The sequence below is a fragment of the Pseudomonas sp. 1 genome, from assembly GCF_056626735.1.
Genome location: NZ_JBWXMQ010000001.1, coordinates 568,144 through 623,503, shown reverse-complemented (window position 1 = coordinate 623,503; position 55,360 = coordinate 568,144). Strand labels below are relative to the sequence as shown.

Annotated in this window: 55 protein-coding genes (2 of these 55 running past the window's edge); 23 read left to right on the top strand and 32 right to left on the bottom strand. The window is 61.4% G+C overall.

The features are described 5' to 3' along the window. From AC1MDC_RS02795 to AC1MDC_RS02780, 4 genes are all read right to left on the bottom strand, one after another. On the bottom strand, positions 1-728 hold the 5' portion of the coding sequence (locus AC1MDC_RS02795) for an SDR family oxidoreductase (protein ID WP_085687598.1). It extends 40 nt beyond the left edge of the window; only the first 728 of its 768 coding nucleotides appear in the window; its start codon is at positions 726-728; its stop codon lies off the left edge, out of view. A gap of 38 nt (positions 729-766) precedes the next feature. Continuing rightward, positions 767-1,834, bottom strand: a complete 1,068-nt coding sequence (locus AC1MDC_RS02790) for a phosphotransferase family protein (protein WP_480392461.1) — start codon at positions 1,832-1,834, stop codon at positions 767-769. A gap of 217 nt (positions 1,835-2,051) precedes the next feature. Then, on the bottom strand, positions 2,052-3,020 hold the full coding sequence (locus tag AC1MDC_RS02785) for a 2-hydroxyacid dehydrogenase (RefSeq protein WP_085705038.1): 969 nt from the start codon (positions 3,018-3,020) through the stop codon (positions 2,052-2,054). 169 nt (positions 3,021-3,189) lie between these two features. Then, the gene (locus AC1MDC_RS02780) at positions 3,190-3,573 is read right to left on the bottom strand and encodes a tautomerase family protein (RefSeq protein ID WP_007958838.1); all 384 of its coding nucleotides are present in this window, start codon (positions 3,571-3,573) and stop codon (positions 3,190-3,192) included. A gap of 271 nt (positions 3,574-3,844) precedes the next feature. Here AC1MDC_RS02780 and AC1MDC_RS02775 point away from each other — a divergent pair, with 271 nt between their 5' ends. From AC1MDC_RS02775 to AC1MDC_RS02765, 3 genes are all read left to right on the top strand, one after another. After that, entirely contained in the window at positions 3,845-4,039 is a 195-nt protein-coding gene (locus tag AC1MDC_RS02775; protein ID WP_085705034.1) for a hypothetical protein, read from the top strand. A 50-nt stretch (positions 4,040-4,089) separates the two neighbouring features. Beyond that, positions 4,090-4,260 (top strand): hypothetical protein, encoded by a 171-nt coding sequence (locus AC1MDC_RS02770; protein WP_170929732.1) that lies wholly within the window; start codon positions 4,090-4,092, stop codon positions 4,258-4,260. Between the two features lie 255 nt (positions 4,261-4,515). Then, on the top strand, positions 4,516-5,796 hold the full coding sequence (locus tag AC1MDC_RS02765) for an HAAAP family serine/threonine permease (RefSeq protein WP_085698182.1): 1,281 nt from the start codon (positions 4,516-4,518) through the stop codon (positions 5,794-5,796). Between the two features lie 290 nt (positions 5,797-6,086). Here AC1MDC_RS02765 and acnB read toward each other — a convergent pair whose 3' ends face one another. After that, complete coding sequence (gene acnB / locus AC1MDC_RS02760) at positions 6,087-8,696, bottom strand: bifunctional aconitate hydratase 2/2-methylisocitrate dehydratase (protein WP_085705030.1); 2,610 nt, start codon at positions 8,694-8,696, stop codon at positions 6,087-6,089. 468 nt (positions 8,697-9,164) lie between these two features. Between acnB and AC1MDC_RS02755 the strand changes: the two genes are divergently transcribed. Further along, the gene (locus AC1MDC_RS02755) at positions 9,165-9,635 is read left to right on the top strand and encodes a DUF1289 domain-containing protein (protein ID WP_085610662.1); all 471 of its coding nucleotides are present in this window, start codon (positions 9,165-9,167) and stop codon (positions 9,633-9,635) included. 125 nt (positions 9,636-9,760) lie between these two features. Here the strand turns inward: AC1MDC_RS02755 and AC1MDC_RS02750 are convergent, their stop codons facing one another. Beyond that, positions 9,761-10,624 carry a universal stress protein gene (locus tag AC1MDC_RS02750; protein ID WP_085705028.1) on the bottom strand — a complete coding sequence of 288 codons (864 nt, stop codon included), beginning with the start codon at positions 10,622-10,624 and terminating at the stop codon, positions 9,761-9,763. Positions 10,625-10,783: 159 nt separating this feature from the next. Between AC1MDC_RS02750 and AC1MDC_RS02745 the strand changes: the two genes are divergently transcribed. The 3 genes from AC1MDC_RS02745 to AC1MDC_RS02735 all read left to right on the top strand — a co-directional run bounded on the left by AC1MDC_RS02745 (position 10,784) and on the right by AC1MDC_RS02735 (position 13,527). Further along, entirely contained in the window at positions 10,784-11,392 is a 609-nt protein-coding gene (locus AC1MDC_RS02745) for a MiaE family protein (protein ID WP_266200049.1), read from the top strand. Positions 11,393-11,532: 140 nt separating this feature from the next. Next, entirely contained in the window at positions 11,533-12,240 is a 708-nt protein-coding gene (locus AC1MDC_RS02740; protein ID WP_085698186.1) for a winged helix-turn-helix domain-containing protein, read from the top strand. Then, positions 12,241-13,527: an ATP-binding protein gene (locus tag AC1MDC_RS02735; protein WP_085698187.1), complete on the top strand. Its 1,287-nt coding sequence runs from the start codon at positions 12,241-12,243 to the stop codon at positions 13,525-13,527. Between the two features lie 46 nt (positions 13,528-13,573). On the opposite strand, the gene AC1MDC_RS02730 is transcribed toward AC1MDC_RS02735, so the two are convergent. Further along, positions 13,574-14,473, bottom strand: a complete 900-nt coding sequence (locus AC1MDC_RS02730) for a bestrophin family protein (protein ID WP_480392460.1) — start codon at positions 14,471-14,473, stop codon at positions 13,574-13,576. Positions 14,474-14,502: 29 nt separating this feature from the next. Then, positions 14,503-15,501 carry a GTP 3',8-cyclase MoaA gene (moaA, locus tag AC1MDC_RS02725; RefSeq protein WP_480392459.1) on the bottom strand — a complete coding sequence of 333 codons (999 nt, stop codon included), beginning with the start codon at positions 15,499-15,501 and terminating at the stop codon, positions 14,503-14,505. A 356-nt stretch (positions 15,502-15,857) separates the two neighbouring features. Here moaA and AC1MDC_RS02720 point away from each other — a divergent pair, with 356 nt between their 5' ends. The 4 genes from AC1MDC_RS02720 (at position 15,858) to AC1MDC_RS02705 (ending at position 20,883) form a co-directional block, all read left to right on the top strand. Continuing rightward, a complete protein-coding gene (locus tag AC1MDC_RS02720; RefSeq protein WP_480392458.1) occupies positions 15,858-18,182 on the top strand; it encodes an FdhF/YdeP family oxidoreductase in 2,325 nt (774 codons plus the stop codon). A gap of 109 nt (positions 18,183-18,291) precedes the next feature. Beyond that, positions 18,292-19,707 carry a cytochrome ubiquinol oxidase subunit I gene (locus AC1MDC_RS02715; RefSeq protein WP_085698346.1) on the top strand — a complete coding sequence of 472 codons (1,416 nt, stop codon included), beginning with the start codon at positions 18,292-18,294 and terminating at the stop codon, positions 19,705-19,707. Positions 19,708-19,724: 17 nt separating this feature from the next. After that, a complete protein-coding gene (gene cydB, locus AC1MDC_RS02710) occupies positions 19,725-20,741 on the top strand; it encodes a cytochrome d ubiquinol oxidase subunit II (protein WP_480392457.1) in 1,017 nt (338 codons plus the stop codon). Next, positions 20,728-20,883: a DUF2474 domain-containing protein gene (locus AC1MDC_RS02705; RefSeq protein ID WP_085698192.1), complete on the top strand. Its 156-nt coding sequence runs from the start codon at positions 20,728-20,730 to the stop codon at positions 20,881-20,883. Before cydB ends, AC1MDC_RS02705 begins: the two co-directional genes overlap by 14 nt. Before the next feature lie 83 nt (positions 20,884-20,966). Here the strand turns inward: AC1MDC_RS02705 and AC1MDC_RS02700 are convergent, their stop codons facing one another. Beyond that, entirely contained in the window at positions 20,967-21,818 is an 852-nt protein-coding gene (locus AC1MDC_RS02700) for a CAP domain-containing protein (protein WP_085698193.1), read from the bottom strand. Between the two features lie 200 nt (positions 21,819-22,018). Here AC1MDC_RS02700 and AC1MDC_RS02695 point away from each other — a divergent pair, with 200 nt between their 5' ends. After that, positions 22,019-22,639, top strand: a complete 621-nt coding sequence (locus AC1MDC_RS02695; RefSeq protein ID WP_085698194.1) for a cell wall hydrolase — start codon at positions 22,019-22,021, stop codon at positions 22,637-22,639. On the opposite strand, the gene AC1MDC_RS02690 is transcribed toward AC1MDC_RS02695, so the two are convergent. Continuing rightward, positions 22,636-23,523, bottom strand: a complete 888-nt coding sequence (locus tag AC1MDC_RS02690; RefSeq protein WP_480392456.1) for a LysR family transcriptional regulator — start codon at positions 23,521-23,523, stop codon at positions 22,636-22,638. The genes AC1MDC_RS02695 and AC1MDC_RS02690 overlap by 4 nt on opposite strands. A 103-nt stretch (positions 23,524-23,626) precedes the next feature. Between AC1MDC_RS02690 and AC1MDC_RS02685 the strand changes: the two genes are divergently transcribed. Then, a complete protein-coding gene (locus AC1MDC_RS02685) occupies positions 23,627-25,027 on the top strand; it encodes an MFS transporter (protein ID WP_480392455.1) in 1,401 nt (466 codons plus the stop codon). Here AC1MDC_RS02685 and AC1MDC_RS02680 read toward each other — a convergent pair. The 4 genes from AC1MDC_RS02680 to AC1MDC_RS02665 all read right to left on the bottom strand — a co-directional run bounded on the left by AC1MDC_RS02680 (position 24,972) and on the right by AC1MDC_RS02665 (position 28,186). Next, positions 24,972-26,387 (bottom strand): heavy metal sensor histidine kinase, encoded by a 1,416-nt coding sequence (locus AC1MDC_RS02680; RefSeq protein WP_480392454.1) that lies wholly within the window; start codon positions 26,385-26,387, stop codon positions 24,972-24,974. The two genes, AC1MDC_RS02685 and AC1MDC_RS02680, sit on opposite strands and share 56 nt — an antisense overlap. Then, entirely contained in the window at positions 26,384-27,055 is a 672-nt protein-coding gene (locus tag AC1MDC_RS02675; RefSeq protein ID WP_085698198.1) for a heavy metal response regulator transcription factor, read from the bottom strand. The genes AC1MDC_RS02680 and AC1MDC_RS02675 overlap by 4 nt, the downstream gene beginning before the upstream one ends. Before the next feature lie 12 nt (positions 27,056-27,067). Then, positions 27,068-27,325, bottom strand: a complete 258-nt coding sequence (locus tag AC1MDC_RS02670) for a DUF2790 domain-containing protein (protein ID WP_085698199.1) — start codon at positions 27,323-27,325, stop codon at positions 27,068-27,070. 147 nt (positions 27,326-27,472) lie between these two features. Then, positions 27,473-28,186 (bottom strand): murein L,D-transpeptidase catalytic domain family protein, encoded by a 714-nt coding sequence (locus AC1MDC_RS02665; RefSeq protein WP_227232878.1) that lies wholly within the window; start codon positions 28,184-28,186, stop codon positions 27,473-27,475. 151 nt (positions 28,187-28,337) lie between these two features. On the opposite strand from AC1MDC_RS02665, the gene AC1MDC_RS02660 reads away from it, so the two are divergent. Continuing rightward, positions 28,338-29,951: a L,D-transpeptidase family protein gene (locus tag AC1MDC_RS02660; RefSeq protein WP_480392453.1), complete on the top strand. Its 1,614-nt coding sequence runs from the start codon at positions 28,338-28,340 to the stop codon at positions 29,949-29,951. 3 nt (positions 29,952-29,954) lie between these two features. On the opposite strand, the gene AC1MDC_RS02655 is transcribed toward AC1MDC_RS02660, so the two are convergent. Together AC1MDC_RS02655 and AC1MDC_RS02650 are read right to left on the bottom strand one after the other, a co-directional pair. After that, positions 29,955-30,470, bottom strand: coding sequence for an HvfX family Cu-binding RiPP maturation protein (locus AC1MDC_RS02655; RefSeq protein ID WP_480392452.1), 516 nt, complete (start codon positions 30,468-30,470; stop codon positions 29,955-29,957). A gap of 57 nt (positions 30,471-30,527) precedes the next feature. Beyond that, a complete protein-coding gene (locus AC1MDC_RS02650; protein ID WP_007950576.1) occupies positions 30,528-30,731 on the bottom strand; it encodes an HvfA family oxazolone/thioamide-modified RiPP metallophore in 204 nt (67 codons plus the stop codon). Between the two features lie 362 nt (positions 30,732-31,093). On the opposite strand from AC1MDC_RS02650, the gene glsB reads away from it, so the two are divergent. Beyond that, positions 31,094-32,002, top strand: a complete 909-nt coding sequence (gene glsB, locus AC1MDC_RS02645) for a glutaminase B (RefSeq protein ID WP_064379522.1) — start codon at positions 31,094-31,096, stop codon at positions 32,000-32,002. Between the two features lie 69 nt (positions 32,003-32,071). After that, positions 32,072-33,574: an aldehyde dehydrogenase family protein gene (locus tag AC1MDC_RS02640; RefSeq protein WP_480392451.1), complete on the top strand. Its 1,503-nt coding sequence runs from the start codon at positions 32,072-32,074 to the stop codon at positions 33,572-33,574. Positions 33,575-33,622: 48 nt separating this feature from the next. Here AC1MDC_RS02640 and AC1MDC_RS02635 read toward each other — a convergent pair whose 3' ends face one another. From AC1MDC_RS02635 to cynS, 3 genes are all read right to left on the bottom strand, one after another. Beyond that, entirely contained in the window at positions 33,623-34,282 is a 660-nt protein-coding gene (locus AC1MDC_RS02635) for a carbonic anhydrase (RefSeq protein ID WP_085698204.1), read from the bottom strand. A 12-nt stretch (positions 34,283-34,294) separates the two neighbouring features. Next, positions 34,295-34,531 carry a DUF2790 domain-containing protein gene (locus AC1MDC_RS02630; protein ID WP_085687643.1) on the bottom strand — a complete coding sequence of 79 codons (237 nt, stop codon included), beginning with the start codon at positions 34,529-34,531 and terminating at the stop codon, positions 34,295-34,297. 84 nt (positions 34,532-34,615) lie between these two features. Continuing rightward, positions 34,616-35,080 (bottom strand): cyanase, encoded by a 465-nt coding sequence (gene cynS / locus AC1MDC_RS02625; protein WP_085698205.1) that lies wholly within the window; start codon positions 35,078-35,080, stop codon positions 34,616-34,618. A 119-nt stretch (positions 35,081-35,199) separates the two neighbouring features. Between cynS and cynR the strand changes: the two genes are divergently transcribed. Then, positions 35,200-36,078 (top strand): transcriptional regulator CynR, encoded by an 879-nt coding sequence (cynR, locus tag AC1MDC_RS02620; protein ID WP_480392450.1) that lies wholly within the window; start codon positions 35,200-35,202, stop codon positions 36,076-36,078. 74 nt (positions 36,079-36,152) lie between these two features. On the opposite strand, the gene AC1MDC_RS02615 is transcribed toward cynR, so the two are convergent. Beyond that, positions 36,153-36,482, bottom strand: a complete 330-nt coding sequence (locus tag AC1MDC_RS02615) for a hypothetical protein (RefSeq protein ID WP_085698207.1) — start codon at positions 36,480-36,482, stop codon at positions 36,153-36,155. Positions 36,483-36,609: 127 nt separating this feature from the next. On the opposite strand from AC1MDC_RS02615, the gene AC1MDC_RS02610 reads away from it, so the two are divergent. Further along, positions 36,610-36,981 (top strand): hypothetical protein, encoded by a 372-nt coding sequence (locus tag AC1MDC_RS02610; RefSeq protein ID WP_085654241.1) that lies wholly within the window; start codon positions 36,610-36,612, stop codon positions 36,979-36,981. Between the two features lie 12 nt (positions 36,982-36,993). Here AC1MDC_RS02610 and AC1MDC_RS02605 read toward each other — a convergent pair whose 3' ends face one another. Together AC1MDC_RS02605 and AC1MDC_RS02600 are read right to left on the bottom strand one after the other, a co-directional pair. Further along, positions 36,994-37,497: a GNAT family N-acetyltransferase gene (locus AC1MDC_RS02605; RefSeq protein WP_085698208.1), complete on the bottom strand. Its 504-nt coding sequence runs from the start codon at positions 37,495-37,497 to the stop codon at positions 36,994-36,996. A gap of 98 nt (positions 37,498-37,595) precedes the next feature. Beyond that, on the bottom strand, positions 37,596-39,488 hold the full coding sequence (locus tag AC1MDC_RS02600; protein ID WP_480392449.1) for a DNA topoisomerase III: 1,893 nt from the start codon (positions 39,486-39,488) through the stop codon (positions 37,596-37,598). A 278-nt stretch (positions 39,489-39,766) separates the two neighbouring features. On the opposite strand from AC1MDC_RS02600, the gene AC1MDC_RS02595 reads away from it, so the two are divergent. Further along, positions 39,767-41,173, top strand: coding sequence for a serralysin family metalloprotease (locus tag AC1MDC_RS02595; RefSeq protein ID WP_480392448.1), 1,407 nt, complete (start codon positions 39,767-39,769; stop codon positions 41,171-41,173). Positions 41,174-41,310: 137 nt separating this feature from the next. Further along, a complete protein-coding gene (locus tag AC1MDC_RS02590; RefSeq protein ID WP_085602857.1) occupies positions 41,311-41,679 on the top strand; it encodes a DUF427 domain-containing protein in 369 nt (122 codons plus the stop codon). A 49-nt stretch (positions 41,680-41,728) separates the two neighbouring features. On the opposite strand, the gene AC1MDC_RS02585 is transcribed toward AC1MDC_RS02590, so the two are convergent. After that, the gene (locus tag AC1MDC_RS02585; RefSeq protein ID WP_234205559.1) at positions 41,729-43,351 is read right to left on the bottom strand and encodes an MFS transporter; all 1,623 of its coding nucleotides are present in this window, start codon (positions 43,349-43,351) and stop codon (positions 41,729-41,731) included. Between the two features lie 130 nt (positions 43,352-43,481). Continuing rightward, on the bottom strand, positions 43,482-45,161 hold the full coding sequence (locus AC1MDC_RS02580) for a GMC family oxidoreductase (protein WP_480392447.1): 1,680 nt from the start codon (positions 45,159-45,161) through the stop codon (positions 43,482-43,484). Positions 45,162-45,294: 133 nt separating this feature from the next. On the opposite strand from AC1MDC_RS02580, the gene AC1MDC_RS02575 reads away from it, so the two are divergent. Beyond that, positions 45,295-46,182 (top strand): LysR family transcriptional regulator, encoded by an 888-nt coding sequence (locus AC1MDC_RS02575; protein ID WP_480392446.1) that lies wholly within the window; start codon positions 45,295-45,297, stop codon positions 46,180-46,182. 98 nt (positions 46,183-46,280) lie between these two features. Then, on the top strand, positions 46,281-47,543 hold the full coding sequence (locus AC1MDC_RS02570; protein WP_480392445.1) for an MFS transporter: 1,263 nt from the start codon (positions 46,281-46,283) through the stop codon (positions 47,541-47,543). Between the two features lie 21 nt (positions 47,544-47,564). Here the strand turns inward: AC1MDC_RS02570 and AC1MDC_RS02565 are convergent, their stop codons facing one another. From AC1MDC_RS02565 to AC1MDC_RS02535, 7 genes are read right to left on the bottom strand one after another with little or no spacing between them, the layout of a single operon-like run. After that, the gene (locus AC1MDC_RS02565; RefSeq protein WP_480392444.1) at positions 47,565-48,932 is read right to left on the bottom strand and encodes a sensor histidine kinase; all 1,368 of its coding nucleotides are present in this window, start codon (positions 48,930-48,932) and stop codon (positions 47,565-47,567) included. Next, the gene (locus tag AC1MDC_RS02560) at positions 48,929-49,591 is read right to left on the bottom strand and encodes a response regulator (RefSeq protein ID WP_085687674.1); all 663 of its coding nucleotides are present in this window, start codon (positions 49,589-49,591) and stop codon (positions 48,929-48,931) included. The genes AC1MDC_RS02565 and AC1MDC_RS02560 overlap by 4 nt, the downstream gene beginning before the upstream one ends. Before the next feature lie 11 nt (positions 49,592-49,602). Beyond that, positions 49,603-50,247, bottom strand: coding sequence for a tetratricopeptide repeat protein (locus AC1MDC_RS02555; protein ID WP_085698215.1), 645 nt, complete (start codon positions 50,245-50,247; stop codon positions 49,603-49,605). Further along, complete coding sequence (locus AC1MDC_RS02550) at positions 50,244-51,053, bottom strand: SDR family oxidoreductase (RefSeq protein WP_085703649.1); 810 nt, start codon at positions 51,051-51,053, stop codon at positions 50,244-50,246. Before AC1MDC_RS02550 ends, AC1MDC_RS02555 begins: the two co-directional genes overlap by 4 nt. After that, positions 51,040-51,714, bottom strand: a complete 675-nt coding sequence (locus AC1MDC_RS02545) for an iron-containing redox enzyme family protein (RefSeq protein ID WP_085698217.1) — start codon at positions 51,712-51,714, stop codon at positions 51,040-51,042. Before AC1MDC_RS02545 ends, AC1MDC_RS02550 begins: the two co-directional genes overlap by 14 nt. Then, a complete protein-coding gene (locus AC1MDC_RS02540) occupies positions 51,711-53,192 on the bottom strand; it encodes an AMP-binding protein (RefSeq protein WP_227232866.1) in 1,482 nt (493 codons plus the stop codon). The genes AC1MDC_RS02545 and AC1MDC_RS02540 overlap by 4 nt, the downstream gene beginning before the upstream one ends. Continuing rightward, positions 53,182-53,859, bottom strand: a complete 678-nt coding sequence (locus AC1MDC_RS02535) for a thermostable hemolysin (protein WP_480392443.1) — start codon at positions 53,857-53,859, stop codon at positions 53,182-53,184. The genes AC1MDC_RS02540 and AC1MDC_RS02535 overlap by 11 nt, the downstream gene beginning before the upstream one ends. 207 nt (positions 53,860-54,066) lie before the next feature. Between AC1MDC_RS02535 and AC1MDC_RS02530 the strand changes: the two genes are divergently transcribed. Beyond that, entirely contained in the window at positions 54,067-54,618 is a 552-nt protein-coding gene (locus tag AC1MDC_RS02530) for a cytochrome b (protein WP_480392442.1), read from the top strand. A 13-nt stretch (positions 54,619-54,631) separates the two neighbouring features. Here the strand turns inward: AC1MDC_RS02530 and AC1MDC_RS02525 are convergent, their stop codons facing one another. Continuing rightward, positions 54,632-55,360 carry the 3' portion of a universal stress protein gene (locus AC1MDC_RS02525; protein ID WP_085687688.1) on the bottom strand. It continues 198 nt past the right edge of the window, so only the last 729 of its 927 coding nucleotides appear in the window; its start codon lies off the right edge, out of view; its stop codon occupies positions 54,632-54,634.

Below are 55,360 nucleotides of genomic sequence, written 5' to 3'. Positions count from 1 at the left end.
GTGGTGTAGCTCGACGCATCGCTCGCCAGGTAAAGCACGGCGCCGGCCATTTCGCTCGGGTCGGCTACGCGCTTAAGCGGGATCTGCGTCAGCGCTTGCTTCAGGATCGCGTCGTTCTTCACCAGGGCCGAAGCGAATTTGGTGTCGGTCAGGCCCGGCAGCAGGGCGTTGCAGCGGATGCCGAATTGCGCGCATTCCTTGGCGAAGACTTTGGTCATGTTGATCACCGCGGCCTTGGTCACCGAGTAGATGCCCTGGAAGATCCCCGGCGAAATGCCGTTGATCGAGGCCACGTTGATGATGCTGCCGCCGCCGTTTTCGCGCATCAGCTTGCCGGCTTCCACCGACATGAAGAAGTAGCCACGGATGTTCACGTCGACGGTTTTCTGGAAGGCGCCGAGGTCGGTGTCCAGCACGTTGCAGAATTGCGGGTTGGTCGCGGCGTTGTTGACCAGGATGTCCAGACGGCCGAACTGTTCCTTGATCCCGGCGAAGACCTGGCTGATCTGTTCCATTTCGCCGATATGGCAGGCGACCGCTGTGGCTTTGCCGCCAGCGGCGATGATGGCGTCGGCCACGTGTTGGCAGCCTTCGAGTTTACGGCTCGAAACGATGACGTGGGCGCCTTGCTGGGCCAGCAGTTTGGCGATGGCTTCACCGATGCCGCGGCTGGCGCCGGAGACGAAAGCGATCTTGCCGTCGAGGTCGAACAACTGAGTCTTGGACATGGGATTCCCTTGTAGTAAGCCTTGTTATAACGCCGTCATCAGAGGCTGGATTTGGCAATGACCTGCAGGCTCATCTGCTCCAGCAGTTTGTTCATGTGAATGAACTGCGCGAAGCGTTTGTCCTGGGTCTGGCCATGGAAGAAGCGGTAGTAGATCTGCTGCACGATGCCGGCCAGGCGGAACAGGCCGTAGGTGTAGTAGAAGTCGAAATTATTGATCTGGATGCCCGAGCGTTCGGCGTAGTAGTCGACGAATTCGCGGCGGGTGAGCATGCCCGGTGCGTGGCTTGGCTGGCGGCGCATCAGTTGCACCGGCGCCGGGTCGTCGGCCTGGATCCAGTAGGCGAGGGTGTTGCCCAGGTCCATCAACGGATCGCCGAGGGTGGTCAGCTCCCAGTCGAGCACGCCGATGATCTGCATCGGGTTGGTCGGGTCGAGGATGACGTTGTCGAAGCGGTAGTCGTTGTGCACGATGCTGGAGGTCGGGTGGTCGGCCGGCATCTTGTCGTTGAGCCAGGCTTTGACCTGTTCCCAGTGCGGCGCGTCCGGGGTCAGAGCTTTTTCGTAGCGCTCGCTCCAGCCCTTGATCTGGCGGGCGACATAGCCTTCAGGCTTACCGAGGTCGCCGAGGCCGCAGGCGTTGTAATCGACCCGGTGCAGCTCGACGAAACGGTCGATGAAGCTCTTGCACAGGGCTTCGGTTTTCGCCGAGTCCAGGCCCAGTTCCGGCGGGAGGTCGGAGCGCAGGATGATCCCCTTCACCCGTTCCATCACGTAGAACTCGGCGCCGATCACCGAATCGTCGGTGCAGTGCACGTAGGCTTTCGGGCAATACGGGAAGCCGTCGCGCAACTGGTTGAGAATGCGGAATTCGCGGCCCATGTCGTGGGCGGACTTGGCCTTGTGGCCGAACGGTGGACGGCGCAGGACGAACTCCTGGTCCGGGTATTCAAGCAGGTAGGTCAGGTTCGACGCGCCGCCGGGAAACTGGCTGATCCGGGGCGTGCCGGTCAGGCCCGGAATGTGCGCCTTGAGGTACGGATCGATCAGGCTGGCATCGAGTTCTTCGCCAGAGCGGATACGGGTGGACTGGTCAGTAAGCGCCATGCTTATCCCTTCTGCTTATTTTGGAGGCCAGACATCATTGGCTAATCTAATGGCGCGCTCGGGTCGTCACAAGCGCGGCTCGGTCTTATAGGTTAGCGTGTTGGACGGTAATCAACTTTGGGAATGGACGTGGCGTGCCGCAGCCCGACGCCGGCACGTCCGGGATGATTTCGGCAGACGCCGAATCCCGGCGTCTGTGGACTCTGCCCGGCGTGCTTTAGTGCACGCGCTGGTTGTTCAGCTTTGGCGGCAACTGGAGCGGTGTCAGCACCGGTTGGCCGGAGAAGAACGCCACCAGATTCTTGCCCACCAGCTCAACGGTGCCCTGGGTGGCTTCCGGTGACAGCCCGGCGACGTGCGGGGTCAGAAGTACATTGCTCAGGCTCTTCAGCGCATCGGGCACTTGCGGCTCGTGATCGAACACATCCAGCGCTGCGCCGGCGATTCGACGCTGTTCCAGCGCGCTGATCAGGTCGGCGGTGGCGATCACGCTGGCGCGGGCAATGTTGACGATAAAGCCGTTGGGCCCCAAGGCATCGAGCACCGGACGGGTCACCAGATGCTGGCTGCCGATGCCGCCGGGCGTGGCGACCACCAGAAAGTCCGAGGCCCGGGCCAGTTCGGTCGGGGTCGAGCAGAACGCGTAAGGCACGTCGCTGCGCACCTGACGGTTGTGGTAGCTGATCTCCATGTCAAAGCCCAGACCGGCGCGTTTGGCAATCGCCATCCCCACCGCGCCCAGGCCGAGAATTCCCAGGCGCTTGCCGGCCAGCGACGGGCGCATGATTTTCGGCCACTCGCCCCGACGCACTGCCGCATCGCAGCGCGGAATGTCCCGCACCAGCGCCAACAGCATGGCCATGGCGTGGTCGGCCACCGATGACGCGTTGACGCCGGCGCCGTTGGTCACGGTCAGCCCACGGTCACTGGCGGCTTGCAGATCGACCTGCTCGTAACCGGCGCCGATCACGCAGATGATTTTCAGCGCGGGCAATGCGGCGATTTCTTCCGCGTACAAACCCAGCGGGCCACGGGTCAGCACCGCGTCGATCCGTGCCCCGTGAGTGGCGATGGCTTGCGCGCGTTCGGCAGGAGTCGGCGCGAGAATCAGGTGAAATCCCTGACGTTCGAGAATCGGCAAATAGTCATTGATGGTTTCAACCAGTACCAGAACGGTGGCGGGCATTGCTCGGCTCCTGTGATCGTCGGTCTTCGGGCGCAAAAGTCGATTCAGAGTGCTGATTCCAGAGCGGTTTGGCAACGGCTGGCGCGGCCCCGCATCAGGCAGTGTAGGAGCTGATACAGGGATCGCGCGGGTGCTTCGTCAGGTGATGTCGGCGCTGGTGGTCACAGGATCAGGTCACGTACTGGGCGATGCCGTTGCCGAACGACCAGTTCTCTTTTTTCACTTCCACCAGGTTGATGAACACGTCCTCCTGACGCACGGCCAGTTGCTGATTCAGATTGCGCGCGATGGTCTGGAACAACCGTTGCTTCATCTCCACGGTGCGGCCTTCGCTGATGGTCAACTGGATGAACACGATGCCGTCGCTGCGCTGGATCCCCAGGTATTGCGGGTCATAGACGAAATGCTGGTCGTCGTGCTCGGCCAGCACCTGGAAATTGTCGTGTTCCGGCACATTGATCTCGCTGCGCAGGGCGGCGTAGATCACTTCGCCAATGCGTTTGGCGAACGTCGGATCCGGGTTTTTCTTGATGTCGACGCGAACGAGGGGCATGGGAAGGCTCCACAGGCGAGGGGACTGGACGGGGATGTCAGTCGATTCGCCATTGGGTATAGCCGAAAAATGCCAGTCGGTGAGGTTGTTTAAAAACGGTAGGAAATGGATGCACCGTCCTGCGGGATTTACGGATGTTGCCTACGGTGTCCGGCGGAATCGTCCGCTATACCGTGGGATTGGAAACGCGGAAACATACAGGGGCAACGCGGGATGCTCTCAGGATGGAGCGGCAGCCTGTGCGGGAATTGCCATCAGCCAAGGAAGGCCAATGCTTCAGAACGATCGTGAAAGTCTGGAACTCGACAGGCTAATGAATGAATCACGCAAGCTGAGGGCTGAAAGGCAAAAGCTTTTGGCGGAAGTAAAGAAACTCAACAGGGAGACTAATCTGTACCCGCTCGCGGTATTGGGAGCGGTGGTAACCGCAATCACCGCAGTAGCAGGTGTCTATTTCAAGTTTTGAGCATGTGTGCGTCACACAGTCAGCGCCATGAACCCAAAGAGGACATCTACATGAGCACGTTCGACCGTAAAGCGATAATGGAAGAAGCAGATCGAGAGCACGAGGAGTGGGTCGAGAAAATGCGAATCCAGGATAAAAACGATATGTACCCAGTCTGGGGCATGCTGGGTTTCGGCATTTTTTGCATGTCCCTCGGCTTCATGTTGGGCCGATCGATTTGATCGGGTTTTGCCCTGTCACATCCGGCACCGAAACATGCCATAAAACGACATGTAGCGTATCCGTTGCCGACATGTTTTTTCCTAAAAGCGACAAGTCTTCGATCTGCTCCGCACAACCATTCCTCAGCTAAGTCTTTGCTTCTGCTCATTTATCGCGGAGAATCGCGCCCCTGTTTCGGCCGGGGCATGTCTGTCGGTTTTTTCCGACGCGTCCCGACCGAGTGGCAAGTGACCGGAATGCGGAGATCCGACCGGATGAATGATCAGGCCAATAGCGTCGAACAACGCTTTGAAGCGGCAGCACCAGCTGAACTGTCGAGCTGGAATCGCCATGACACTACCTGGATGTTGGGACTGTTTGGGACGGCCATCGGCGCCGGTACCCTGTTTTTGCCGATCAACGCAGGTCTGGGTGGTTTCTGGCCGCTGGTGATCCTCGCGCTGCTGGCCTTCCCGATGACGTTCTACGCACACCGCGGTCTGACCCGCTTCGTGCTTTCCGGTCGCGAAGGTGCCGACATCACGGACGTGGTGGAACAGCATTTCGGCATCAAGGCCGGTGCACTGATCACTCTGCTGTACTTCTTCGCGATCTTCCCGATCCTGCTGATCTACAGCGTCGGCCTGACCAACACGGTCGCCAGTTTCCTTGAACACCAATTGCACATCACGCCGCCACCACGCGCGGTGTTGTCGTTCGTGCTGATCCTCGGCCTGCTGGCCGTGGTGCGCTGCGGCGAGCAAGTGATCGTCAAGGCCATGAGCCTGATGGTGTATCCGTTCATCGTCGCGCTGCTGTTCCTGGCGGTGTACCTGATTCCGCACTGGAACGGCGGCATCCTGACCACCGCCTCGCAAGTGCCGGCACCGTCGGCGCTGCTGCACACGCTGTGGCTGGCGATTCCGGTGATGGTGTTCTCGTTCAACCACTCGCCGATCATCTCGGCGTTTGCGGTGGATCAGAAGCGTCGTTACGGTGTTCACGCCGACGAGCGCAGCTCGCAGATCCTGTCTCGCGCCCACCTGTTGATGGTGCTGATGGTGCTGTTCTTCGTGTTCAGCTGCGTACTGACCCTGTCGCCGGAACAACTGGCGCAAGCCAAGGCGCAGAACCTGTCGATCCTGTCTTACCTGGCCAACCACTTCAGCAACCCGACCATCGCGTTCGCCGCGCCGCTGATTGCGTTCGTGGCGATCTCCAAGTCGTTCCTCGGCCACTACATCGGAGCCAGCGAAGGCCTGAAGGGCTTGATCGTCAAAAGCGGCAAGCGTCCAGGTGCCAAGGCTCTGGATCGCATCGTGGCGGCGTTCATGCTGGTGGTGTGCTGGATCGTGGCGACCCTGAATCCGAGCATCCTCGGCATGATTGAAACCATCGGTGGCCCGGTCATCGCGGCGATCCTGTTCCTGATGCCGATGTACGCGATCCGCAAAGTGCCGGCGATGGCGCGTTATCGTGGGCAGATGTCGAACGTGTTTGTCACCGCAGTGGGTCTGGTGGCGATTTCGGCGTTGATCTATTCGCTGACTGCTTGAGGTTCAGCAGCAAGGTGGAATTTGACCTTGTGAAACAGAAAGGCCGACCTGCATCGCAGGTCGGCCTTTTTTGTGCCTGTATGGTTTGTAATTGATCGTTCCCACGTCGAGGCGTAGAACCGTCTGCGTGGGAATACCTCTTGTGACGCTCTGCGTCACGGTTCAGGACGCGGAGCGTCCTTGGCTGCATTCCCACGCGGAGCGAGGGAACGATCAGCACCAGCCGTCAGCAGGCATAAAAAAACGCCGCTCATCTCGCGATGGGCGGCGTTTTTCATTGCGTTGCAGCGTCAGGCTTGAACGACAGGGATCTTGGCGTTCGCAGCAGCTTCACGGAACTCGGCAATCTGGTCGAAGGACAGGTAGCGGTAAACGTCGGCCGCCATGCTGTCGATCTTGCCAGCGTATTCCATGTACTCCTCGACGGTCGGCAGGCGACCCAGGATCGAAGCAACGGACGCCAGCTCAGCCGAAGCCAGGTAGACGTTCGCGCCGTCGCCCAGACGGTTCGGGAAGTTACGGGTCGACGTCGACACCACGGTGCTGTTCGGCTCAACGCGTGCCTGGTTACCCATGCACAGCGAGCAGCCTGGCATTTCCATGCGGGCGCCGGCCTTGCCGTAGATGCCGTAGTAGCCTTCTTCGGTCAGCTGGTGAGCGTCCATCTTGGTCGGCGGCGACAGCCACAGACGGGTTGGCAGCTGACCCTTGACCTGATCCAGCAGCTTGCCGGCAGCGCGGAAGTGACCGATGTTGGTCATGCACGAACCGATGAACACTTCGTCGATCTTCTCGCCAGCAACGCTGGACAGCAGACGGGCGTCGTCCGGGTCGTTCGGCGCGCACAGTACAGGCTCGTTGATGTCGGCCAGATCGATTTCGATGACTTCGGCGTATTCGGCGTCGGCATCGGCTTCCATCAGTTGCGGGTTGGCGATCCAGGCTTCCATCGCTTGAGCACGACGTTCCAGGGTACGCGCATCGCCGTAGCCTTCGCCGATCATCCAGCGCAGCAGGGTGACGTTGGACTGCAGGTACTCGGTGATCGACTCTTTCGACAGCTTGATGGTGCAACCGGCAGCCGAACGTTCGGCCGAGGCGTCGGACAGTTCGAACGCCTGCTCCAGGGTCAGACCTTCCAGGCCTTCGATTTCCAGGATGCGGCCGGAGAAGGCGTTTTTCTTGCCTTTCTTCTCGACGGTCAGCAGACCGTTCTGGATGGCGAAGTAAGGAATGGCATGAACCAGGTCACGCAGGGTGATGCCAGGTTTCATTTTGCCTTTGAAACGCACCAGGATCGATTCCGGCATGTCCAGCGGCATGACGCCGGTGGCGGCGGCGAACGCGACCAGACCGGAACCGGCCGGGAACGAGATGCCCATCGGGAAACGGGTGTGCGAGTCGCCACCGGTACCGACGGTGTCCGGCAGCAGCATGCGGTTCAGCCACGAGTGGATGATGCCGTCGCCCGGACGCAGGGAAACACCGCCGCGGGTCATGATGAAGTCAGGCAGGGTGTGGTGAGTAGTCACGTCGATCGGCTTTGGATAAGCCGCGGTATGGCAGAAGGACTGCATCACCAGATCAGCGGAGAAGCCCAGGCACGCCAGGTCTTTCAGTTCGTCACGGGTCATCGGACCTGTGGTGTCCTGAGAACCTACGGTGGTCATCTTCGGTTCGCAGTAGGTGCCAGGACGGATGCCTTTGCCTTCTGCCAGACCGCAGGCCTTGCCGACCATTTTCTGCGCCAGGGTGTAACCCTTGGTGCTTTCGGCCGGTGCTTCAGGTTTCTTGAACAGATCGAACGCTGGCAGACCCAGCTCGGCGCGAGCCTTCTCGGTCAGGCCACGGCCGATGATCAGCGGGATACGGCCGCCGGCGCGGACTTCGTCCAGCAGGACCGGGGTCTTCATTTCGAAGGTGGTGATGACTTCGTCGGTACCGTGCTTGCAGACTTTGCCAGCGTGCGGGTACAGGTCGATCACGTCGCCCATGTTCATGTTCGACACGTCGAACTCGATTGGCAGTGCGCCGGCATCTTCCATGGTGTTGTAGAAGATCGGAGCGATTTTGCTGCCGAAGCAGAAACCGCCAGCGCGCTTGTTCGGCACGTAAGGGATGTCGTCGCCGAAGAACCACAGAACCGAGTTGGTCGCCGATTTACGCGAGGAACCGGTACCGACCACGTCACCGACGTAGGCGATAGGGAAGCCCTGGCCGCGCATTTCTTCGATCTGCTTCATCGGGCCGGTCTTGCCTTGCTCGTCCGGAACGATGCCGTCACGGGCCATTTTCAGCATGGCCAGAGCGTGCAGCGGGATGTCTGGACGCGACCAGGCGTCAGGAGCAGGGGACAGGTCGTCGGTGTTGGTTTCGCCGGTCACCTTGAAGACGCGCAGGCTGATCTTGTCGGCCAGCACAGGGCGCTTCTTGAACCACTCGCCGTCAGCCCAGGATTGCAGCACGGCCTTGGCGTGAACGTTGCCGTTCTTGGCTTTTTCAGCCACGTCGTGGAAGGCATCGAACATCAGCAGGGTGTGCTTGAGTTCTTGGGCGGCCACTGGCGCCAGTTCGGCGTTGTCCAGCAGTTCAACCAGAGTCACGATGTTGTAGCCGCCCTGCATGGTGCCGAGCAGTTCTACAGCGCGCTTTTTGTCCAGCAGAGGGGAGGAGACTTCGCCCTTGGCCAGTGCGGAGAGGAAACCGGCCTTGACGTAGGCAGCTTCGTCCACTCCTGGTGGTACGCGATTGGTGATCAGGTCAACGAGGAAAGCTTCTTCGCCAGCCGGAGGATTCTTCAGCAGCTCGACCAGGCCTGCAGTTTGTTCGGCGTTAAGCGGCTGGGGAACGATACCCAGGGCTGCACGCTCTTCGATATGTTTGCGGTAGGCTTCAAGCACAGTTATTACCCTCATCAGTGGTCCCAAATGGGTGTCCGGGACGCTCATCCCGAAATTGCCGTACTCATGCTCCTCACGACGTTGTGGGTCGTTCGGCCAGAATTACCGGCAATTCCTTACAGAAGCTGCTTTCAAAGTTTTACGCCTGCAGAACGGGGAGCTGATGAGGGTTGGCGTACGGCTTTTCCCCGCTGGAAAAACCTTACGCCAACACCGCTCTGAAGGAACGACTGTGCTCGTGACGCTTTGAAAACAGCTTCTAACGGACATTGGCGCCTAAAAAGGCTGGCTGATTCTACGGCAAAAAAAATTTAAAGGTAAGTCGCGCTCTATTGGACTTTGGTGGCGTTGTGCGCCATCGGGCCAAACCCCGATCCAGCGCTTGCCCCTGACGTTTGAGGGGTGATGAATGGCGGACAAAGGGCTAACATGCCGACCTGTTCCGCGTTTCAAGTGTTTTGCCCATTTATGCCCAATCAGACCATCAAGACCCCCTGCGTCGGCCTCTGCTCTACCGTTTACGGTGATCTGGTGTGCCGTGGCTGCAAGCGTTTCCACCACGAAGTGATCCACTGGAACGGTTACAACGAGGAAGAAAAGCGCGCGGTCTGGCTGCGTCTCGAGCAATTGCTGTCACAAGTGATGGCCAGCAAGGTCGAGGTCTTCGATCCGGCGCGCCTGCGCCATCAGCTGGAACAGCGCAAGATCCGCTTCGTGCCGCATCAGTCGGAATATTGCTGGGCTTATCAACTGATCGCCCGGGGCGCGCGGGTGATCATTAATCTGGAAGCCTACGGGATGGTATTGCTGCCGGAGTTTCGCGACTGGAACCTGCCGGAACTGCGCGATGCCATTGATCGGGAATTTTTCCTGCTGTCGGAAGCGCACTATCAGCGCTATATCGCGCCAGGTTTTCTCAAAGACGCCCTCGGCGACTGAAGTTCAAAAGCTTCGCGAGCAAGCTGCTCCCACATTGGATTAATGTCGTTCACAAAACCACTGTGGGAGCGACGGTGCGACGATTCGACTTGCTCGCGAAGGGGCCGGTTCAGGCACCGAAGGCCTTAATGCTTGACCGCCAACTCGACCAGATGGTCTTCAACCTCCTGCGGCTTGAGCACCAGTACATCACTCTCCAGCTGATCCAGCACCTGTTCGGCCGTGTTGCCGATCAACGCCCCGGATACCCCGCTGCGCGCCACGGTGCCAATCACGGTCACCGCCGCCTGCAGCTTGTGCGCCATGAACGGAATCAGCACATCCGCCGGTCCTTCCTCGACGTGCAGGTGAGCGTCATCAATGTCGAATTCAGCCTGAAACGCCCGGCATTGCTCACGATAGCGCGCCTCGATGCTTTCCTTGAGCTGGAAGGTCGGGTCGGCCGCCGACAGCATCGGTGACGGATGGGCGGTAATCACGTGCAGATGCCCTTTGGCCAGACTGGCGATGTCATAACCGTGGTCGATGATGGTGGTGTGCAGGTGGCGGTGTTCGCCATCGGCATTGCCTACATCGACAGCGGCCAGAATCACTCGGTCTTTCCAGGAGGCGGAGGTTTTCACCAGCAGCACCGGAGTCGGGCAGTGGCGCAGGAGTTTCCAGTCTGCCGGGGTCAGCAGGGCCTTTTTCAGCGAACTGTCGGGGAAGTGCTGTTTGATCACCAGCCCGCAGCCTTCGGCCTGCTGCACGTCGATGATGGTTTCGTGCAGGCTCTCGTTCCACGCCTGTTCGGTGGTGACGCTGTAGCCGTCCGCCAACAGCGCGGCCTTGAGCACGCTGAGCATGCCGGCGTGATCGTGCTTCTTGTCGCAGACCAGCAGGTGCAGATGGGCCTGGGTCACCCCGGCGATCAGCTTGGCGCGCTTGAGCGCCAGGCTTTCCGCGTGTTCGGGTTCGATGACCACCAGAATGCTGCGAATGGCTTGCATGAGTGAGTCTCCAGCAATGAAAAGGCACGGCGTTGCACAACTATAGTTGCTGCGCATCCGTCTGCGACTTGATGCATATCAACGCAGGCCGCTGGTGGTCTGCGGGCAGGCCGGTATAATCGGCGCCCTTCGCTCGAACACCTTTTGACCGTGAGCCCCATGATCCTTCCCGAAATCCACGAATTCCTTGGTTGCCGCACGCCTGACGCCTGGGTCCAGGCCGCGCTGGCCGATCAGGAAACCCTGCTGATCGACCACAAGAACTGCGAGTTCAAGGCCGCCAGCACCGCGTTGAGCCTGATCGCCAAGTACCATTCCCATGTCGATCTGATCAACATGATGTCGCGTCTGGCCCGGGAAGAGCTGGTGCACCACGAGCAGGTGATGCGCATCATGAAGCGGCGCAAGATCGAACTGCGTCAGCTGCATGCCGGCCGTTATGCTTCCAGCCTGCGCAAAGTGGTGCGCAGCCACGAACCGGTCAAACTGGTCGACACCCTGGTGGTCGGCGCCTTCATCGAAGCGCGCAGTTGCGAGCGTTTCGAAGCGCTGGTGCCGCATCTGGACGAAGAACTCGGCAAGTTCTACTTCGGCCTGCTGAAAAGCGAGGCCCGGCATTTCCAGGGTTACCTGAAACTGGCGTACCAGTACGGCGACGCCAGGGACATCGCTCAAGTGATCGAAAAAGTCCGCGCCGCCGAGCAGGATCTGATCGAGTCCCCGGACGAAGAATTCCGTTTCCACAGCGGCGTACCCGTCGCGGCATGAATTGTTAAAAACTCTTAAGAGTATGAAACATCAACGAAAACCGGCCCCAGAGGCCGGTTTTTGTTGCCTGGCGTAAACGACTCGCCATTGAATGCCCGCATAATGTCGCCCACTTCACAAAGCGGTTGGCGGCGGTCGTTATGGATAACCTGGGTTTTGGCAGAGTCCTGCTGGTGGAAGACGATGAGCGGCTGGCCGCACTGATCGCCCACTTTCTCGAACAACACGGCTTTGATGTGCGCACGGTGCATCGCGGCGATCTGGCCGTGGCCGCGTTTCTTGAATTCAGGCCCAAAGTCGTGGTGCTCGACCTGATGCTGCCGGGGCAGAGTGGACTGCACGTGTGCCGGGAAATCCGCAGCGTGTCGGACACGCCAATCGTCATCCTGACCGCCAAGGAGGATGACGTCGACCATATTCTGGGCCTGGAGTCTGGCGCCGATGACTATGTGATCAAACCGATCAAACCGCCTGTTCTGCTCGCACGCCTGCGGGCCCTGCAACGCCGGCAAGTACCGGAAAGCGGTGTGGTCAGCTCGCTGGAGTTCGGCAACCTGATCATCGACCGCAGTTGCCGTGAAGTGCGTCTGGCGGGCGAGCCGATCGAACTGACCACCATGGAATTCGAACTGCTGTGGCTGCTGGCCAGTGCCGCCGGCAACATCCTGTCACGCGATGACATTCTCAACCGCATGCGCGGCATCGCCTTCGATGGCCTCAATCGCAGCGTCGACGTGTACATCAGCAAGTTGCGCAACAAACTCAAGGACAACCCGCGTGAACCGGTGTGCATCAAGACCGTGTGGGGCAAGGGTTATCTGTTCAACCCGTTCGCGTGGGAGTTGTAGATGCTGCGGTTATTTCTCGGGCTGTTTTTGGTGATGACCGTCGGGCTGGTGGCGGCGCTGCAAACCGTCGAACACACCTTCAACGCGTTGCTCGACAACCAGATGCAGGCCTACAACCGCGAGGCGGTACGCGGTCAGGCATGGTCGCTGGTCGAACACATGCGCGACCAGCAGGGCGTTGCGCGCGAGGCGCAACTGGAGGCATTGCGGCCACACTATGGGCTGACGTTGAGTCTGGTCGAGGCTGACCAGTTGAACCTCAACGATCAGGAAAAAGCCGAGCTGGCCAAGGATCTGTTGGTGATTCGCGACGATTACACCCAGTTCATCAGCAACATCGACGGTGGTTCACAGCTGCTCAGCATCAAATTGCCGCCCGAGCCGAGCCTGATGCCGTTCTATATTGCCGGGGCCTACATGATGCTGGCGGTGCTGCTCGGCATCGTTTTGTACTTCTGGGTGCGCCCGCACTGGCGCGATCTGGAAAAACTGCGACTGGCCGCCGAGCGCTTCGGCGACAACGACCTCTCGGTACGGATCCAGCTGTCCAAACGCTCGAACATCCGCGACCTGGCCGGCCACTTCAACCTGATGGCGGCGCGTATCGAAGGCTTGATCGCCAATCAGCGCGAACTGACCAACGCGGTCTCCCACGAACTGCGCACGCCGATTGCCCGGTTGTCGTTCGAACTCGATCAGCTCAAGCAGCAACCGGACGCCAGCCAGAACCGCGAACTGATCGCCGACATGTACGCCGACCTTGGCGAGCTGGAGGAAATGGTCTCCGAACTGCTGACCTACGCCAGCCTCGAACGCGGAGCGACGGTAATCACCCGCGAGAATATTCAAGCGGCCAACTGGCTCGACAGCGTGGTCGGCAGCGTGGCACTGGAAGCCGAGGCGGCCGGGGTTCAGCTGTTGATCGTTGATTGCCGGGTTGATGAAGTGCGGATCGAACCGCGCTTCATGGCGCGGGCGGTGATCAATCTGCTGCGCAACGCCATTCGTTATGCCGAGCAGCGGGTCGAGGTGTCGCTGGTGCGCGTCGGCGATCAATACGAAGTGCAGGTCAATGACGACGGACCGGGCGTGCCGCTGGCAGGTCGGGAGAAAATCTTCGAACCGTTCTCGCGCCTGGACGCCAGCCGCGACCGCCGCACGGGCGGCTTCGGCCTTGGTCTGGCGCTGGTGCGGCGAGTGTCGCAATCCCATGGCGGGCAGGTCGAGGTCGGCGATTCACCGTGGGGTGGCGCGTCGTTCCGCATGACCTGGGCGCATCTGGATTAACCAAAGGCCCTTTGAACACCCTCAATCCCACAGGATCGGAGTTCCGTCAGCTGAGTACATAGTCGACGGGTTTCAGCGCTGGCGGCAAAGGCTCGACGCCGAGTTCCGCCAGAATATCGCGCTCGATGCTGCGCACCAGTGCATCGGTCGGCAAATCGTTTTCATCCCGGCCGAACGGGTCTTCCAGCTCATCGGCAATCGCATCCAGGCCGAAGAAGGTGTAGCTGACAATCGCCGTGAACAGCGGCGTCAGCCAGCCCAGCGGTTCGGCCATGGCGAACGGCAGCAGGATGCAGAACAGGTAAATCGTGCGGTGCAGCAGCAAGGTGTAGGGGAAGGGCAGCGGCGTGTTCTTGATCCGCTCGCACACCGCCTGCGCCTGGGTCAGGCTGGTCAGGTGATTGGCCAGCAGCATGTAGCGCCATTCGCTGAGATCGCCTGCTTGATGCAAATCGGAACATTGCTGGCCGACGGTTTGCAGGATGCGTCCGCTGTAGTCCGGCACCTGCGCATCGTGTTGCGGCGTGATCCATTCGGCACTGGCGGCAGCTTCGTTTTCCCGGCGCAGCCGAGCATTCAAGGCGTGGGCAAAACCGCAGAGGTTGAGCAACAGCAAGCGGCGTTGCGCCGACTCGCGGATCACATGGGTTTCGCGAATCACCGAGCGTACATGCACGATCACTTCGCCCCAGGCCTTGCGCGCTTCGTACCAGCGGTCGTAACAGGCGTTGTTGCGAAAATTCATGAAGATCGACAGCGACAGGCCAAGCAGGGTGAACGGCGTGGCGTTGACCTTGGTGAAGTTGCTCGGGTGGAGCATTTCCACCAGCACGATGGCCGACGCCAGCAGCGTGACCATCAGGGTGCGCAGGGCGATGCGCTTGGCGATCGAGCCTTTGAGGGTGAAGAGAATGGCGAATTGATTGACCTTGGGTCGGATGATCATGCGGCTCTCTGCCTTGAAAACGTGGCGGATCAGCCGCCGGTCATGTTCATGAAACGCACCACTTGCACGTCGTCGTTCACTTCAAAGTTGTGCCGGTAAGGTTTGAGCTTCATCGCTTCGATGATGGCTTTCTCCAGCCGTTGCGGTTGACCAGGATGAGCGCGCAGCACCGCTTTCAGATCCACCGAATGCTCGTTCCCCAGACACAGTAGCAAACGCCCCTCGACGGTCAGCCGCACCCGGTTGCAAGTGCCGCAGAAGTTGTGGCTGTGGGGCGAGATGAACCCCAGCCGGATGTGCGGCGCTTCGGCCAGCCGCCAGTAGCGCGACGGGCCCTGGGTCGACTCGGCGGAGTCGATCAGGGTGTAACGCTCGGCGATCTTTTCACGCACCTGGGTGCTGGAGAAGAACGACTCGGCACGGCTGTGTTCGCTGATGATGCCCAGCGGCATTTCCTCGATGAAGGAAATGTCCAGATCCCGCTCGATGGCGAACTGCACCAGATCGTTGATCTCGTGATCGTTGCGGCCCTGCATCACCACGCAGTTGAGTTTAGTGCGGGTAAAACCGGCGGCGCGCGCGGCGTCGATGCCGTCGATCACCTGGGCCAGGTCGCCGGTACGGGTCATCTGCTTGAAGCGTTCGGCATCGAGGCTGTCGAGGCTGACGTTGAGGCGCTTGACCCCGGCGTCGAACAGCGGACTGGCGAGTTTGCCGAGCTGCGAACCGTTGGTGGTCAGGCACAGTTCGCGCAGGCCGGGCAGGGCGGCGATCTGCTGGCACAAACCGACGACGCCGGGACGAATCAGCGGCTCGCCCCCGGTCAGGCGAATCTTGCGGGTGCCCAACGTGACAAAGCTCTGCGCCAGTTGATAGATCTCCTCCAGCGTCAGCACCCGTTGGCGCGGCAGAAACTGCATGTCTTCAGCCATGCAGTACACGCAGCGAAAGTCGCAGCGGTCGGTGACGGACATGCGCAGGTAGTCGACGCGGCGGTTGTAACCATCGATCAAGACGCGCTCTGACATGACAGCCTCGCTTGGGTGAAATCCGCTATTGAAGGAATTGGGTCGGTGCAGGTTATGAGCAACTTGAGACAACGTCCAATCACTCTTAATGACCGGCCGATTGATACTGTCGATGATGAAATAATTCTTCCGGTTTTATCGCTCTCTGTTTTTACAAGTGACTGTATTTAAAGGGTTTAAAGCCGTGATAGATGCTTTCGATAACGCGGTCATTAATAGCGATTAGACAAGTTTTTGCAGCGGTTTCTATCCTTGGCCCCGTCAAACGAAACGACCGCTTTTTTAACTTCAAGTCAGTCGTCGCTGTTTAAACCCGATCAGGTTTTTGCCTGTGTGCATCGTCATGGAGAAGTCCCATGTCACAAGTCGACCGTTACAAACCCTACAAGGGCGCCGCTGCGGGTTGGGGGGCTGTGATCAGCCTCACCAGGAACTGGCTGGGCAGTGAAAACGCCCTGAAAAACATCCGCGCCATGCTCAAGACCAACCAGAACGGCGGCTTTGACTGCCCCGGTTGCGCCTGGGGTGAAGCACCCGGCGCGAGCATGCTGAAGTTCTGCGAGAACGGCGCCAAAGCGGTGAACTGGGAAGCCACCGGCCGCCTGGTCGATCCGGCGTTCTTCAACAAGTACACAGTTTCGACCCTGGCCGAGCAAAGCGATTACTGGCTCGAGTATCAGGGGCGGATCACCCATCCGATGCGCTACGACGCGCGGGTCGACCGCTATGTGGAAACTACCTGGGACGACGCTTTCGCGCTGATCGCCAAACACCTCAAAGGCCTGAAATCGCCCCACGAGGCCGAGTTCTACACCTCGGGGCGTGCCAGCAACGAAGCAGCGTTTCTCTACCAGTTGTTCGTCCGCGCCTACGGCACCAACAACTTCCCGGACTGCTCGAACATGTGCCACGAAGCCAGTGCGGTAAGCATGGGCGAGAGCCTGGGTGTCGGCAAAGGCACGGTGGTCTATGACGACCTGCACCACGCCGACGCGATTTTCGTGATCGGCCAGAACCCCGGCACCAACCACCCGCGCATGCTCGAACCGCTGCGTGAAGCGGTGAAGCGTGGCGCGCAGGTAGTGTGCATCAACCCGCTCAAGGAGCGTGGGCTGGAGCGTTTCCAGAACCCGCAAAACCCGATCGAGATGCTGAGTAACGGCTGGGAAGCGACCAATACTGCGTACTTCCGTCCAGCCTTGGGCGGTGACATGGCGATGATTCGCGGCATGGCCAAGTTCCTGCTGGAGTGGGAGCGTGAAGCCCAGGCCACCGGCGGCGAACCGGTGTTCGATCACGCGTTCATTGCCGAACACACGTCGGGTCTCGACAGCTATCTGGCCGAAGTCGATGCCACCCGTTGGGAGCACATCGTCGAGCAATCCGGCGTGCCGCTGCATGACATCGAACTGGCCGCGCGCATGTATGCCCGCGCCAGGAGCGTGATCATGTGTTGGGCCATGGGCCTGACCCAGCACGTGCACTCGGTGCCGACCCTGCAGGAAGTCATCAATCTGCAACTGCTGCGCGGCAACGTCGGCCGTCCGGGCGCCGGGCTGTCGCCGGTGCGTGGCCACAGTAATGTGCAGGGCGACCGCACGATGGGCATCAACGAACTGGCCCCGACCGAGCTGATGGACGCCCTGGAAAAACGCTTCAACTTCAAGGTGCCGCGCATGCACGGCCACAACACGGTGATGGCGATTGGTGCCATGGAACGTGGCGAAGCCAAGGTGTTTATCGGTCTGGGCGGCAATTTCGCCCAAGCCACGCCGGACACTCCGCGCACCCACGCGGCGATGCGCAAACTCGACCTGAGCGTGCACATCTCGACCAAGCTCAACCGCAGCCATCTGGTGACCGGGCGTGACGCGCTGATCCTGCCGTGCCTCGGCCGCACCGACATCGACCTCCAGGCCGAAGGCCCGCAAGGGGTGACGGTGGAAGACACTTTCAGCATGGTGCACTTGTCGTTTGGTCAGTTGAAACCGAAGTCAGCGCACCTGAAATCCGAGCCGGCGATCATTGCCGGGATCGCCGCCGCCACCTTGGGCAAGCATCCGATCGACTGGGAATGGGCAGTGGGCGACTACGGTCGCATCCGCAACCTGATCGCGGACGTGATTCCGGGCTTCGAAAATTTCAACGAGAAGCTGTTGATCCCCGGTGGTTTCCACCTCGGCAACAACGCGTCCGACCGGGTCTGGAAAACCGAAACCGGCAAGGCCCAGTTCACCCCGTGCGTGCTGCCGGAGCATCTGATCAGCGAAGGTGTGCGCAACCTGCCGGTCAAACCGCATCTGATTCTGCAAACCATGCGGTCCCACGATCAGTACAACACCACGCTGTACGGCCTCGACGACCGTTATCGCGGGGTCTACGGCATGCGCGACGTGGTGTTCGCCAACGAGCAGGACATCCGCCGGCTCGGTTTCGAACCGGGGCAGAAGGTCGATCTGGTAGCGCTGTGGGGCGATGAACGCGAGCGTCGGGTCAGCGGTTTCACATTGATCGCCTACGACATTCCAGCGGGGCAGGCTGCCGCGTACTACCCGGAAACCAACCCGCTGGTGCCGCTGGAAAGCTACGGTGATCGCACCTATACACCGACCTCCAAGTTCGTGGCGATCCGTCTCGAAGCCGCCGAGGCGAACAACCTGATCCCGTCGTCGGTGGCGTAGCCGACCCACGCGATCCAACCCTTCTGCTTTTTGACTGGCTGCAGGCGTTCGCGCCTGGCGGTGGCCCGGCCGTGTGCTGCCGCTTTTCAGCCTGGATGAGGACATCATCATGTTCAACCTGGAGGCACTGGACCTGGCGCGAATTCAATTCGCGTTCACGGTTTCGTTCCACATCATTTTCCCGGCGATCACCATTGGCTTGGCGAGTTTCCTGGCGGTGCTCGAAGGCCTGTGGCTGAAAACCCGTAACGACACTTACCGCGATCTCTACCATTTCTGGTCGAAGATCTTCGCCGTCAACTTCGGCATGGGCGTGGTCTCCGGTCTGGTCATGGCGTACCAGTTCGGTACCAACTGGAGCGGGTTCTCTGATTTTGCCGGCAGCGTCACCGGGCCGTTGCTGACCTATGAGGTGCTGACCGCGTTCTTCCTCGAGGCCGGGTTCCTCGGGGTGATGCTGTTCGGCTGGAATCGCGTCGGCCGTGGCTTGCACTTCTTCGCCACGGTGATGGTCGCCATCGGTACGCTGATTTCGACCTTCTGGATTCTCGCCTCCAACAGCTGGATGCAGACTCCGCAAGGTTTCGAAATCGTCGACGGCCGGGTGATGCCGGTCGACTGGCTGGCCATCGTGTTCAACCCGTCGTTCCCGTTCCGGCTGGCGCACATGGCGATTGCCGCGTTCGTTGCCACGGCGTTCTTCGTCGGCGCTTCGGCAGCCTGGCATTTGCTGCGCGGCAACGACAGCAAACCGGTGCGCAAGATGTTTTCCATGGCGTTGTGGATGGCACTTATCGTCGCGCCGATTCAAGCGGTGGTCGGTGACGCCCATGGCTTGAACACGCTGGAGCACCAACCGGCAAAAATCGCCGCCATCGAGGGCCACTGGGAAAACGCTGACAACGAGCCGACCCCGCTGTTGTTGTTCGGCATCCCGGACATGCAGGCGGAGAAAACCAAGTACGCGATCGAGATTCCGTACCTCGGCAGCCTGATCCTCACCCACAGCCTCGACAAGCAGATTCCGGCGCTCAAGAGCTTCCCGAAAGAAGACCGGCCGAACTCGACCGTGATTTTCTGGAGCTTCCGCGTGATGGCCGGGCTGGGGATGTTGATGATTCTGGTCGGTGTGCTGGGGCTGGCGCTGCGGCGCAACGGCAAGGTCTACCGTCATCGCGGCTTCCAGCGACTGGTGCTGCTGATGGGGCCGAGCGGTCTGATCGCGTTGCTGGCGGGCTGGATCACCACCGAAGTCGGGCGGCAGCCGTGGGTGGTGTATGGCCTGATGCGCACCCATGACGCCGCGTCCCACCACTCGGTAGCGCAGATGAGCACGTCGCTGGCGCTGTTCGTCGTCATCTACTGCTCGGTGTTCACCGTGGGCATCGGCTACATGATGAAACTGGTGAGCAAAGGCCCGCAGCCGCACCACGAACACCCGCCTGAAGGCACTCAGGTCCAGACCCCGCGCCGGCCACTTTCGGCGGTCACCGACAACCTCGAATCCGCGACCCGGATCCACTGAAAAAGGAGCGTTGAGTCATGGGTATCCAAGGTATCGATCTCTCGTTGATCTGGGGCGTGATCATTGCCTTCGGGGTGATGATGTACGTGATCATGGACGGCTTCGATCTGGGCCTCGGGATCCTGTTCCCGATGATCAGCGACGAGCGGGAACGCGACGTGATGATGAACACCGTCGCACCGGTGTGGGACGGCAATGAAACCTGGCTGGTGCTCGGCGGCGCAGCGTTGTACGGCGCGTTTCCGCTGGCTTACGGGGTGATTCTGGAGGCGCTGTATCTGCCGCTGATCTTCATGCTCGCGGGTTTGATTTTCCGCGGTGTGGCGTTCGAGTTTCGCTTCAAGGCACCGGCTGAAAAACGTCATCTGTGGGACTGGGCGTTCATTGGCGGTTCGCTGTTGGCGACGTTCTCCCAAGGCGTGGTGATTGGCGCGTATGTGGCGGGAATTCCGGTCGTGGATCGGCAGTTTGCCGGTGGCGGTCTCGACTGGCTGGCGCCGTTCCCGCTGGTCTGCGGTGTCGGTCTGGTGGTCGCATATGCCTTGCTCGGCAGCACCTGGCTGCTGGTCAAGACCGAAGGCATGCTGGAGTCGCGGATGCGTCACTACAGCCGTCCGCTGGCGTGGCTGTTGCTGGCGATGGTGGTGGTGATCGGCGCGTGGACGCTGCAACTGCACCCGGAACTGGCTGGCCGCTGGTTCAACCATGCGCACCTGACCGTATTCGCCGGGCTGGTGGTGCTGGCGGTACTGGCACTGTTCGGGCTGTTGCGTTCGCTGCGTCAGCGACACACCCACTGGCCGTTCGTGTTCACCCTGGTGCTGATGTTCCTCGGTTACATCGGGCTGGCGCTGAGCATCTGGCCGAACATTATTCCGCCGTCGGTCAGCCTGTGGGCGGCGGCCTCACCGGCCACCAGTCAGCTGTTCGCCCTGATCGGCGCGCTGTTCATCCTGCCGGTGATCCTGATGTACACCTTCTGGAACTACTACGTGTTCCGCGGCAAAGTGAGGATTGGCGATGGCTATCATTGATTCGCGTGAGGTGAAATCCAGCCCCTGGTACAAGCGCCTGGGCTGGCTGCTGCTGATCTGGTTTGGCAGCGTGGTATCGCTGGCCGTAGTGGCGAGTCTGTTGAAACTGGCGATGTATGCGGCGGGGATGAGGACTCACTGAGCATAAAAAAAACCGGAGCCTGGCTCCGGTTTTTTATTGCCCAAATCTGAGTCCACCACTGAGTCCTGTGGTGGTTTTAATGTTTACTCGCCACCAAACATCGCCGTCCAGTAAATGCCGGCGCTGCTCTTCGGATCGACTGCGTAAGCAGCACCCATTTCGCGGTACTGCGGGTTCATCAGGTTGGCGCAATGGCCGGGGCTGGCGAGCCAGCCGGCAACGACTTTCTGCACCGTGTCCTGCCCGGCGGCGATGTTCTCGCCGACCTGCTGGCCGCTGTAGCCGGCCAGTTCGGCGCGGTCGCCGGGAGTGCCGCCGTTGCGGTCCTTGTGGTCGAAATAATTGTTGTTGGCCATCTCGCGGCTGTGTTCCTGGGCGACACCGCCGAGCACGGCATTCCATGCCAGCGGCGCAGTCGCCGCGAATGCCTGACCGCCGCACTGGCGCGGTTGGGCGCGGGCGGCGTTGAGTTGTTCGAGAAGTTTCTGGCCTTCAGCCTGACCGTCGCCGAGGCGGGCAGACAGCAGTGGCCGGGCCAGAGTGATGCGCCAGTCACGGTCGGCGCGGCTGACGCCGATATCGACGAACTGCGGATCCAGCACCACCTGACAGAAGCTCTCCTGAATCGCCTTCATCGCCGACGCCGCATCCCGTGGCCCGTTCAGGGTGATCGCCTGCACGTTGACCATCGGGTAGCGAGCGCTGGACATCGCCTGCTGCAAATCCACTACGCCGCTTGCCGGCAGAATCAGGCGCGGATCGGCCGACAGTGGCGGCAATTCGCTGGACGCCTGGCTGCCACAACGCTGCGGCTGGCTGCGGTAGCTGTTGATCGATTCGATCAATTGCGACTCGTCGGCGGCCATGGCCGAAGTGGCCAACGCCAGGCCCACGGACAACGCGGCGAGTCGCAGAACGGATGGCATGAAGCGCATGGAAATCTCCCTTGGGCTGAGTGCGCACATCATGCGCGAAAGGGCCCCGGTTCGTGCAATGTCTTTTTCTTCATCGCGCGGAATTTTCTACCGAACGATTCCGTGCAATTTGCCGTCTACACTCTGCGAAGACCCCGCAAACCGGGCGTCTCAACCACGTAACAGTTTGCCCGCGACGGGCGCTTTCGGAAGAATCGATCATGCGATTGAACGGGTTGCTTTGCTGTCTTGCGTTGACCCTCCTGAGCGGCGCGGCACTGGCCACTGATCAGGCGCCGATCAAGGAAAAGGCCGAAGCGAAAGCCGAGGTACTGGAAGAGAAGGCCGCCGACAAACCCGACGCGCCCCCGGCACCCAAATCCGAAGCCATCACCCCGACCGAGGCTCAGGCGGTCGACCCCGCCGGAGCCGCACCGCTGGACGACCCGATCACCTGTCTGGCACGCAGCATCTATTGGGAAGCCAAGGGCAAGGACAATGCCGACATGGAAGGCGTGGCGAGCGTGGTGATGAATCGCCTCGGGCATGACGGCTTTCCAGGCACGGTCTGCGAGGTGGTCAAGCAGGGCTCGGAAAGCAAGAGTTGCCAGTTCTCCTGGTGGTGCGACGGGCGTCCGGATCAGGTCAAGGAAGATGCCGAGTATGCGCTGGCCAAGGAAATCGCCGGCAAGGCCCTGAACCGTCAGCTCACCGACCGCACCCACGGCGCGCTGTATTTCCACGATCGCAACGTTCATCCGGGCTGGGCCAAGGAATACATCAGGACCGCCGAGACCAGGAAATTCCTGTTTTATAAACCCACTGGCGGGGATGCGCGTTAGGCGCAGACTTCGCGCACACAATTGCGCAGCCAGCGGTGCGCCGGGTCGGCGTCCATGCGCGGATGCCAGAGCATCGACACGCTGATGTCCGGCATCCGGAATGGCAGGGCGAAACTGTGCAGGCCCGTTCGCAGTTTGCTGGTGTGACGTTCCGGGACGGTGGCGATCAGGTCTGATTCACGGACCAGCGTCAGCGCCGCTGAAAACCCGCCGAACGAGGTGACGATATCCCGCGTCAGGCCGAAAGCGAGCAATGCTTCGTCCACCGGGCCGCCGCTGCGCCCGCGTCGCGACACCAGAATGTGCTGGCCTGCGGCAAAGCGTTTGACGCTGACCTTGCCGATGCTCAACGGATGCCCCTCACGCACCACACCGATCCACTGATCGCGGAACAGGATCCGGCTGTGCAGCGTCGGGTCGGTGCTGTCGTCGACCACGCCGGTTTCCAGGTCCACCCGGCCTGCGCGCAACAGCGTACTGTCCTTGTCGGCCTTTTGCACAAAGCGCAGACGCACGTTGGGTGCCTCTTCGGCGATGCGGGCGAGCAGGGCGGCGGCAAAGGTTTCGACAAAACCGTCGGTGTTGCGCAGGGTGAACGTGCGCCGCAATTGGCCGGGATCGAGCACTTCTGCCGGCCGCAAAACCGCTTCGGCTTCCTGCACCAGATAACTGACCCGGTCGCGCAGCTCCAGCGCGCGTGGGGTCGGCACCAGTCCTCGGCCGGCGCGCACCAGCAGCGGATCTCCGGTAGTTTCGCGCAGCCGGGCCAGCGCGCGGCTCATGGCTGACGGACTCAAACGCAGGCGCTCGGCGGCGCGGGCGACGCTGCCTTCGCTCAGCAACACGTCGAGGGTGATCAACAGGTTCAGATCCGGTGCATTCATGACATGGCGTTCCATGCAGGTATCAAGTGCAAAGCATGCGTCTTGCGCCTTGTATTGTCGAGGCTCAGGCTATGCCGCATGACTTCTGCTCCGTGAGCCTCCCATGTACCGAGAACCCCTGAACCCCTCAGCCCGCTGGGCGCTGACCAGTCTGGCGCTGTCGATGTTGATGCCGTCACTCGACACCAGCATCGCCAACGCCGGACTGCCCACGCTGGCGGCAGCGTTCGATGCGTCCTTTCAGCAAGTGCAATGGATCGTGCTGGCCTATCTGCTGGCGGTCACCACGTTGATTGTCAGCGTCGGGCGACTGGGGGACGGCTTCGGGCGGCGACGCTTGCTGTTGATCGGTATCGGCATCTTTACCGCCGCCTCGCTGGCCTGCGCGCTGGCGCCGAGCCTCGCATGGCTGATCGGTGCGCGGGCGATGCAAGGCCTTGGCGCGGCGATCATGTTCGCGCTGACGGTGGCGCTGGTGGCCGATGCGGTGCCCAAGTCCCGGGCCGGCAGTGCGATGGGGTTGCTGGCCACGATGTCCGCCACCGGCACCACCCTCGGACCGTCGCTCGGTGGGCTGTTGATGGCGCATGTCGGCTGGCAGTCGATCTTTGTCATCAACGTACCGCTGGGCTTGCTCAACGCATGGTTGGTGTATCGCTATTTGCCGAAGGACCGGATCGTGCGCTCGGGAGTTGCATTTGATTATCCCGGCACCGCCGTACTGATGCTGACGCTGGCGGCCTATGCACTGGCGATGACGATTGAAGGCCTCACCCCGACGTTGCTGTTGCTCAGTCTGTTGGGCGTGGGGTTGTTCATCCTGGTCGAGAAGCGGAGCAAGGCGCCGCTGATTCACCTGTCATTGTTCACCGACACGCGAATCAGCAGCAGTCTGGCGCTGACGTTGCTGGTCACGACAGTGATGATGACCACGCTGGTGGTCGGGCCGTTTTACCTGAGCCGAGGACTGGGTCTTTCCAGCACTCAGGTCGGTCTGGTGTTGTCGATCGGGCCGTTGCTGGCGGCGTTCAGCGGCGTACCGGCGGGGCGGCTGGTGGATCGTTTCGGGGCGCGGCGGATGGTGCCGGGTGCGTTGCTCGGACTGGCCTGCGGATGTGGTCTGTTGGCGCTGTTGCCGATGAGTTTCGGGGTGTTTGCCTATGTGCTGCCGATCACGGTGGTGGCGTTGAGTTATGCGCTGTTCCAGGCCGCCAACAACACCGGGTTGATGTCCGGGGTTGCTCAGGATCAGCGCGGCGTGGTCTCGGCCATGCTCGGACTGTCGCGCAATCTGGGCTTGATCACCGGGGCGGCAGCGATGGGCGCGGTGTTCGCCCTGGCCACGGATGATCCGACCCAGGCGCCGGCCGCGGTCATCGCGGGCGGCTTGCACATGACCTTCGGTGTGGCCACGGCGTTGATGTTCGCGGCGCTTGTCCTTGGCGCCTTCACACACTTGCGTCTCGCGTCTCCCGTGCCGGAAAGAACAGTTCAAAGCAGGTGAAGCCATCAGCGCTGCTGACGCTGTAGCGGCCCTGATGCAACTGCATGATGGTCGCCACGATCGACAGGCCCAGTCCGTTGGATTGGGCCGAGCGTTCGCGGGACGGATCGACGCGGTAGAAGCGTTCGAACAGTCGCGACAGGTGTTCGGGAGCAATGGTCGCGCCCTGATTGCGTACCCGTAGGTAGCTGCCGTCCGCTTCGGCGATGGCTTCGACTTGCAACGTCGAGTCCGCCGCGCCGTACTTGATCGCGTTGGCGCACAGATTGGCCAGGGCCCGACGCAGCAGCATCGGCTCGGCCCAGATCACGCCGCTGCCACGGGCCTCGATGGTGACACCGACATCGGCGGCCAGGCCTTCGAAGTAATCGGCGATGCGCTGCATCTCATCACAGGCGTCCAGCTCCTGACGCTGGCTCAGCGCGCTGGCCGGGTCGGTGCGGGCGAGAAACAGCATGTTGTCGAGCATCCGCGCCAGCCGTTCGAGTTCCTCGACGTTGGAGGCGAGCAACTGCTGATAGGCGTCCACGCTGCGGTTCTGTTGCAGGGCGACCTGGGTTTCTCCGAGCAGGTTGTTGATCGGCGTGCGCAGTTCGTGGGCCATGTCGGTGGAAACCTGACTGAGTTGCGCAACCCCTCGGTCGAGCCGGTCCAGCATCGCATTGAAAGACTCGATCATTGGCTGCAATTCCCGGGGCGTGCCTTGGCGGTCGAGGCGTTCGCCGAGGTTGGCGATGCCGATCCCGTGGGCATGCCGGGCAATCCGCCGCAACGGCAGCAAGCCGCGATATACCAACAGGCAACCGACCAGCGCCAGCACAATCGCCGCCAGTGAGGCGAGGCCGTACACGCTGAGCCGGTAATTGGCGAGCATCGCCGTACGTTCGCTCATCACCTTGGCGATGAGCACCTGCAGATTGCCCTGGTCGCCGGAGTCGATACTGGCCGCCACCGCTGAGAACGGCACGCCGTTGATGCTCGGCAGATGCTGCACGTCGTTGAGCGCCATGACATGGTCGATCGGTACGGCGGGCACGCTTGGCAGTGCCAGGTCGCCGGGGTTGACCACGAACAAGGGCGGTTGCCCCGGCGCACCGATGGTCAGCAGCGCTTCGCGGTTGCCCAGCATGTTCTGGAACAGCGCCGGTTTGGTCTTGATCAGCTCGAGCGTGTTGCTGTCGTTGAGGATGGTGCGTAACTGATCGATGCGACTGACCAACTGGATGTCGTCGCGGCGAGTCAGTTGCTCTTCGAGCTGGTTGTACAGCGCCGCGCCGAGGCCCGCCAGCGCGGCGAAGGCGAGCACCGCGAAGACCAGTGCCAGGCGTAACGTCAGCGAATACGTGCCGGCGATTTTCATGGCTGGGTATCGAAGCGGTAGCCGATGCCGCGCACGCTGTGGATCAGCTTGAGCGGGAACGGATCGTCGATCTTCGCCCGCAGGCGGCGCACGGCGACATCGACCACATTGGTGTCGCTGTCGAAATTCATGTCCCACACCCGCGAGGCAATCAGCGAACGCGACAGCACTTGCCCGGTGTGGGTGGCGAACAGTTGCAGCAAGGCGAATTCCTTGTTGGTCAGGGTGATCCGGTTGCCGGCGCGGCTGACTCGGCGTTTGAGTACGTCGATCTGCAGATCGGCCACCTGCAAATGCTCTTCTTCATGGATCGGCCCGCGTCGGGTCAGGGTACGCAGGCGCGCCACCAGTTCGGCGAAGGAAAACGGCTTGATCAGGTAATCGTCAGCGCCCAGTTCCAGGCCTTTGACCCGGTCGGCGATGTCGTCGCGGGCGGTCAGGAACAGCACCGGCGTGTCGGCTTCCTTGCGCAGCCGGCGCAGGACTTCCCAGCCATCCATTTTCGGCATCATCACGTCCAGCACGATCACGTCGAAGTCGAACTCCAGCGCCAGGTGCAGACCGTCGGCGCCGTCCCGGGCCAGGCTCACGCTGTAGCCCAGTTCCTGCAGGCCGTTGAGCAAGTAATTGCCGGCCTTGGGTTCGTCTTCGACAACAAGGATATTCATGGGCACTGTGCCTCAATGGTCGTTGGTGCAGCCGCTGCCCTGCACTTGATAGTCCAGCACATGTTCACGGCCCTGGTGGTCGAGGTATTTGAGTTGCGCGGGAATCACGCCGCAAGCCTGGGAAATATCGGTGCTGGAGATGACTTTGTCGACATCCAGGTGCACGAAGAAACCGGTTTTGTCATGAATGACGGCGGCGTCCGGTGCAGGCGCGGCGAACACGGAGCCGGTGGCGAGGAGGGCGGTGAAGGCGAGGATCAGGGTTTTCATGATGGGTCACTCGAGTCGTTGAAGTTGATCGGCGTTCTGGCCGGGACAACTTCAAGCTACCGGGCGATCCGCTCGGCAAACCGACAACTCGATGACAAATCTGTAATAAAACGAACCTGTGGGAGCCAGCGCACTCCCACAGAGTATTCAGCTGGCGTGGGTGCTGAGAATGCTCGCGATCTGTTGCGGCTGGCAGTTGAGATACGGCGAGGATTTCAGCCACTGCTGATCCGGGTACCAGGAGAACATGAATTGGCCATTCTTCAGACTGTCGATCACCCGTTTGGCGACTTGCGGTCGCACGGCCGGACAACCCTGGCTGCGGCCCAGACGACCGGTGCGTTTGCTCCAGAACGGGTTCACATAGTCGGCGGCGTGGATCACGATGGCGCGGTCGCGGGCCATGTCGTTGATGCCCGGCTCCAGACCGTCCATGCGCAGCGAGTAACCGTGAGTGCCCTGGTAACTTTCCTGGGTACGGAACAGGCCGAGGCTGGACTGAAAGCTGCCTTCACGGTTGGAAAACCGGGTGGCAAAGTTTTCCCCGGAATTCGAGCCGTGGGCGACCAGATCACGCAGCACCAGTTTTTTCCGGGTCAGGTCGAAGATCCACAACCGACGCTCGGTGGACGGCTGCGAATAGTCGATGATCGCCAGGTGACGGGACTGTTTCGCGCCGTTGTTGATCGCACATTGCATGGCGTTCAAGGCACCTTTGAGCGCCTGGGGATTGAGTTCCGGAGCGGCGTGCGCGAGGCTGGTGTACAGAACCGGCGAAGAGGTGCCGGCGGCAAAGGCTGGACTGGTCAGCACGCCAATGGCGGTGGCAGTCAGCAGAAGTCGGCGCAAAAACGTCAACATTTAACGTGAGTCTCCACTTGCTACTTGTTTGGCACTTAGGCTCCTGACGTCCAGTCGTTCCCGGCAAGCCCGCGAATCGGGCCTGACTGTTCACCGCACCTGAGGTAAGGTTGACCGTCAATCAGGACGGCCATGGATTGGAGTAAAGCAGTTGTTCAAAAAGTACGCATGCTACTTGAGCATTTGTTTGCTCGCTGCGCCGTTTGTCGCTTGTGCCGAAGAGCCGTTGCCGGGGCTCCCGACGCTACCGCCCGTACCGACGCAAATGCCTGTCGAGCCGCAGAGCCCGTTGCAGGCTGCGCTGATCAGCCTGCCGCAGGCGTGCCCGACGATCGGCACCAGCCTCAATGGTCCGGCGCTGAATCAATTGCGCGCGTTCTACCAGCAGCAGGACTGGCTGCCGGTGTGGGCCGATGGCGGGCAATTGCCGGCCTTGCATGCGCAATTGCAGCTGTTGGCCGACGATGGCCTGAACCCGAAACGCTATCCGGTGGCGCTCACCGCCCCGCAGGACGGCGAACTGTGCGCCGACATCCAGATCAGCCGTTACTACCTGCAAGCCCTGCAGGATCTGCATTACGGTCTCCTGTTGCAATCGCACTTCGAACCGCTGTGGCATTCCGACGAAACGCCACGCGACCGTCAGGCCGAATTGCTTGCCATCGCCGTTCCGGGCGTGCACAACGTTGCGGCCGCCTTCGATCTGGCACGCCCGCAACTGGCGCAATACCAGAACCTGCGTCATCTCTACGCCGCTCAGCGCCTGAAAGCCTTGCCCCAATGGACATCGGTGGGCAACGGCCCGTTGTTGCGTCCGGACATGGAAGACAAACGCGTACCGGAACTGGCGCGGCGGCTCTACAGCGAAGGCTACCTGAGCAGCCTGGTCGGCACGCCGGACAACGCTTATCACGGCGTATTGGTCGAGGCGGTGAAGAGCTTTCAGGCCAACCATTCGTTGCAGGCCGACGGGGTGGTCGGGCCGGGAACGATTGCCGAGCTCAACATCAGTCCGCTGACCCGTCGCGAACAGTTGCGGGTCAACCTTGAACGTTTCCGCTGGATGGCCCAGGACATGGAGCCGGACGGTTTGCTGGTCAATGTCGCCGCTGCCGAACTGACGCTTTATCAGGGTGGCCTGCCGGTGTGGCACACCCGCACCCAGGTCGGGCGCGCCGAACGCCAGACCCCGCTGCTCAAATCCCGGGTCACGCGCCTGACCCTGAACCCGACCTGGACCGTGCCGCCGACCATCTGGAAGGAAGACAAACTGCCGGAAATCCGCAAGGACCAGACCTTCCTCAGCCGCCAGAACCTGCAAGTGCTCGACGCCAATGGCCAGCCGCTGGCCGCCGCCGACATCGACTGGGACAACCCCGGCAACATCCTCCTGCGTCAGGACGCCGGGCCGCGCAACCCGCTGGGGCAAATGGTCATTCGTTTCCCCAACCCGTTTTCGGTGTACCTGCACGACACGCCGAGCAAGGCGCTGTTCGACAAGGGACCACGGGCGTTCAGTTCCGGCTGCGTGCGGGTCGAGCATCCGATGAAGCTGCGCGACTTCCTGCTCAGCCCGGCGGAGAAGGCGCGCACCGATACCTTGCTCGCTACCGGAACCACCCATGAATTCCGCCTGAGCAATCCGGTGCCGATCCTCATGACTTACTGGACGGCCCAGGCCGACGACCATGGTCGCGTGCTCTACGCACCGGACATCTACAGCCGGGACAGCGCGCTGCTGGCCGGGCTGGACCGGGCGCATTGATCCTCAGCGGCTGGCGCGTTTCCAGAACAAGTGCGCCAGCCAGGCATCCACGCTCAACTTGCCGGCCCCGGCAAACACCAGCGGCACCAATGCGGCGAGGTAGATCGCCGGCAGCTTGAAGTTGCCGAAGCCCTTGTTGGTGATCGCGTACCCCTGAGCCAGTTCACTCAACGATGACCAGTCCGCCGGCCAGTGCACGGCTGCGGTGGCGACGACGGTCACGACCATCAGCGAAATCGCCGAAATCCGCGTGCCGAATCCGATCAGGATCGCCAAGGCGCAGATCAGCTCGGCCCACATCGACAGCTCCCAGTTCAGCGTCGCCGGCAAGTGATCGAAGGGAAACGGGAAACGCTCCTGAATGTCTTCGAACCAGTTCTGGCCGTTGAATTTCTCCAGCCCCGATTCGAAGAATTCCCAGGCGATGAACAGGCGCAAGGTCAGCGGTGCGAGCCACTGGCCGGCGCGGTCGAGGTTCAAATGCAGGCCTTTGACGGCCGCCGAGAGAGCTGTGGTCATGGCAAGGCTCCATTCATTCAAAGGGAAACGGGGCACCGACGTACCCCGTGCAAAGGGTTATTCGCCGGCGCCGCACTTGCCTTCGCCGCATTTGCCTTCCGAGGTTTTTTCCGCCGAGTCGGCCTTGGCCTGGGTCTGGCTGTAGCCGTGATCCAGTTGCTTGACGCTGAAGGCTTCGGAAGCCGAAGCGGCGTTGGACAGGGCCAGGCCACCGGCAAGCAGCAGGCCCAGCGTCAGGGAAGTTTTCGAAAGCTTGGTCATGGTGAATCTCCGATGCGAGGTGTGAGTTCAAAGGCTTGATCGGTGTTGCCGATCGACAGGTTCATTTGAACGCCGGGCTGTATCGCTGATGTGTCGCGAAGGGCCGGATTTGTGCGCGGGATGTGTCGGGCATCGAGCCGTACACACTGCGATACACAGACTGCTCAAAAATTGTGGGAGCGAGCTTGCTCGCGATGGCGGTGGCTCAGGCGCCGAGGATGCTGGCTGTCCTGGCCTTATCGCGAGCAAGCGCGCTCCCACAATGGATCTCCAAATATTCCGAATGTGTGATTTGCCTCAGCCCCGCAGCGTCTAGCCACGGTGTCCCCGCAATCCCATGGGGCGAGACTTCGAGACCCGGCATGCAAGCGCTGTTGAACGAGATCCTTGACGCTGTCCGGCCCCTGATCGGGCAGGGCAAGGTGGCTGACTACATTCCCGCCCTCGGCACCGTGCCGGCCAATCAACTGGGCATCGCCGTGTATGGCAACGACGGCGAGATGTATTGCGCCGGCGACGCCGAGACGCCGTTCTCGGTGCAGAGTATTTCCAAGGTGTTCAGCCTGGTGCAGGCCATCGAACATTCCGGCGAGGCAATCTGGGAACGCCTGGGCCACGAGCCGTCCGGCCAGCCGTTCAACTCGCTGGTGCAACTGGAGTTCGAACGCGGCCGTCCGCGTAATCCGTTCATCAATGCCGGGGCACTGGTGATCTGCGACATCAATCAGTCGCGCTTTGCCGCACCGGCCTTGTCGATGCGCGACTTCGTCCGGCGGCTGTCGGGCAACCCACAGGTGATGGTCGACGGCAAGGTCGCCGACTCCGAGTACCAGCACCGCGCGCGCAACGCGGCGATGGCGTATCTGATGCAATCCTTCGGCAATTTCCACAACGACGTTGAGGCGGTGCTGCGCAGCTACTTCAGCCATTGCGCGCTGCGCATGAGCTGTATCGACCTGGCTCGGGCGTTCTGCTTCCTGGCCAACGACGGCTTCTGCAAACACAGCGGCGAGCAGATTCTGAGCCGGCGCCAGACCCAGCAAGTCAACTCGATCATGGCCACCAGCGGCCTCTACGACGAGGCCGGTAACTTTGCCTATCGCGTTGGTCTGCCGGGCAAGAGCGGCGTCGGTGGCGGCATTGTCGCGGTGGTGCCGGGGCAGTTCACGGTGTGCGTGTGGTCGCCGGAACTGAACACGGCGGGCAACTCGCTGGCGGGGATGGCGGCGCTGGAAATGCTCAGTTCGCGGATTGGCTGGTCGGTGTTCTGAGCCCGTGTTGCTTTGAGGGAGGCCAACCTATACATTTTCCGGCCGCCCTCAATATGGTGAATCTGCTCCATGTCTCTCGCGCTCGAACGTCTCGTCGCTGGCACGCCTATCCCTTTCGCCGGTAACCGCGTCACCGTGGTCAGCCCCGAACTGGCCGAGCGTTTCCGACCCGGCGATCACCTGTTGGTGGAGCAGGTGAGCGGCGAGCTGTTGCTGATTCCGGTGGTGGATCAGCAGGCCGCATCGGTGGCGATCGAGCGTGCAGCGGCGGCGTTTACCGCGTTGTCCGCTGTATCGGATGAGGCCATCAGCCGCTTCTTCGATCTGTTCGCCCAAAGCCTGGAAAACCCGGACGCCTGGGCACTGATCGAAGCCGCCAACCTCGCCGACATCGAACGGGCCAAGGTTCGCGGTCGTTCCACCACCCGTTTGCTCGCCGACGAGCGCATGCGCCGCGACATGATCGCCGGCCTGCGTGCCTGGCGTGATGCGCCGGCCACCCGCGGCAAAGTCATCAGCAGCGTCGAGCATGACGGCTGGAAGGTCGAGCAGGTCGTGTCGCCGCTGGGTATCGTCGCGTTCGTGTTCGAAGGTCGACCGAATGTTTTCGCCGACGCCGCTGGCGTACTGCGCACCGGCAACACGGCGGTGCTGCGCATTGGCAGCGATGCATTGGGCACCGCGCAAGCCATCGTTACCCATGCCTTGAATCCGGCGCTGGCCGATGCCGGTCTGCCGGCGGGTGCGGTGTCGCTGGTGGAGAGCGTCAACCACGCCGCCGGTTGGGCGATGTTCGCCGATCGGCGTCTGTCGCTGGCCGTGGCACGTGGTTCGGGCCGCGCGGTCAGTCAGCTGGGCAGCATCGCCCAGCAGGCCGGCACCGCCGTCAGCCTGCACGGCACTGGTGGCGCGTGGCTGATCGCCGATCGCGATGCCGACGCCAGGCGCTTTGCCGCGGTGGTGCGCAACTCGCTGGATCGCAAGGTTTGCAACACGCTGAACGTCTGCCTGATCCAGCGCGAGCGTGCTGCCGAACTGGTGCCGCTGTTCCTCGACGCCTTGCAGCAGGCCGGTGCTGCGCGTGGTCAGGGTTGCAAACTGCACATCGTCGAAGGCAGCGAAAGCTACCTGCCGAGCGACTGGCAGAACGCGACGGTCGAGGTCTATCGCGCCGAGGGTTACCAGACCGAAGCGCTGGCTGAACCGCTGCCGCAAGCACAATTGGGTCGCGAGTGGGAATGGGAAGAAACCCCGGAAACCAGCCTGATGATCGTCGACGATCTGGATCAGGCCATCGCGCTGTTCAATCGCTACAGCCCGCAATTCACAGTGTCGTTGATCAGCGAAGATGCAGCGGTTCAGGAGCGCTTCTACAGCGCGGTCAACGCGCCGTTCGTGGGTAACGGGATCACTCGATGGGTCGATGGCCAATACGCGCTGAACAAGCCGGAACTGGGCCTTTCGAACTGGGAAAGCGGCCGCCTGTTTGCCCGCAGCGCGATCCTCTCCGGCGACGGTGTGTTCACCGTACGCAGCCGCATGACGCAAATCGATCTGGGCGTAAAACGCTGAACGGAACAACACCGCGCCCGTCGCAATGAGGGGCGCGGCGTTGTGTTTTCAAGCAGCATCGACTGCCTGACCGTAGACCGCGCACGTCGACGGGTGCTCGGCCAGTGAGACGAAGGTGCGGCGGTCTTCGCTCAAGGCATCGATGGAGCCGGTCTCGATGTCGTAGACCCAGCCATGCAGATTCAGCAGGCCTTTCTCCTGGGCCAGGCGCACGCTTGGGTGAGTCTGGATGTTCGCCAGTTGGGCGATCACGTTTTCCCGCACCATTGAACTCAGCTTGGCCGCGTCATTGGCGTGTGGCCGTGATTCGTTGACCACTTTCGCCGACTCGGCGTGTTGCAGCCAGCCGCTGACGGCGGGCAGATGATCCATGCATTTGCACTGGGCGATGGCGGTCATGGCGCCGCAATCGGAGTGGCCGCAGATCACGATGTCGGTCACGCCGAGCACAGCCACCGCGTATTCCACTGTCGCCGAAACCCCGCCCGGATGCGGGCTGTAGGAGGGCACGATATTGCCGGCGTTGCGGATCACGAACAGCTCGCCGGGTTCTTGCTGGGTCAGCAGTTCCGGGACGACGCGGCTGTCGGAGCAAGTGATGAAAAGCGTGCCCGGGGTTTGGGTAGTCGCCAGGTGTTTGAACAGTTCGGTGCGTTGTGGAAACGCTTCGTTCTGGAACTTCAGGAAGCCTTCGATCAGGTTTTTCATGGTGTAGTCCTCTCAGTTCGAACAGCCGGTGCCGAATTCGCTGTATTGAAGAATGTGTTTTGCGCCGTGGCTGTCGAGGTACGTCATCTCGACCGGCACCACGCCGCAGATGTCGGCGACCGGGGTGATGCTCACGACTTCAGCGATGTCCAGAGACATGCCGTAGCGGTAGGCGACGGCCTCTTCATCAGCCTGAGCCTGGGCGGCAAGGCCGGCGAGCAGGGCCAGGGTCAACAGAATTTTTTGCATGGGGCAGCCTCCAGACAGATGTGGTGACGACTTGGCAATTCAGGTTTTGGATGTGCCCGCACGCGATGGGCGGGCCCGGAGGAATCAGAACGGACGCAGCGGAAGGAACTTGCCGTCGAGGGTGACCACGGCGCGGGAACCGCCTTCAGGGTCTTCGACTTTCTTGATGTCGAGCTTGAAGTTGATCGCGCTGATGATGCCGTCGCCGAACTGCTCGTGAACCAGGGCTTTGAGGGTGGTGCCGTAGATCTGGATCATCTCGTGGAAACGGTAGATGGTCGGGTCGGTCGGCACACCGTCGAGGCTGCCGCGCAGCGGGATGATTTGCAGGGCGGCGACGTCTTCGGCGCTCAGCTCAAGCTTGTCGCCAACCACTTCGGCAGCGTTTTTTGGCAGCGGGTGCTGGCCGAGGAGGGCGGCGGTGACATAGGCCAGGCTCAGGCCGGTGCCGTCGGCCAGATCCTGCCACGAGAGGTTCTTCTGTGCCTTGGCATCCAGGGTGCGGGTGGTCAGGGCGATGCGGCTGTCGTTGTAGGCTTGGGATTGCATGGTGCTTCTCCTTTCGGGGTTGGCTTGCTGTGTGGGCTCATCTTCTGCCGATTGATTCATAGCGTCCAAGACCGATATACAATGCAAAGCATAAGTACTGCCTATAGATGGAGCGTCCCATGCTGTTGCGACATTTGCGATACCTGCTGGCCGTGGCCGATCACGGCGGTTTCACTCGGGCAGCCGAAGCGCTGCACGTGTCGCAGCCGACCCTGTCGCAACAGATCCGCCAACTGGAAGAAAGCCTCGGGGTGGATCTGTTTGATCGCACCTCGCGTTCGGTCAAACCCACTGACGCCGGTCAGGCCTATATCGAATGCGCGCGACGGGTGCTGGTGGAGCTGGAGGCGGGCAAACGCGCGTTGCATGACGTGAAGGATCTTTCCCGGGGCTCGCTGCGGCTGGCCATGACGCCGACATTCATGGCGTATCTGGTCGGGCCGTTGGTGCGCGACTACGTGGCGCGGTATCCGGGGATTCACCTGGAGATTTTCGAGTTGTCGATGGACGACATCGAGGCCGGGCTGGCGGATGACTCACTGGATATCGCGATTGCTTTCACGCCGGTGCGCAACCCTGACATCGAATGCATCCCGGCGTTTGTCGAGACGTTGGGCGTGATGGTCGGGCGAGAGCATCCGTTGTATGACAGCGCTTCGGTGCTGACGCCGGGTGAGATTGCGCAACTGGATTTCGCTCTGTTGGCACCGGACTTCATCACGCGGTTATCGATTGACGAGTATTTCCGTCAGCACGGCATCACGCCCAAGGTGCAGATCGAGGTGAATTCGGTGAGCACGTTGCTGGAAGTGATCCGGCATGCGCCGATTGCGACCATGTTGCCAGAGGCGATTGCGACCGATGACCGGGCATTGCGCCGGTTGCATGTCCAGAGCGAGGCACCGCAGCGGGGAGCGGCGTTGTTGCGGCGCCAGAACAACTATCACAGTGCGGCCTCGGTGGCGTTCATGGAGATGGTGCTGCAAACCCGTTCATGAGCATTGTTTGCGAGCAGTAAAAAAGGGCCTGCTCCTATTCGGAAGCAGGCCCTTTTGTTTATTGAAGTTTTAACTTAGCAGAACCGATCAATCACCCTAACTTCGTTCTTGTTCTGCATTGATTCCCACGCCTGTTTCAGCGTCTGCAGAACATTACCGATGAAGTCCTTGTCGGCCGCGGCTTTCTTGCCGACATAGCCATGGCCGCGGCGGTACATCTTCAGGCGGGCCAGCAGGTTCTGGTTGTTCCGGTCGAACTCTTCTTCACCAGCATGGGGCGACAGGCAGTCAATATGGACCTGACCCGACTTGCTGATCCACAGAATATGGCTGTCGTGGCTGTCTTTTTGCGCAGCGAACATACGAGCCAGTTCTTCGATAGTAGGTTGATTGTTCAGATTCATGTTATTGCCCCTTGACCAGTTTGGTGATCTTTCAAAGTTGATTCGCTAATACAGGTAGCCCATCGGTTAGTTGATCCCTGGCACCGAAACCAGGACGTCAGCGGTCGCCCGTGTGAAGTACGGGGTCATGCGTCTGTTGCATGTAGTCGTGTTGAATAACTGCTACGCAATAGCGTCACAACGAGGAGAAGCAGCGAAAACCGGGAGGCTCCTTGACGACGTTTTCAGGGTCGACCACAAGCGTCTTGAGAATTTTCGCCAGCGCTTCTCGTCCTTGTACTGGACGTTCAGGCCAGGTCAGCTTCTTCAATCTGCCTTGTGGGCAGCGTGTATCCGGAAAAAACAGCTCGGCGGTCAGACGAGCTTGCTCAAGCGTGTTGCCAGTGCTCCCGATCGGGGAGACGTCTGCATCATGCAAAAGCCAAACGACGCCGTCAACGGTTTTGTAGTGATTATTTTTGCTCACTACATATTGTCGGACAAAGTCATTCTGGAATGAAAAAAGCGGCGTTCAGGCAGCGGGAGAAAGGCTGCGCAGGTAGTAGAACGTGCAGGGATAGCCGTCCACGGTCTTTGTCTGGCGGGTAAAGTCGCCGCTACTCAGCTCGGGGATGAGCCGGGCCCAGAACCGCTGTGCAGGCCGGTTGGCGTCGACATGGAAAATCTGCCATCGACCGGGCAAGTGGCTCAAGAGGGCAGAGGCGACAAACTGCGCGACGCCTTGGCCACGCCAGCGCCGGCTGACGAAGAAGTAGCCGATGTTGTAGTCGGCGCCTTCGATGAGGATGTGGTCATCCACGGTCACGAACCCCGCCAGTTCGCCGTCCACATGGATCAGGAACGGCCGGGTCGCCGGCTGGCGCCAGTAATCGCCTTTCAACTGGATCGGAAAGAAACCATGGCCGCCGAGCTTCAGCGGCAGCCACTCGCTGAAGTCGTAGGTGTAGAACTGCATCAGGTTTTCGAGGGTGTCCAGTTCGTCGCGCCGGGCGGCGCGCAGTTCGATGACCGACATACCACTGCCTCCTGACCATCACTGCAGAAACAGTAGCGCGCAGCGGGCTATCTGGCTGCCGGTTTCGCCGAGCGTTTGCTGGTTCCGGTGGTTTTGCGTCAGGTGGTCTTGCGTTTGTTTTTCCACGGCGCAGCGGCCTTGCCGGCAGGCGGCGGGCCGCTGATGGTCAGGCTCAGCCCGGCACAACGGGTCACTTGCTTGCTCATCCACGCTGCCTGTTTGGTGACGAATTCTTCCAGACTCATCTCGCCACTCTGCACCATGTCCAGCGCCTGTTCCCAGATCGCGGTGGTGCCGGGATCGGCAATCGCGCGCGGCACCGCGTCGATCAGGCTGAACGCGGCGGGTGTGGCGGACAGCGCTTTGCCGTTTTTCACCAGATAACCGCGATCCAGCAACCCTTGAATGATCGAGGCGCGGGTCGCTTCGGTGCCGATGCCGGTGGTGTCCTTGAGTTTTTGCTTGAGCAGCGGATCTTCCACCAGTTTGGCGACGTTTTTCATCGCCTTGATCAGATCGCCTTCGGTGTAGGGCTTGGGCGGCTGCGTCCACAGGTCCTTGAGCTTGACGTCCGCCACGGCGCACTCGGCACCCTGAGTCAGGGGCGGCAAAGTCTGTGGCGCGGGGGCTTCACGGCCCTTGGCCGGGGCCAGCGCTTCGGGTAAAGCGCGCTTCCAGCCTGGCTCGATGATCTGCTTGCCGACCGCGCGCAAGGCTTCCCCGGCGCATTCGAAATCGGCCTGAGTGCGGTCGTATTCGTGATTGGGCAGGAACTGCGCCAGATACCGCGCGCGAATCAAGGTGTAGACCGCACGGTGCTTGCCGGTCAGGCGCTCGAGATTTTTCGCGGCAGCGGTAGGGATGATGCCGTGGTGGGCGCTGACCTTGGCGTCGTTCCAGGCGCGGGAGCGGCGCTGCGGCTCCAGATGCTCGCGCAAGGCTTCCAGACTCGGATCGGCCTGGCGCAGCGCCGCAAGAATCCCCGGCGCCTCGCCGTGCTGGCTGACGGGCAGGTAACCGCAATCGCTGCGCGGGTAGGTGATGACTTTGTAGGTTTCGTAGAGGGCCTGGGCGATGTCGAGGGTTTCCTGGGCGCCGAGGCCGAGCTTCTTCGAGCAGACCTCCTGCAAGGTACCCAGATCGAAAGGCAGGGGCGCCACTTCGCGCATGCGCTCGGTGCGCAGCTTAACCACCCGGGCGCTGGCAGCGTTGCTGATTGCAGCGGCCGCTTGCTGGGCGAGGGCCTGATTGAGGCAGCGATCCTGATCGTCGCAGGCCTCATTCGGTGCACGCCATTGCGCCATGAACGGCGTGCCGTGGTGCAGCAGTTGTACGTCGATGGCCCAGTACGCGACCGGCACGAAATCGGCGATGCTGCGGTCGCGATCCACCACCAGTCGCAAGGTCGGCGTCTGCACCCGGCCTACCGGCAACACGCCTTGATAGCCGGATTGCCGGCCGAGCAGGGTGAACAGGCGACTCATGTTCATCCCGATCAACCAGTCCGCCCGCGAGCGACCCAGCGCCGAGTGATACAGGCTGAAGGTTTCAGCGCCCGGTTTGAGCGCTGCCAACGCCTTGCGAATCGAGGCTTCGTCCAGCGCCGACAGCCACAAGCGGCGGATCGGCCCGCGATAGCGGCAATGCTCCACCAGTTCCCGGGCGATCATTTCGCCCTCACGGTCGGCGTCGGTGGCGATGATCAGTTCGCTGGCTTCGCCGAGCAGGCGCTTGACCGCCTTGTACTGGCTGGCGGTACGCGGCTTGACGGTCATCTTCCACTTGTCGGGGATGATCGGTAGGTCCGCCAGGACCCAGCGCTTGTATTTGGCGTCGTAGGCGTCCGGTGGCGCGGTCTCCAGCAGGTGGCCGATGCACCAGGTCACCGTGACGTCCGTTCCCAGCCAGCAGCCATCGCCGCGACGCTTTGCGCCGAGCACGGCCGCAATATCCTTGGCCTGGGAAGGTTTTTCACAGAGGTACAGCCGCATAACCACCGTCGTCGCTCATTGCCCGAAGAGGCACACAGGATGGCCTGACTCGTGCGTTCGGGCAACTTTTATCTGTATGGATATACAGATAAAAGGATTGCCGGTCATGACAGCGCGCGTCGGGGCAATCCGGGACGCTATCGAGAAATTGATTAGCGCCCCCGTTGGCGGCTGTGGCAGGTTCAATCTGCCTGACAAGGCGAGTGACAGGACGATCTCGCCAGAAGATCGCCGCTTTTCTGTCTGACACTGACTCTTCAGAAACAAGGACGTACACGATGTCTCAACCTTACTCCCAGGCCAGCAGCGCCTTCACTGCGGTCGACACTTTCAGCCACCTGTATGACCGGGGCACGGGCACCGTCAACGGCAAACCGTCGTTCACCGCCGACCAGGCCGCCGCCGAGATCCTTCGCAAAGGCATGTCGTGGCAGGACAAGAATGCCGACGGCAAGATTGATTTGACCTACACGTTCCTGACCGACAAACCGTCGAACTACAACCCGAAACTCGGCAACTTCAGCGAGTTCAGCGCTCAGCAGAAAGCCCAAGCCGTGCTGGCGATGCAATCGTGGTCGGACGTGGCCAACGTGACTTTCACCGAAGGCAAGGGCGGCGACGGCCACATGACCTTCGGCAACTACGACGTCAGCACCGGCGGCGCGGCGTTCGCCTACCTGCCGCAGGGCAGCAGCTACGACGGTCAATCGTGGTACCTGATCAACGATCAGTACCAGGTCAACAAGACCCCGGACACCAACAACTACGGGCGTCAGACCTTGACCCACGAAATCGGTCACACCCTTGGCCTGTCGCATCCGGGCGCGTACAACGCCGGCAATGGCAACCCGACCTACGGCGACGCCAAATACGCCGAAGACACCCGTGGCTACAGCCTGATGAGCTACTGGAGCGAAGCCAACACCGACCAGAACTTCAGCAAGGACGGCAGCGGCGCCTACGCCTCGGCACCGCTGATGGACGATATCGTCGCCGTGCAGAAACTCTACGGTGCGAACCTCGAAACCCGTGCCGGTGACACTGTTTACGGCTTCAACTCCAACGCTGATCGCGACTTCTACAGCGCGACTTCCAACGCCTCCGAACTGGTGTTCTCGGTGTGGGACGGCGGCGGTAACGACACCCTGGATTTCTCCGGCTTCAGCCAGAACCAGAAGATCAACCTCAACGAAGGGTCGTTCTCCGACGTTGGTGGCCTGGTGGGCAACGTGTCCATCGCCTATGGCGTGACCGTGGAAAATGCCATTGGCGGTTCCGGTAATGACTTGTTGATCGGCAACAGCGCGGCCAACGAACTGATCGGCGGTGCCGGCAATGACATCATCTACGGTGGTGGCGGCGGTGACACGCTGTGGGGCGGTGAAGGCGTGGACACCTTCGTGTTCGGCGCAGCCAGTGATTCGACCATGACCGCGCCGGACTGGATCATGGATTTCACCAGCGGCCTGGACAAGATCGACCTGTCGGGCATCGCCGGGTTCGCCACCGGCGCAGCCACGCTGAACTTCGTAAGCGGCTTCACCGGGCACGCGGGCGATGCGATCCTCACCTACTTCGGACAGACCAACCAGACCAGCCTGATGATCGACCTCACGGGCCAGGGTTCGGTGGACTTCGCCGTGGGTGTGGTGGGGCAGGCCGTGGCGACCGATATCGTCGCCTGATCTGAAAACGGAAAACCGCAGCCCTCACCGGCTGCGGTTTTTTGTGAGCGAAAAAACCGTTCGGCTGCGAGCCCGACAGGATCGCGCTGCATGGGTTATACCTGAACCGGTCTCTCAGCCGTTGTCAGGAGCACCCGATGAAAACCTCCGGTCCCAGTCCCGTCATCACCATTGCCGAGCAGCCAGGCTGCCTCCTTGTGAAATTCCACGGCATCCAGGTCGCCGCGTCGGCCCGCGCGCTGGTGCTGCTCGAAGCCAATTACCCGCCGGTCTACTACATCCCGCGTGAAGACATCGACGAAAAATACTTCGCCCGCACCGACCACACCACCTACTGCCCGTACAAGGGCGATGCCAACTATTTCAGTCTGCAAGTGCCCGGACACGAAGGGGCGAACGCGGTGTGGACTTACGAACATCCGAAGATTTCGGTCAGCCAGATCAAGGACTACGTGGCGTTTTATCCCGATCAGGTGAAGTTTGAATTGCTGGAGGCGGAGGTCTGAAAATCCGCAGGGTGGCGAGGGCATTGCGCCCCCGCCACCCATCTATCAATCAGTTCTTGTCCAGATCGATATTCTTCGTCTCACGCAGACAAATCATCCCCACCACCAGGCTCACCCCGGTAATCAGCACCGGGTACCACAGGCCGTAGAAGATATCCCCGGTGTACACCACCAGCGCGAACGACACGGTCGGCAGGAATCCGCCGAACCAGCCGTTGCCGATGTGATACGGCAGGGACATCGAGGTGTAGCGGATGCGGGTCGGGAACAGTTCGACCATCAGCGCCGCGAGCGGGCCGTAGCACATGGCGGAGATAATGATCAGGCCGACGATCAGGGCCACGATCATCGGTTTGTTGATCTGCTGCATGTCAGCCTGTTGCGGGTAGCCGGCGAGGGTGATGGCGCCGCGCAGTGCCGCCTCGTCAAAACCGTCGAGTTTCACATCGCCGACGCTCACTTGCACCGTGCTGCCCGCCGGGGCGGCGACGCTGGAGTAGGGCAGGCCTTGCTTGACCAGGAAGGTCTTGACCTTGTCGCACGGGCTGTCGAATTTGGCCTTGCCCACCGGATCGAACTGGAAGGTGCAGGTGGCCGGGTCGGCCACTACGGTGATCGGCGCCTGTTGGCTGGCGCGGTCGATGGCCGGATTGGCGTAGTGAGCCAGGGATTTGAAGATCGGGAAGTACAGCGCCGTGGCCAGCAGCAGGCCGAGCATCAGCACCGGTTTGCGCCCGACTTTGTCCGACAGCCAGCCGAAAATGATGAAGAACGGCGCGCCGATCACCACGCTGATGATCAGCAGGCTGTTGGCCACCGCCGGGTCCATTTTCAGGAACTGGGTGAGGAAGAACAGCACGTAGAACTGCGCGGCATAGAAGGTCACTGCTTGCCCGGCGTTGATACTGAACAGGGCGATCAGCACCACCTTGAGGTTTTCCCATTTGCCGAAGGATTCGCGGATCGGCGCCTTGCTGGCCTTGCCTTCCTCTTTCATTTTCAGATAGGCCGGCGACTCGTGCAGGCTCAGGCGAATCCAGGTGGAAATCCCCAGCAGCACGATCGACAGCAGGAACGGGATACGCCAGCCCCAGACTTCGAACTGATCGCCAGTGAAATAGCGGCAACCGAGCACCACCAGCAGCGACAGCAGCAAGCCAAGAGTTGCGGTGGACTGAATCCAGCTGGTGTGGAAACCGCGCTTGCCGATCGGCGCGTGCTCTGCCACGTAAGTCGCAGCGCCGCCGTATTCGCCGCCGAGGGCCAGGCCCTGCAGCATGCGCAGCACCACCAGAATGATCGGCGCGGCGATGCCGATGCTGGCGTAAGTCGGTAGCAGGCCCACCGCGAACGTCGCCACACCCATCAGAATGATCGTCGCGAGGAAGGTGTATTTGCGCCCGATCATGTCCCCCAACCGACCGAACACCAGCGCCCCGAACGGCCGCACGATGAAGCCTGCGGCGAACGCCATCAGCGCGAAGATGAACGCGGTGGTGTCGTTGACCCCGGCGAAGAACTGCTTGCTGATGACCGCCGCCAGAGCGCCGTAGAGAAAGAAGTCATACCACTCGAACACCGTCCCCAGGGACGAGGCGAAGATGACCTTTCGGGTATCGGGGCTGGCGTCCGCGCTGCGCACGGCGTCCAGAGGCTGAACGTGTTCTGACATATCGGTATCCCTCACAGTGATTGTTTTTGTTGTTTCCACTGGTGTTGCGTGTCCGGGTGATGCGCGATGTCCGTGAATCTGATGCGGGTCATTTGTGGAAGGGAGCTTGCTCCCGAGGGCGGTGTGCCATTCAACTCACTGCTGAATGATCCGCCGCTTTCGCGGGCAAGTCGAATCGTCGCACCGCCGCTCCCACAGGTGTTGCTTGTGAAGCGTTGAGAATCAGCTGTGCCGCTTTTTCAGCAATCATCAGCGTAGGCGAACAGGTGTTGCCCGAGGTAATGCGCGGCATGATCGACGCATCGGCAATTCGCAGCCCTGGAATGCCATGCACGCGCAACTGCGCATCGACCACCGCGTCCGCGTCGTTGCCCATGCGGCAAGTGCCGACCGGATGGAAAATCGTCGTGCCGATCTTCGCAGCGGCTTCGTGCAGTTGCTCTTCGGTTTGCAGGTTGGCACCGGGCAGGTATTCCACCGGGTTGAAGGCTTGCAGGGCCGGGGCGCTGACGATGCGCCGGGTCAGGCGAATCGCGTCGGCGGCCACGCGCAGGTCTTCGGGATGGCTGAGGTAATTGGGCTGGATCAGCGGCGCGGTTTGCGGATCGGCGGAGCGGATCTCGACCCGGCCCCGGCTCTGCGGGCGCAAATCACACACGGACGCGGTGAACGCGGGAAAGCTGTGCAGCGGCTCGCCAAAGCGTTCCAGCGACAGCGGCTGCACGTGATATTCGAGGTTGGCCGAGGCCTGTTCCGGCCCGGATCGGGCAAACGCGCCCAGTTGACTCGGCGCCATCGACAACGGCCCGCTGCGGTCATACAGATAGCGCAGGCCCATGCCCATCTTGCCCCACACGCTGCCAGCTATCTGGTTGAGGGTGCGAGCGTTTTCCAGTTTGTAGATCAGCCGCAGTTGCAGGTGATCCTGCAGATTGCCGCCGACGCCCGGCAGTTCATGTACGACGCCGATGCCGAGCTTTTCCAGCAGCGGACGCGGCCCGATCCCGGAGCGTTGCAGAATGCTCGGCGAGCCCACGGAACCGGCGCACAACACAATCTCCTTGCGCGCCTTGAAGCTCTTTTGTTGACCCTGCCAGCGAGCACTGACTTTCGAGGCGCGGCCGTCTTCGAACAGAACGCGATCCACTTCGACTTCGGTCAGCACCGTGAGATTGGCTCGATCGCGAATCGGCTTCAGAAACGCCTTCGCCGCATTCCAGCGCACCCCGGCCTTCTGGTTGACCTGAAAGTAGCCGCAACCCTCGTTGTCGCCCTGGTTGAAGTCATCGATGCTGGCGATGCCGCTTTGCTCGGCAGCGCTGCGAAAGGCGTCGAGAATCGGCCACGACAGGCGCTGGCGTTCGACTCGCCATTCACCCTGGGCACCATGAAAGTCCGCCGCGCCGGCGAAGTGGTTTTCGCTCTGCTTGAACAGCGGCAGCACGTCATTCCAGGCCCAGCCCGGATTGCCCTCGGCAGCCCACCCGTCGTAGTCGTTGGCCTGGCCACGCATGTAGATCATGCCGTTGATCGACGAACATCCGCCCAGCACCTTGCCGCGCGGATAACTCAGCGCACGGCCGTTGAGGCCCGGTTGTTCTTCGGTCTTGAAGCACCAGTCGGTGCGCGGGTTGCCGATGCAGAACAGGTAACCCACGGGGATGTGAATCCACGGATAGTTGTCGCGCCCGCCAGCCTCCAGCAACAGCACGCGCTGCTGCGGATCCGCCGACAGACGATTGGCCAGCAAACACCCGGCAGGCCCGGCGCCGACCACGATGTAATCGAATTCATCGAGGGAAGTCTGCATTCCCTGACCTCGCTTTTTGTTTTTGTTGTCGGTCATCCTAGTTGTTAGCTTTCGTCAAAAGAATGTTAGTTTTTGCGCAGCCGCTGTGCGTTTTCAAACAGCGCTCCCTGACGATAGCCGACAAGGACAAGCCATGTTCGACTGGAACGACCTGCGGTTCTTTCTCGAGTTGCAGCGCAGCGGCCGTTTGCTGACTGCCGCCCGCCGCCTGAACACCACGCACGCCACCGTCGCCCGGCATATCGAGGCCATCGAAAAAAGCCTCGGCACCGCGCTGTTCGTCCAGCATGCCCAAGGCTACGAAATGACCCCGGCGGGGGAGGCGCTGCTCAAACATGCCGAAGCCATGGAAAACGTCGCGCTGCTGGCCCAGGAGGAGATCACCCAGTCCACGGCGCCGCTGGGCAAGATCCGCGTCGGTGTAACCGAAGGCTTGGGCATTGTGTTTCTGGCCAGTCGCATGACCGGGTTGTTCGATCGCTATCCGGGGCTGGAAGTGGAACTGGTGGCGGTGCCGCGCTTCGTCAGCATCCTCAACCGCGAGGCGGAAATCAGCATTCACCTGGAACGGCCGGCGGCAGATATGCTGGTCACCCGCAAACTCACCGATTACCGACTCGCGCTCTATGCCAGCCGCGCCTATCTCGACAACGCGCCGCCGCTGCGCAGTCGAGAGGATCTTGGACGGCACGCGTGGATCGGCTATGTCGATGATCTGCTGTTCAGTCAGGAGCTGATGTTCCTCAACAGTTTCTGCCGCAATCCACGGGTGGTGTTTCACAGCACCAGCGTGATTGCCCAGCAGCAGGCGGCACGCTCGGGATTGGGAATTGCGGTGCTTCCTTGCTACATGGCCGCGTCGGATCCGGATCTGGTGGCGTTGTTGCCGGATGAGAGCATCGAGCGCAGTTACTGGATCAGTACCCGGCGCGAGTTGCACAAGTCAGTGCGGTTGCGGGTGGTTTGGGATTATGTGGTGGAGTTGTGCGAAGGCGAGCGCGAGTTGTTGATGGGGCAGTAACGACCGCTGTTTCATGCAACTAAAACGCTTGGCAAAAGGTCATTCGGTTTGCGGAGGTTGAGTCATTTCGCAGAACCTCGACAACGAAGACGTCACCCGTGGCCACTCATCTCGATCGCCGTAATAACCTGTCCCTCGACAGCCTGAATTTTTTCCTCGCCGATGTGCGTGACGGCCTCGGTCCCTATCTGGCGATTTACCTGCTGGCGGTCCACCACTGGGAGCCGGCAAGCATTGGTCTGGTCATGACCATTGCCGGGATCGCCGCGCTCATCACCCAGACCCCGGCAGGCGCGCTGGTCGACAGCACACGCTTCAAACGGGCGCTGATCGCGATTGCCGCGCTGGTGGTCACCGGTAGCTGTCTGCTGCTGCCGTTCGTGACGTCGTTCAGTCTGGTGGCGCTGACGCAGGCGATCAGCGCCGCTGCCGCTTCGATCTTCGCGCCGGCGATTTGTGCGATCACCCTCGGGATCACGGGGCCTCGAGCGTTTACGCGAAGGACCGGGCGCAACGAAACCTTCAACCATGCCGGCAACGCCTGCGCCGCGTTGTTGGCCGGTTTGTCCGCTTACCTGTTCGGTCCGGTCGCGGTGTTTTATCTGATGGCGGTCATGGCGCTGGCCAGTGTGATTGCCGTTTCGTTCGTTTCGGCAGACGCCATTGATCACGACCTCGCCCGGGGTCTTTCGCCAAGCGAAACGGGGCAGGCCAAGCAGCCTTCGGGGTTTTCCGTACTGCTCACCAACCGACCGTTGTTGATGTTCGCGATTTGCTGTGCGCTGTTTCATCTGGCGAACGCGGCGATGCTGCCGCTGGTGAGTCAGAAACTGGCGCAGGCCAACCTGCAACTGGCCACGCCGCTCACGTCCGCCTGCATCGTCGCGGCGCAACTGGTGATGGTACCGATCGCGCTGCTGGTGGGGGCGAAAGCCGATCTGTGGGGACGCAAGCCGTTGCTGCTGGCGGGCTTCCTTATCCTGCCGCTGCGTGGCGTGTTGTATGTGCTGTCGAACGATCCATGGTGGCTGGTTTCGGTGCAGTTGCTCGATGGCATTGGCGCCGGGATTTTCGGGGCGCTGTTTCCGGTGGTGGTGAAAGACCTGACGCTGGGCACCGGGCATTTCAATGTCAGCTTGGGGGCGATTTCGACGGTGTTTGGTCTGGGCGCGGCGTTGAGTAACAGCCTGGCGGGGATTGTGGTTCAGGAGGCGGGATACAGCGCTGCGTTCCTGACGTTGGCGGGGGTCGCGATGGCGGCGCTGGGGCTGCTTTGGGTGGCGGTGCCGGAAACGATGTCGCGCTCCAATGCCGACTCAATGGCACTGCAAAGCAAGGCGCCGGCGATGACAGCGCCATGATTCAACGGCCGCGAGGCCTGATCAACCGGCGGGAATCGACAACGTCGCCCGCAGGCCGCCCTCGACCCGGTTTTCCAGTGTGATCCGCCCACCCAGACGGGTCGCGATGGTATGGACGATGGTCAGTCCCAGCCCCGCACCCTGGGGGTTGCCCCGACTGTAGAATCGTTCGAACAGTCGCGACCGGTCCGCTTCATCGATTCCAGGCCCCTGATCTTCAACGCTCAAATGGTAGAAGCCGTCCGCGCGGGTCAATTGCACGCTGATCACGCCTTGCTCCGGCGAAAAGTTGGCGGCGTTGGTGATGAGGTTGTTCAGGGCAATGTCGATGGTGGCGGCATCGGCATGTGCGGGAAAAGGTTGGTCGCTGACATCAAAAGCCAGTTCCAGATGCTTGCTCAGCAGCCACGGCGTGAGCTGCACCAGACTGTTGCGCACGGTATCGCCAAGGTCGATGCGTTGTTTGACAGGGGCGCCGGCCTTGGGCTCGAGACGGGCCATGGTCAGCAACTGATTGACCAGTCGGCTGGTGCGATCCACCCCGGCGATCAGAAATTCGAGTGATTCGCGGCGTTCCTGCTCGGTACCGGCCTCCAGCAGGTTCTGTGCATGCACCCGCAGCACCGCCAGCGGCGTGCGCATTTCGTGGGCGGCGTCGGCGATGAACCGGCGTTCACGCCCCAGCACTTCCTGAATCTGCGCGAGCATGCGGTTGAGCGCGGCCTGCATCGGTTCCAGCTCGCTCGGCAGGGGTGTCAATTGCAGGGGGTCGAGGGAGCCGCTGTGCCGGGCGCGCAGGGTCGCCGCCATGTTCGCCAATGGCTTGAGACCCCAGCCGATGGCCAGCCAGATCATCGCCGCGAGGATCAGGCTGCCGATCACGTTCGGCCACAGGGTATGACGAACGATCCGGTCAACCAGATCGGCCCGCACGTCACCGCGCTCACCTACCCAGATGCGCAAACCGTTCTGATTGTCTTGCAGAACAAACGCCCGCCAGTGGCGCTTGTTCAAATCCACCACATCGCTGAAGCCAGGCTGCATCGGCGGCGTGCTGAACGAGGGCGCGCTGGCGGTATGCACCAGGACCTCACCCCTGGCATTCCAGACCTGAAAGGCGAGTTTTCTTTCGTAGGGATGGCCGTCACCCTTGGGCACTGCTTCGGCCAATGCCGAGTTGAACGCCCGATAAAGATCCGTGTGTTCCTGCCCCGGCAACGGCATGCGCATCACACCTTGGAGCAGGCGTGCGTTCTGCGCCAGCTGAGCGTCGTAGACCTCGGCGATCTCGTGGTTGCTGTCGTGCAGGTTGAACAGGCTGAGGACGGTCAGACCGGCGAGCATCAGGCCGATGATCAGGGTCAGGGTGCGGCGCCGGATCGAGGTCATCGACGCTCCTCCACCAGATAACCCACACCGCGGATGGTGCGAATCAGGTCGGTGGAGAATTTCTTGCGCAGGTGATGAATGTGCACTTCAAGGGTGTTGCTTTCGGCTTCTTCGTTCCAGCCGTAGAGCAGTTGTGTCAGGTGATCGCGGGTCATGACCCGGCCCGGCGGCGACAGCAGTTCGTGCAGCAGTTGATACTCCTTGGGCGTGAGCACCACCGGCTGGCCCAGATAACTGACTTGCTGGGTGCCGGGGTTGAGGCTGATGCCGGCGTGTTCGATCAGCATCTGCGCGCGTCCGGCGCTGCGTCGCAGCAGCGCGCGCAGACGGGCCTTGAGTTCGGCCAGGTCGAAGGGTTTGATCAGGTAATCGTCGGCGCCGGCGTCCAGCCCCGCGATGCGGTCTTCGGTGGCATCGCGGGCGGTGAGGATCAACACCGGCAGGTTCGAACCGCTGGCGCGCAGACGACGCAGGACTTCGAGCCCGTCCATGCGCGGCAGGCCGAGATCGAGCACCGCCAGATCAAAGGTTTCACTGAGCAGGGCGTGCAGGGCGCTGCTGCCGTCCTTGAGCCAGTCGACGGTGTAGCCCTCGCGCCCCAGCGCCTGATGAATGCCCTCGCCGAGAGCCACGTCATCCTCGATCAGTAATAAACGCACACGGACTCCTGTCAGTCGAGTTTCTTGTTTATGTCCACCAGCAACGCGGCGATCTCTTTGCGGCGCCCGGCGTCTGCACTTTCCCGGCCCGGGCGCGGAGCGGCCTGCTGGGCCTTGAGCAGTGCTGCCTTGGCTTCAGCGTAGCGTTTTTGACGGTAAAGGTGATCGCCCCAGAAGTACAGACTGTCGATCCCCTCGGGGTTGAGTTGCAGGGCCTGTTTGAGCAGTTGTTCGGCCTTGTCGCTGTCGCCGAACCCGATCGGCCAGCCCGGTACCCGGTCGTACAGCGCGGCGAGGCTGGTGTAGGCCGAACCTTGCAGCGCTTTGGGGTCGAGGGTCAGGGATTTTTCCAGATCAGCCTTGGCGTCCTTCGCTTTACCCAAAGCCCCCAGTCCGCCCTCGGCACCGGCCCAACTGCTGGTGACGATGCCTTTCCAGATCCAGGCCTCGGCGACGGCCGGACGTTCGGTGGCGAAATGCGTTGCCTGGACCGCCAATTGTTCAAACGCGGCGGCCCGTTGTTTTTCCGGTGTTTCGTATTGGATGTGCGCCCAGCTCTGCTGGATGCCGTTGAGGCGTTGCTGATCGGCGGCGTCCAGTGCCCAGACACTTTGACTGAGGGCGCCCAACAACACACAGGCGAGAAGTTTTTTCATGGTTTTGGCGTCTCGTTCTCGGGTTTTTCACTCAGGCGACGGATCAACGGCAATTGCTTGCGCAAGCCGCGATCCACCAGATTGGGCAGCAGGCTGTTGAGACGTACGAAAAAGCGTTCGGGCCAGCCCAGATAGAGGTCACGGCGATCACCGGCGATCGCATGGATCACGGCATTCGCGACGGCTTGCGGGTCGTCGACGCTGGATTTCAGTGCGTCGTTCAAGGCTTGGGCGGCGGGGCTGTTCATGGCGGTGCGCGTGGCGCGGGGCGCCACGTACAACACACCGACCCGGGTATCCGCCAACTCCCGGCGCAAGGCTTCGGAAAATCCGCGCAAGGCAAACTTGGACGCGCAATAGCTGGCGTAACCGGGATAACCGATCGAACCGTAGGTCGAGCCGACGTTGACCACCATGGCACTGTCGGCCTGTTTGAGCAGCGGCAGCAGCAGTTTGGTCAGGCAGATCGGCGCACTGATGTTCACCGCCAGCATGGCGTTGATGTCGCTGTCGTCGAGCTGTTCCAGCATGGCGAAGTGGTTGATCCCGGCCGCGTTGATCAGCAGGTTGATACCGCCGATGTCCTCGGCGGCGGCCAGCACGTTGCGGCGGTCGCTGAGAACCGTCAGGTCGGCGGCAACCCAGCGCAGGTTTTGCGGGTAACGTTCGAGCAACGGGCGCAATGATTCCTGGTGACGCGCCACGGCCAGAACCTTGGCTCCGGCGCTGCACAGGGCTTGGGTGATGGCCAGCCCGATGCCGCCACTGGCACCGGTGAGCACCACGCGGGCTTCATGCAGCTGCATGTTGAGCCTCCGCGTCGCGGGGCAGGCCACGGAACATGTCGGTGTAGAGCCGATAGACGACTTTCGAGGCATGGATCACCGCCGCCTGGTCGGCCGGGTCTTGCAGCTGATTCATCAGGTGCCGATAGGTTTGCATGTGCTCGATGTCGAGCGAGCCATGGGAGCTGAGGTAACTGAACGCTGTTTCCGGCAGCGCCAGACGCTCGCGGATGCTGCCCGCCGCATGGGTGGCCAGGGCGATGCTGGTGCCCTCAAGCACATTGACCATGCCGAACAGACCCACCGGGTTGCCTCGGGCGATCAGGTCGTAGAGAAAACTGACCATCAGCTCGATCGGCAGCGACGGCTGGCCGTCACGCACCGCGTTCCGGTCACCGCCACAGGCCTCGATGTCGTTGAGCACCCATTGCTCATGGCCGTATTCATCCTCGATGTATTCGCAAACGGCTTTGCGCAACCATTCCAGATGCGTCGGCAGGCGCGCGCCGCAGGCCATCATCAACGGTACGGTGTGACGAACGTGGTAGTAGGCCTGGGCGAGAAACGCGCGATAGCTTTCAAGGCTGACCTTGCCTTGCAGCGCATCAAGGATGATCGGCAGGTTGAACAGCTCGTGGCGTTCCTGCTGTGTGGCTTCTTGCAGGGTGTCGAAAAAACTCATGGTGCGTTTTCCTCGCAAAGGACGGATTCGGTGAGCACGGTGCGGTATTGCGCGACGATGGCATCGCGGCGCGGACGACCGTTGGCGGTGAGCAGGCCGTTGGCGGCGGTAAAAGGTTGTTGCAGACGTGTCCAGTGATGCACCTGGGCGTAATCAGGCAAGGCCTCGTTGGCAGCGGCGACGGCAGCCGCCAACTGTGCATCGGTGCAGTCCGGACGGTGCGGCCAGAGCAGGGCATGGTTGTGTGGCATGGCCTCGCCATACACAAAGGCCTGGGCAATGTGCTGGCGCTGGGTCAGTTCGGACTCGACCCATTCCGGGTTGACGTTGCGTCCGAAGCTGGTGACGAACTGATGCTTCTTGCGGCCCTTGAGGTAGAGGAAACCTTCCGGGTCGAACTCGCCCAGATCGCCGCTGGGCCACCACTCATCACTGAACGCCGGTTCGCCAAGGTAGCCGAGCAGGGTCGAGCCTTTGATCAACACCTCTCCGTCCTCGGCCAGGCGCACGTCGACGTGGGGCAGAGGTTGCCCGACACTGCCCGGACGCCGCGCACCGGGCCGGTTGAGACAGACCACCGAAGCGCACTCGGACAGGCCATAACCTTCGTAGACCGGCAGGCCGACTCGTTGCGCACGGTGGAGCAGGTCTTCGGAAACCCGTGCGCCACCGACGGCGGCAAAACGCAGCGATTGCGGATCGAAGGCTTTCTGTTCGGCGGCGCTGACCAGCAACAACAGCAATTGCGGCACCAGAATCAGGCTCTCGGGTGCCCGGCTGGCCAAACATCCAAGCAAGCGCGGCAGGTCGACGCCGCTGGCGCCCTGGATGCCCAGGGTTTTCTGGCTCGGCACGCTCAGGGCCGCACCGGCGTACAGCGCCGCGTAACAGCCGAGGTTTTCCAGCAGGATCGCCAGTGGCAGCAACGCCACGTGATGTTGGGGAGATGTCGCTTTGCTTGCCTCTTCCAGTTCCCGAGCGACCCGCAGCAGACTGTCGGCGCTCAGGCACACGCCTTTCGGTGTGCCGGTGGTGCCGGAGGTGAACGTCAGTTTGGCGGTGCCGGCGGGCAAGCGGTCGGGCCCTTCAAAGGCGCGGCACCAGAATTCACCGCGTTTTTCATAACCGGCGGCGAGCAATTCAGGTTCCAGCTCCGGTTCGGCGATCACCCGCTCGGCCTGGCTTTGTTCCAGGCAATGGGCGCGTTGTGCCGGACTGAAGAACGGCGGCAGGGTCACGCAGGCCAGTCCTTCAAACAATGCCGCCAGATCCCAGAGTATGGCTTCGACGCCGTTGTCCAGTGCCAGGGCAATAACCTTCACGTTTTCATCGCGCAAGCGTTGCTGGCGGTACATTACTTCGGCGTAGAGCGTCGTGTAGCTGATTTTCAGCGTGTCGCCCCACAATGCCAGAGCGTTGTCATTGCGCCCTGCATGGCTGCGCAGGGTTTCCTGGAATCGTTGCCGTTCAAGCGACATGGCAGGCTCCTTCGATAGACGTCGGCAATCCCAGCCGGCTGAACAGGCCGATATTGCGCAGATGGATGAAGCCGGCGCGGATATTGCCGACATGCACCCAGGGTTTGCTTTCGTAGTAACTGCCCCAGTGGTGACGGTCATCGCCCAGGCGTTCCGGGTCGGCGGCGCACAGGGTCACCGGTTTCAGCCCCAGGCGATGGAAGCTGTTGACCAGTCCGATATTGCCGGTGAAGGTCACCCATTCCAGACCGCCCATGGCCAGCAAGTAAGTGATGGCAATGATGCTCAGGCGTGCGCTGCCAGTGTCGCTGGCGGCAAGGTTGCCGACTTCGACAATCCCGCTGCGCTCCACCGGACGGTCGGCGGCTGCGCTGATCAACGGCTCGATCGGCTCGTCCAGGTAGCGTTCAAGAAACAACGGTTCAAGGTGCGCACGACGTACCCCGGCCACCGCGCACAGGTCGCCGGAGTCGTTGTGCACACCAAACAGTTCAGGCATGAAATGGCGGATATCGGCGCCGTGGGCCTTGCGAAAGCGTTGTTGAATGAACGCTTCGAACGCCGTCCGGTGAGCGTCGCCCGGCTGGGCGCTAGACAGTTGCATCTGCGGTGTTTCGCTGTGGCCAAAACGCAGGGGCAAGGGAATGTTCCAGTCAGAATCGGGCATGGGCTGAACGCCTCCCTCAATAGGTTTGAGTGGAGTATCCGGGCCATTTCTTAACGAAGTCTGAAGGTGAAAAAAAGTTAACGAACGACCGATCTTCAGATTGTCTTAAGACTGTCAGGGCAGGGTGACGCCGTCGGCTCGCCCGGCAAAAACCGATCGAGACGGCCGAACGAATCGGCCGTCGCTCACAACAATCACGAGGCACCTATGACCCGCGACATGCCCGCAAACCGTTATGGAAAACTGTCGATCACCTTGCACTGGCTGATGCTGGCGCTGTTCGTCGGCGTATATGCCTGCGTTGAAATCAAGGGGTTCATGCCCCGAGGCAGCGAAGCGCCGGGCCTGTTAATGGGCCTGCACGGGGTGTTCGGCGCGAGCATCTTTGTTCTGGTGTGGGTACGCCTGCTCGGGCGCCTGACGCCACGTCCGCCAATCACCCCGAAACCTCCCGCCTGGCAGACCGCAATCGCGCACTTGATGCACCTGGCCCTGTACGGGCTGATGATCGCCACGCCGGTGTTGGCCTGGCTGATGCTGGCGACCGGTGACAAACCTTTCCCGTATTTCGGCTTTCATCTGCCGTCGCCGCTGGCGGTGGATACCGACCTGGCCAAGCAACTCAAGCACTGGCATGAGCTGATCGGCAATGCCGGTTACTGGTTGATCGGTCTGCATGCGGCCGCCGGACTGTTCCACCACTACTGGGTGGGTGACGACACCCTTGACCGCATGCTGGGAGGACGCACTCGCTCCTGAGGCGCAAGCCTGCTCAGTCGGCCAGATGTTCGGGCGCTACGACCCAAACGCTGCACGGAATCTTGTACAGCAGGTGTTCGACCGTACTGCCGACCAGCCGATCTACGCCGTGATGGCCGACACGTCCCATGACGATCATGTCGATGTCATATCCGCTTGCGTAACTGCAGAGCACCTTGGCCGGGTTACCCATGACCATGTGCTGACGCTCGTCTGGAATGCCGTTGCGCTCGGCGAGTTCGCGAAACGCAGCGGCCTGCGCATCGAACAGCGATTTGGCGGCGCTGGAGGAGAAGAATGCCGAGGCATTGTCGAAGCCGAATTCATTGGCGCTGATCGAAGACAGATCATGGGCATACAGCACGTCGAGTTCGGCATTGCACAGGCTGGCCAGTCTGGCAGCCTCGCGCAGGATCCGGTCGTTGAAACCGGCGTATTGCCCGTCACGGTGGAACGGATCTACGGCGGCCAGGATCTTGCGCGGCAGGGCATGCCCGACATGGCTGACGAAATGCAGCGGCACCGGGCATTCGCGCAGCAAGTGAATATCCAGCGGGGTGAACATCAAACGTGAAAGGAACGATTCTGGCTCCAGCGCCTTGATCAGCGCCGCCATGGGCTGTTCCCGGAGATGAATGAGGATTTCCTGTAACGGCCGTTCCACCCATACCACTTCCGTGGTGACGGTGACCCCGAGCTTGCGCATCGAGTGCGCCCGCTCTTCGAGCCACTGACGATGACG

Bases quoted from the DNA above. Each gene is read 5' to 3' on its own strand.
- AC1MDC_RS02765 (WP_085698182.1), top strand. From the start codon at position 4,516: ATGAATGATCAGGCCAATAGCGTCGAACAACGCTTTGAAGCGGCAGCA.
- cynS (WP_085698205.1), bottom strand. From the start codon at position 35,080: ATGCAATCCCAAGCCTACAACGACAGCCGCATCGCCCTGACCACCCGC.
- AC1MDC_RS02685 (WP_480392455.1), top strand. From the start codon at position 23,627: ATGTACCGAGAACCCCTGAACCCCTCAGCCCGCTGGGCGCTGACCAGT.
- AC1MDC_RS02605 (WP_085698208.1), bottom strand. From the start codon at position 37,497: ATGTCGGTCATCGAACTGCGCGCCGCCCGGCGCGACGAACTGGACACC.
- AC1MDC_RS02745 (WP_266200049.1), top strand. From the start codon at position 10,784: ATGATCCTTCCCGAAATCCACGAATTCCTTGGTTGCCGCACGCCTGAC.
- cynR (WP_480392450.1), top strand. From the start codon at position 35,200: ATGCTGTTGCGACATTTGCGATACCTGCTGGCCGTGGCCGATCACGGC.
- AC1MDC_RS02555 (WP_085698215.1), bottom strand. From the start codon at position 50,247: ATGAAAAAACTTCTCGCCTGTGTGTTGTTGGGCGCCCTCAGTCAAAGT.
- AC1MDC_RS02755 (WP_085610662.1), top strand. From the start codon at position 9,165: ATGCCCAATCAGACCATCAAGACCCCCTGCGTCGGCCTCTGCTCTACC.
- AC1MDC_RS02775 (WP_085705034.1), top strand. From the start codon at position 3,845: ATGCTTCAGAACGATCGTGAAAGTCTGGAACTCGACAGGCTAATGAAT.
- AC1MDC_RS02750 (WP_085705028.1), bottom strand. From the start codon at position 10,624: ATGCAAGCCATTCGCAGCATTCTGGTGGTCATCGAACCCGAACACGCG.
- AC1MDC_RS02550 (WP_085703649.1), bottom strand. From the start codon at position 51,053: ATGCAGCTGCATGAAGCCCGCGTGGTGCTCACCGGTGCCAGTGGCGGC.
- moaA (WP_480392459.1), bottom strand. From the start codon at position 15,501: ATGTCAGAGCGCGTCTTGATCGATGGTTACAACCGCCGCGTCGACTAC.
- AC1MDC_RS02675 (WP_085698198.1), bottom strand. From the start codon at position 27,055: ATGAATATCCTTGTTGTCGAAGACGAACCCAAGGCCGGCAATTACTTG.
- AC1MDC_RS02715 (WP_085698346.1), top strand. From the start codon at position 18,292: ATGTTCAACCTGGAGGCACTGGACCTGGCGCGAATTCAATTCGCGTTC.
- AC1MDC_RS02585 (WP_234205559.1), bottom strand. From the start codon at position 43,351: ATGTCAGAACACGTTCAGCCTCTGGACGCCGTGCGCAGCGCGGACGCC.
- AC1MDC_RS02655 (WP_480392452.1), bottom strand. From the start codon at position 30,470: ATGACCACAGCTCTCTCGGCGGCCGTCAAAGGCCTGCATTTGAACCTC.
- glsB (WP_064379522.1), top strand. From the start codon at position 31,094: ATGCAAGCGCTGTTGAACGAGATCCTTGACGCTGTCCGGCCCCTGATC.
- AC1MDC_RS02730 (WP_480392460.1), bottom strand. From the start codon at position 14,473: ATGATCATCCGACCCAAGGTCAATCAATTCGCCATTCTCTTCACCCTC.
- AC1MDC_RS02565 (WP_480392444.1), bottom strand. From the start codon at position 48,932: ATGACCTCGATCCGGCGCCGCACCCTGACCCTGATCATCGGCCTGATG.
- AC1MDC_RS02790 (WP_480392461.1), bottom strand. From the start codon at position 1,834: ATGGCGCTTACTGACCAGTCCACCCGTATCCGCTCTGGCGAAGAACTC.
- AC1MDC_RS02780 (WP_007958838.1), bottom strand. From the start codon at position 3,573: ATGCCCCTCGTTCGCGTCGACATCAAGAAAAACCCGGATCCGACGTTC.
- AC1MDC_RS02615 (WP_085698207.1), bottom strand. From the start codon at position 36,482: ATGAATCTGAACAATCAACCTACTATCGAAGAACTGGCTCGTATGTTC.
- AC1MDC_RS02575 (WP_480392446.1), top strand. From the start codon at position 45,295: ATGTTCGACTGGAACGACCTGCGGTTCTTTCTCGAGTTGCAGCGCAGC.
- AC1MDC_RS02785 (WP_085705038.1), bottom strand. From the start codon at position 3,020: ATGCCCGCCACCGTTCTGGTACTGGTTGAAACCATCAATGACTATTTG.
- AC1MDC_RS02735 (WP_085698187.1), top strand. From the start codon at position 12,241: ATGCTGCGGTTATTTCTCGGGCTGTTTTTGGTGATGACCGTCGGGCTG.
- AC1MDC_RS02595 (WP_480392448.1), top strand. From the start codon at position 39,767: ATGTCTCAACCTTACTCCCAGGCCAGCAGCGCCTTCACTGCGGTCGAC.
- AC1MDC_RS02630 (WP_085687643.1), bottom strand. From the start codon at position 34,531: ATGCAAAAAATTCTGTTGACCCTGGCCCTGCTCGCCGGCCTTGCCGCC.
- AC1MDC_RS02670 (WP_085698199.1), bottom strand. From the start codon at position 27,325: ATGAAAACCCTGATCCTCGCCTTCACCGCCCTCCTCGCCACCGGCTCC.
- AC1MDC_RS02535 (WP_480392443.1), bottom strand. From the start codon at position 53,859: ATGCCCGATTCTGACTGGAACATTCCCTTGCCCCTGCGTTTTGGCCAC.
- AC1MDC_RS02530 (WP_480392442.1), top strand. From the start codon at position 54,067: ATGACCCGCGACATGCCCGCAAACCGTTATGGAAAACTGTCGATCACC.
- AC1MDC_RS02540 (WP_227232866.1), bottom strand. From the start codon at position 53,192: ATGTCGCTTGAACGGCAACGATTCCAGGAAACCCTGCGCAGCCATGCA.
- cydB (WP_480392457.1), top strand. From the start codon at position 19,725: ATGGGTATCCAAGGTATCGATCTCTCGTTGATCTGGGGCGTGATCATT.
- AC1MDC_RS02590 (WP_085602857.1), top strand. From the start codon at position 41,311: ATGAAAACCTCCGGTCCCAGTCCCGTCATCACCATTGCCGAGCAGCCA.
- AC1MDC_RS02705 (WP_085698192.1), top strand. From the start codon at position 20,728: ATGGCTATCATTGATTCGCGTGAGGTGAAATCCAGCCCCTGGTACAAG.
- AC1MDC_RS02695 (WP_085698194.1), top strand. From the start codon at position 22,019: ATGCGATTGAACGGGTTGCTTTGCTGTCTTGCGTTGACCCTCCTGAGC.
- AC1MDC_RS02740 (WP_085698186.1), top strand. From the start codon at position 11,533: ATGGATAACCTGGGTTTTGGCAGAGTCCTGCTGGTGGAAGACGATGAG.
- AC1MDC_RS02650 (WP_007950576.1), bottom strand. From the start codon at position 30,731: ATGACCAAGCTTTCGAAAACTTCCCTGACGCTGGGCCTGCTGCTTGCC.
- AC1MDC_RS02610 (WP_085654241.1), top strand. From the start codon at position 36,610: ATGCGTCTGTTGCATGTAGTCGTGTTGAATAACTGCTACGCAATAGCG.
- AC1MDC_RS02665 (WP_227232878.1), bottom strand. From the start codon at position 28,186: ATGTTGACGTTTTTGCGCCGACTTCTGCTGACTGCCACCGCCATTGGC.
- AC1MDC_RS02635 (WP_085698204.1), bottom strand. From the start codon at position 34,282: ATGAAAAACCTGATCGAAGGCTTCCTGAAGTTCCAGAACGAAGCGTTT.
- AC1MDC_RS02580 (WP_480392447.1), bottom strand. From the start codon at position 45,161: ATGCAGACTTCCCTCGATGAATTCGATTACATCGTGGTCGGCGCCGGG.
- AC1MDC_RS02690 (WP_480392456.1), bottom strand. From the start codon at position 23,523: ATGAATGCACCGGATCTGAACCTGTTGATCACCCTCGACGTGTTGCTG.
- AC1MDC_RS02720 (WP_480392458.1), top strand. From the start codon at position 15,858: ATGTCACAAGTCGACCGTTACAAACCCTACAAGGGCGCCGCTGCGGGT.
- AC1MDC_RS02640 (WP_480392451.1), top strand. From the start codon at position 32,072: ATGTCTCTCGCGCTCGAACGTCTCGTCGCTGGCACGCCTATCCCTTTC.
- AC1MDC_RS02545 (WP_085698217.1), bottom strand. From the start codon at position 51,714: ATGAGTTTTTTCGACACCCTGCAAGAAGCCACACAGCAGGAACGCCAC.
- AC1MDC_RS02680 (WP_480392454.1), bottom strand. From the start codon at position 26,387: ATGAAAATCGCCGGCACGTATTCGCTGACGTTACGCCTGGCACTGGTC.
- AC1MDC_RS02700 (WP_085698193.1), bottom strand. From the start codon at position 21,818: ATGCGCTTCATGCCATCCGTTCTGCGACTCGCCGCGTTGTCCGTGGGC.
- AC1MDC_RS02770 (WP_170929732.1), top strand. From the start codon at position 4,090: ATGAGCACGTTCGACCGTAAAGCGATAATGGAAGAAGCAGATCGAGAG.
- AC1MDC_RS02600 (WP_480392449.1), bottom strand. From the start codon at position 39,488: ATGCGGCTGTACCTCTGTGAAAAACCTTCCCAGGCCAAGGATATTGCG.